Here is a 56,570-nt window from a genome sequence, read left to right on the forward strand (position 1 = left end):
GTGTTTACGATCTCGCGAGCAAGAGCGAGACAAGGCGAAAACGGCTGAGAAAGCGGAATGTACAAGTGGTACATGAGCATTTCGAGGACAGTTTCAACGCCGTATCGCCGACGCGTAGCAGATCGTAAACAGGTTCTAAGAAAAAGGCGCGCGGGCCTTGGCAAGCCCGCCCGGCCATTTGCCGGAGCAGCCGATTCCATCCGGCTCTTCAATGGAAAACGCCGTCGGATCTTATTGGCGGCTCCCCTGCCCCTATTTTCAAACCCGGCTCGTCCCGGATTCGCCGCGACGGCCTTGTTCCATCCCGCTTCGACGCCGGCGCGCTGTAATCGCGACGCTACAATTCCGTAGTCATCGCGCCCTCCTCCGGCCTTGCGCCGAATTCATGGTTTTCGTTGCGAACAGGCCACGCCTAATACGCCGAACTCCCCGGCGCCGCCATCCCGGCGGCAATGCCCTACAGGCCTGAGTTCCAGCTGATTTCACCACCCGCGCGCGCAAGCGCTCCGCACGGCGAGCGCGGCCATCCTCTTGAAAAGAAGCGGATTCTGTTGGAAAATATTTGACGTCAAATCAAGAGCGCCCCCGGCGCTCTTGTCATTTCCGCTTACCTTTCGGCTCCCCCGCGACACCACTTGGCAAGGCCAGCTTGGCAGTTGGGTGCTGCCGCCTATAATCGATTTAGAGCAAATTACCTATGGGGTAATTTAAAATATCGCCGACCCCGCATTGGCCGTAATATCAAATGCCTGACGGCAGTCCAATACCGGCCGCAGCGTGGACAGAAAGATTATAAAAATGAGATTCCATATTGAAGACAAAGTCGTCTTCGACCCTGACGAAGGCAGCCTGCTGCCCGGGGATCAAGACAAGATCATCCTGAAATACAATGAAGCGCTGCTGCTCAAGCTCTTGCTCTCCGGACTGTTCGAAAAAAACGAGTTGATTGAAAACGTATGGGGGAAAACCATAGTCACCGACTCCAGCTATCACAAGCTGGTGTTCGATCTGCGCGCGCAGCTTGAGAAAAGCGGGCTGGATCCCAAGATCATCAAGACCATTCCAAGGCGCGGCTGCCAATTCGTCGGCGCCTTCATCCCGCTGGAGCCGCAGGCGGACGCCGACGACCCGCCTGCCCCGCCGCAGGCCGTGCCGTCCGAAGCCGGAGGCGTCAGCGCGCCCAAGCGACGCAAGGCGCGCTGGCGACTGCCGGCCCGCATCGATCGCCGCCAGGCGCTGGCCGCGCTGGCGATCACCGCCGCCGGCCTGCTGCTGGGCTGGCACGCCTCCTGGTGGATTCCGCAGATGAACATTCATAAAATGCGCGACGGCGCGCGCAGCCTGTTCGTGGTGGGCAATGTCTATCGCGACGCGCCCAAGCTGCCGGAAAGCGGCGGCGACGCCTTCTACATCAAGAGCGGCAAGTGCACGGCGAGCTATCTGTGCGACAAGAAATACGGGAGCGATCTCAATTGCAAAAACAAAATCGTTTTCTGATCGCTCTCGGACTGTTCCTGATCGCGCTCTATCTGGGCTATGCCGGCCACAACTACATCATGGACAGCCGAACCATTTGCACCGCCCGCATCTCCGAACTGAAATTCCCGCGCAACAGCGGGGAAACGGCGATCACCAGCGGCTTCATCGATCTGGACATGAAGAACGAGACCATCCACTTCTTCCTGCACTCGCCCTCCGGCGACTACATCAACCGCCTGCTGCAGTTCAACACCAGCTACGGCTGGAACGGCGAGGCCAACGCGGTCACCATCGTCAAAAAAACCAAGTCCCCGTCCGAATACGGCAGCCTGGCCAGCGAATACCACATCTTCGACATCGGCACCCGCCACCTGATCAATATGGTGCCGGTCACCAACCACGTCACCCAGGTCAATTTCGACTCGATCAGCTTCTTCTGCGAAAACCAGGAAATCCTGTGAGCCCGGCCCGGCGCATTCCCGCCGCCGGGCCTTGAGCAAGTCCCCCCTGCCTCGCCAGCCAGAGCAAGACAAGGCCTTGCGGCGGAAAAAGCGAAATGCTCATGCCGTGCATGAGCATTTCGCCGTGGCGCTCGCCGCGCCGCGTCTCGCGGAGCGCAGCGGATCGCGAAACAGCGGCTCAGAAATACGCCATCGCGTAGGTCATCGCCCCCACCAGGCTGCAGAAAATCAGGCTGTGCTTGAGGGTGAAGCGGAACAGATCCGCCTCCTTGCCCACCAGCCCCACCGCCGCGCAGGCCACGGCGATGGATTGCGGCGAAATCATCTTGCCGGTGACGCCGCCGGTGGTGTTGGCCGCCACCAGCAGGATGTCCGACACGCCCAGCTGATGCGCGGTGGACGCCTGCAGCGCCGAGAACAAGGCGTTGGACGAGGTGTCGGAGCCGGTAAGGAACACTCCCAGCCAGCCCAGGAAGGGCGAGAAGAAGGGAAAGGCCTTGCCGGTATTGGCCAGGCACAGCGCCAGCGTGCTGGACATGCCGGAATAATTGGCGACGAAGGCGAAGGCCAGCACCATGCCGATGGACAGGATGGGCCGCTTCAACTCCGCCAGGGTTTCGCCGAAGGCGGCGACGGCCTGCGCCGGCCGGAAGCGCAGCAGCAGGATGGACAGCAAGGCCGCGACGAAAATGGCGGTGCCCACCGCCGACAGCAGGTCCAGCTTGTACAAGGCCTCGTAAGGCTTGTCCGCGACCACGATGGGCGCGGTCTTGATCACCAGGCTGTCCAGATGCGGCACGTGGAACTTCAGCACCCAGTGCTCCAGCGCGCCGCCCTTGGCGAACAAGGCCTTGAACGGCTTCAGGCTCCACAGCGTCACCAGCGCGGTCAGGATCAGGAACGGCCCCCAGGCGCGGGCGATCCGGCCCAGGCCGAAGCCGGAGGCCTGGCGCGGGCTGGGCGCGCGGCGGCCGGCGAAGGTGAAGATCTCGCGCGGCTGCCACACTTTCAGGAACAGGGTCAGGCACACCAGGCTGACCAGCGCCGAGGTGATGTCCGGCAGCTCCGGCCCAATGTAATTGGAGGTGAAATACTGGGTGACGGCGAAGGAGCCGCCGGCCACCAGCACCGCCGGCCAGGTCTGGCGCACGCCTTTGAGACCGTCCATCATCATCACCAGCCAGAACGGCACCAAGACCGACAGAAAGGGCAATTGGTGACCGGCCTTGGCGCCGATGGCGAAGGGATCCAGCCCGGTGACCTGGCCGGCGACGATGATGGGGATGCCCATCGCGCCGAATGCCACCGGCGCGGTATTGGCGATCAGGCACAGGCCGGCCGCGTACAGCGGATTGAAGCCCAGGCCCACCAGCAGCGCGGCGGTGATGGCCACCGGCGCGCCGAAGCCGGCGGCGCCCTCCAGAAAAGCGCCGAAGGAGAAGCCGACCAGCAGCATCTGCAGGCGTTGATCCTCGGTCACCGACAGCACCGAGGCGCGGATGATGTCGAACTGCCCGGTCTTGACGGTGATCTTGTACAGAAACACCGCGGCGACGATGATCCAGGCGATGGGCCACAGGCCGTAGGCGAAGCCGAAGCCGGCGGCCGCCAGCGCCATGTCCACAGGCATGCCGTAGAACAGCGTGGCCACCAGCAAGGCCAGCAGCACGGTCAGGCTGCCGGCGACGTGGCCCTTGAGCCGGAACACCGCCAGCGCCAGGAAAAAGAAAATAATCGGCAGCGCCGCCATCAGCGCCGACAGCGCCATGCCGCCGGACGGAAAGTAGTTTTGGGTCCAGATCATGATGTCTCCTCTGTAGTCTCTCCTTCTTCTTGCGCGCACGGACATCCGCGCGGCGGCGGAGCAGCCGCGGCCGTGTGGACGAAATACGCGCAGGGAAGGATGTTTACGGGCGTTTCAACTCGGCGCCGGCCGCCCTCCCGGACGGCGGCGCCATCAATGCGGCCTTCATAGCGGGCCGCTTTTAGAACCTGTTTACGATCTGCTACGCGTCGGCGATACCGCGTTGAAAACGTCTTCGAAATGCTCATGTACCATCTGTACATTCCGCTTTCTCAGCCGTTTTCGCCTCGTCTCGCCTTAGCTCGCTAGATCGTAAACACGCTCCAGGGGTGGTGCAAAAATCCAGCAGCGCCTCGATGCTGCGGTACTCGAAACCGGCGTGTTCGCTCAGACCGATCTGGCAGGTGCGGCTCATCGACACGCCGTGGCGGCAGCCGGGGGGCAAGGCCGGCGGCAGCCGCCGCAAGCTGTGCGCGTTCAGTTCCGGCACGGTGAAGCCCTTGTCGCCGGCGAAACCGCAGCAGGCGATATCCGGCGTCGTCAGCCGCTCGGCGCAGCTTCCGGCCAGCCGCTTGAGCGCGTCCGCCGCGCCCATCTCGGCGGCGCTGCAGGGAATGTGCAGCGCCAGTTGCTCCAGCTTGCGCGTCACCGTCAGCCGCGGCGCGACAAAGGCGTCCAGGAAACGCGCCGCGTCGAACAGGCGCAGCCGCGCGTCCAGCCGGCCTTGGCGCTGGGCGGACAGGATGCGCGCCGCGCACGGACCGTTGTCCAGATACACCGGATGGCGGCCGTCGTCGCTGGCGGCCAGCAAGGCCCGGTTCAGCGCGTTCTGGCTGATGTCCAGCGCTTCCGCGGCGTTGGCCGAGGCGAAGGGCTGGCCGCAGCACAGTCCGTTCTGGCCGGGCGGATAGCGGGGGCTGAAGCCGGCGCGGCGCAGCAGCGCCAAGGCGGACGCGGCGGCGTTGCCGCCGTCGGCGTCCGCGGCCAGCGCGCGGTTGACGCAGCTGAGGAAGAGCACCACCGGCTCGCCGTCGCCGCCGGCGGCGGGCAGACGGCCGGCCGGCCGCGGCAGCTGCACGGGCAGCAAGGGAATCACCTTGCGGCGGCGACGCAGCCGCAGGCTGATGCGGTGCAGCCGCTCCGGACCGAACAAGTGCGCCAGCGCCAGGCCGGCGCGGACGGCTGCCGCGGCGGCGCCGATGTGGCGGGCGGCGAAGCGCGCGGCGCGCGGCCTTGGCGACGGGCCTTGCAGCCGCTTCATCAGCTCGCCGGTATTGATGCCCACCGGGCAGCGCGTCGCGCACATGCCGGTGGCGGCGCAGGTGTCGATGGCGCGGTAGCGGAAATCGGCGCGCAGCGCGGCCAGCTCTTCCTCTGCGCCGCCGTCGCGGCTCAGTTGCCGGATGCGGCGCCAGGCGACAATGCGCTGGCGCGGGCTCAGAGTCAGCCCGTGCGACGGGCAGGCCGCCTCGCAGAAGCCGCATTCGATGCAGCGGTCGACGAGGGGATCGGCCGCCGGCAAGGGCTTGAGGTTTTCCAGATGCAGCCGCTCGTTGTCGGTGATGATCACACCGGGATTGAGCAGGCCGTCCGGATCGAACAAGGCCTTGATGCGGCGCATCAGATTCCAGGCGGCGTCGCCCCACTCCTGCCGCACAAAGGGCGCGACATTGCGGCCGGTGCCGTGCTCGGCTTTCAGCGAGCCGTCGTATTCGCCGGCCACCAGCGCGCTGACGTCCTGCATGAAGGCGTCGTAGCGCGCCACCTCGCGCTCGTTGTCGAAGCTGGGCGCGAACACGAAATGCAGATTGCCGTCCAAGGCGTGGCCGAACAACAGCGCCTCGTGGTAGCCGTGGCGGTCGAACAAGGCGGTCAGCCTGGCCACGCCGTCGGCCAGCAGCGGAATCGGAAAAGCCACGTCCTCGATCACCACGGTGCTGCCCAGCGGCCGCACCGCGCCCACCGCCGGGAACAAGCCCTTGCGCAAGGCCCAGTAGCTGTCGCACACCGCGGCCTCGCGGCTGAAGCCGCTGGACAAGCGCGGCGCGAAGCCGGCCAGCAGGCTATCGATGGCCGCGCAGTGATGCACCAGTTCCGCCTCCGAGCCGGCGCGCGCCTCGATCAGCAAGCAGGCCTCGTCCGGGCCGAACGGCCGCGCCAGGAAGTCCGGCAGCCCCGGCTTGCCGTGCAAGGCGCGCAGGCTGCGGCTGTCTATCAACTCCACCGCCGCCACGCCGTGGGCGTCCGCGGCCGCGCTCAGCGCCGACACCGCGCGGCAACAGGGCTCCAGCGCGTCGAACAACAACAGCGCCGACGCCTTGTGCGGATGCTCGACCACGCTGTGAAAGGTGATTTCGCTGATAAAGCCCAGCGTGCCCTCGGAGCCGATCAGCAAATGGCTGAGCATGTCCACCGGGTCGTCGAAATCCAGCAAGGCGTTGATGCCGTAGCCGGTGGTGTTCTTCAGCCGGTATTTGCGGCGCACGCGCTCGGCCAGCGCCGCGTCGGCGCGCAGCTCGGCGGCCAGGCCGGACAAGCCGGCCAACAGCGCGGCGTGGGACTGGCGAAAGGCCGCCACGCTGGCGGCGTCGCCGGTGTCCAGCACGGCGCCGTCCAGCAACAACAGGCGCATCGCCGCCAAGGTGTGATAGCTGTTGTCGCGGGTGCCACAGCACATGCCGCTGGAGTTGTTGGCGGCGATGCCGCCGATCTTGGCGCTGTTGATCGACGCCGGATCCGGGCCTATCTTGCGGCCGTAAGGCGCCAGCAAGGCGTTGGCGTGGCTGCCTATCATCGCCGGCCCCAGCCGGACGCGCGCGCCGTCGTCCAGCGCCTGGCCGTGATTGAAGCCGTCGCCCAGCAGGACCAGCACCGAATCGCTGACCGCCTGGCCGGACAAGCTGGTGCCGGCTGCGCGGAAGGTGAGCGCCACCTGGTGGCGGCGCGCCAGCGCCAGGATGGCGGCCACTTCCGCCTCGCTGTCTACGCGGGCGACGATTTGCGGCCGTAGCCGGTAGAAACTGGCGTCGGTGCCGTAGGCCAGCGTGGACAGCGGGTCGGTGTAAATGCGCGCCGCCGGCATCGCAGCCAGCAAATCCCGATGAAAAGCCTGATGCGCCGGACTCATGCTCATGCCGGCTCCCCGCCGTCGCGGCGCGCTTCGCGCTCGCGCACCAGTTCGTGCAGGGTCTTGGGCGCCGGCGTCAGCGGCGCGTGGTTCTGGGTCCAACCCAATTGGCCGCCAAGCGCGAGCTTGCGCAACCGGGTGGCGCCCCAGCCGAACCAGCGGTACAGCCGCGGCGAGGCGTGGACCTGGCGCCAGCCCTTCCAGGCCAGCCGCTCCGCCGCGCTCGCCGCCGCGCCCTGGCCGCGCAAGGGATGGCTGACCGCCTCGCCGGCCGGGCGCTGGCTTTCCTCGCGCAGCCGCATCAGCATCTCGGGAATCGGGATCTTCACCGGGCAGACTTCGCCGCAGGCGCCGCACAGGCTGGAGGCGGTGGGCAGGTCGCGGGTGTTTTCCAGGCCCAGCAGGTGCGGCGAGATGATCTCGCCTATCGGCCCCGGATAGGTGGTGCCGTAAGCGTGGCCGCCGATGCGGGCGTAGACCGGGCAATGGTTCATGCAGGCGCCGCAGCGTATGCATTGCAGGGTCTTGCGCAATTGCGCGTCGGCGTAAGCCTGGCTGCGGCCGTTGTCCAGCAGCACCAGGTGCACTTCGCGCGGGCCGTCTTTTTCGCCGGCGCGGCGCGGGCCGCTGATCATATTGAAATAAGTGGTGATGGGCTGGCCGATGGCGGAACGGGTCAGCAGGCTGTACAGGGGCGGCACGTCGGCCAGCTTCTCCACCACTTTCTCGATGCCGGTGATCGCGATGTGCAGGTCCGGCACCGTGGTGCACATGCGGCCGTTGCCCTCGTTCTCCACCAGGCACAGCGTGCCGGTTTCCGCCACCGCGAAGTTGACGCCGGACAGGCCGACGTCGGCGTCCAGATAATGTCGGCGCAGCGCGCCTCGGCCGATCTGGATCAACTCGTCCACGTCCTCGGTGTAGGGCGTGTCCGGCAGCTTGTCGTGGAACAGCCGCGCGATGTCGGCCTTGGTCTTGTGGATCGCCGGCATGATGATGTGGGTGGGCTTCTCCCCGGCCAGCTGCACGATGTACTCGCCCATATCGCTTTCCACCGCGGTGACGCCGCGCGCTTCCAGATAGTGGTTGAGTTCGATCTCCTCGCTGACCATGGACTTGCCCTTGACCATCAGCCGGCCGGCGCGCGCCGCCACCAGGCCGTGGATGATGCGGTTGGCCTCGTCCGCGGTCTCGGCCCAATGCACTTGCACGCCGTTGGCGCTCAGCCGCGCCTCCAGTTGCTCCAGCAAATCCGGCAGCCGCGACAGGCAACGCTGACGGATGGCCTCCCCCAGCGCGCGCAAGGCCTCCAGCTCCGCCGGATCGTCGAAGGCCGACAGCCGTTTGGCCATCAGGAAGTCCATCGCCCCGCGCAGGCTGTGGCGCAGCTCGCCGTCGGCCAGCGCCGCGCGCGCCTGCTGCTTGAATTGGCGCGACGGGTAGAGTTCGATCTTGTGCTCGCTCATGGCCGCTCCTCCTCCGCCTGCTCCAGCTGCGCCGGGTCGATGTGCTCGGGCAGCTGCGCCAGCACCAGCAGTTCGCGCGGCCCATGCGCGCCGTAGGCCAGCGTCAGCTGGATGTCGGCGGTCTTGGACGGGCCGGAAATCAGCAAGGCGTTGGTGGGCATGTCGTCCCGCCAGTTCTCGCAGCGCATCGCGCTGTAGAAGTCGGGGTAGAGCGTGGCGGTGTCGAACAGCACGATGTGCAACGGCGGCACCAGGCTCATGGTTCGCGGTTCCCGCGCGTCCGGCCACAACACCAGGGTGCCGGTGGCGGCGATGCCGCAGCGCGCCGCGGTGAACGCGGCCTCGATCTCGAACAGCTCGGCCTTCCAGTCGTCGACGGCGCGGTCGAAGAAACGCAGCGCCGGCGGCGTGGGCAAGCCTTGCAGCGCCGCCTCGGCGCGGCGGCCGTGGGCGGTGTCGGACAGCAGCAGGGAGGCCGGCCGCCGCTGCGCGATCCACACCGCCAGCCGGGTGTGCCAGTCGTCGGCGCGCACCCACAGCACCTCGGTCTTCACCGCCCGCATCGCCTGCGCCCAGCTGCGCAAGGCGGCCAGGCTGTGCTGCGGCGGCGCGAAGCGCCGGTAGTGCGCGTCCAGCTCCGGCCGCGGCAATTCCTCGCGCGGCGCGGCGCGCAGCTTGGCCAGGATGGCGTCGCGGGCGCTCATGCCTTGCCTCCCACGCGCTCCAGCAGAAAACTGGCCAGGTGCCGGCCTTGGAATGCCCTGCCCTCCTTGGCCAGCTTGCCGTTGATATTGAGCAGACAGCCGCCGTCGGCGGTGATGAACTCCACCGCGCCGCTGTCCCGCAGCGCGGCGGCCTTGTCCGTCACCATCGCCCCGGCGATGTCCGGATGCTTGATCGAAAACGTGCCGCCAAAACCGCAGCACTCGGACTCATGATCGTGCGTCACCCGCTCGACGTTGGCCAGCCGTTCCAGCAAGGCCCAACAGGACAGATGCACATTCATCTCGCGGCGGGCGGAACAGGAGGTGTGCACCGCCACCTTCACCTTCGGCCCCTGATCTTGCGGCCGCCAGTCCAGATGGTTGAGCAGGAAATCGCTGAACTCCACCACCCGCGCGGCCACCGCGCAGGCGCGCGCCTCGTCCGGCTGACCGGCGAACAGCCTGGGCCAATGGTGCTTGATCATGCCGCCGCAGGAGCCGGATGGCACCACGATGGGCCAGTCCTCGGCAAAACAGTCCAGCTGCGCCCGCGCCACCGCCAGCGCTTCCGCCGGATGGCCGCTGGTATAGGCCGGCTGGCCGCAGCAGCTCTGTTGCTGCGGAAAGTGCACGCGCAAGCCCAGCCCTTCCAGCAAGGCGATGGCGTCCACGCCGGCCTGCGGCAAAAACAGGTCGAGCAGACAGGTGCCGAACAGATAGACGTTGGCAGGCTTCATCCGGTTTCCTTTGTAAATTGGTAAGACCAATTATTTTTATTAAAACCACTCTAGAGTGATTGCTTGAATCCGTCAATATGACGGCGCGGATTCCAGCTTAGCCTGTGGTAAGCTGCACTCACTCTGGTCTGACCACTTTCGCCCAACGAACAAGCCCGGCGCCATGGCCTATCCCAAACTGAACATCCCCAAACTCTCCGACGTCATCGTCGAACAACTGGAAAAGCGCATCCTGGACGGCGTGCTCAAACCGGGCGACCGCCTGCCGCCGGAACGGCAGCTGGCCGAGGAATTCGGCGTGTCCCGCCCCTCGCTGCGCGAGGCGATCCAGCAACTGGCGTCGCGCGGCCTGCTCAGCAGCCGTCAAGGCGGCGGCACCTGGGTGACGGACCGCTTGGAAACCGCGTTTTCCGACCCCTGGGAAAAGCTGCTGAACCAACATCAGGATTTGCACGGCGACTTGCTGGAATTTCGGCGGGTATTGGAAGGCGCGGCGGCGCGCGGCGCGGCCAGCCGGGCCACGCCGGCCGATCTGCAGCGGCTGGAACATTGCGTGGGGCAGTTGCAGATCGCCTACGACAGCGGCGACCTGGCCCAGCAGGCCCAGGCCGACGTGCGCTTTCACCAGGCGGTGGCGGAGGCCTCGCACAATGTCCTGTTCGCCCACCTGAGCGGCAGCCTGCTGGCCATGCTGCACCGGCACGTCAAGGACAATATCGCCGATCTGTTCGCGGCGGGAGAGGTGGCGGACGCGCTGCGCGCGCAGCATCAGGCCATCTGGGAAGCCATCCGCGACCAGCGGCCGGACGCCGCGCAGCACGCGGTGGAACAACATCTGGACTTTGTCGCCACCACTTTGCAAAGCAGGCGACGGCAAGCGGAACGCGATGCGCGGGCGCGCATGCGTCTGGAACATCTGGACCCTTGAACGACGCGCGCCGGCAAGGGAATGAAACAGCGCAATGCAACAGCCGGGCCCTGACGGCGCGCTCCGAAGCCGGAGCGGCGCTAAGACCCGCTAACAAAACCCCTGATCCTGCGTTGCGCCTCCTTGTCGTACTACTTGTACTGCCTGCGTCGGCGCGCCTTGGCTCAGGTACGCTGTGCGGTTTTGTTAGCGGCTCTAAGAACCTGTTTACGATCTGCTGCGCTGCGGCGATACAGCGTTGAAACCCGCTTCGAAATGCTCATGTACCACGCGTACATTCCGCTTTCTCAGCGGTTTTCGCCTTGTCTCGCTCTTGCTCACGAGATCGTAAACACGTTCTAAGTGCGGCTAACAAACTCCTGATGCCGCGTTGCGCCGACTTGTCGCGCTCAATTACCGCCCGCGTCGGCGCCTCGCCTCAGGCGTGAAACTGACAATGTCAGCCACTCTAAATCTGCCCCAGCTTCTTCTGACTCTTGATCACAAAACGCTCGCGGTCCTCCCCCCTGGCCTCCGCCTCCACCAGCCACACCGGCGGCCGTCCGCGGCCGGACCAGGTCTGGTGCGGCATCGCCGGGTTCTGGTACTTGGGCGTCACGCCGTTCTTGGCGTACAGCTTGGGCAGAATCAGGCCGTAAGCCATCGCCAAGCGCTCGATTTCCTCTATCCCCTTTTGCTGGCGCAATTGGACGCGATCAGTCAAAGTGTTCAGCAAAAAAACCGCCGCCTCCTTCAAAGCCTGGTCCGAACAGGAATCCAGCAAGTCCTCGTTGATCAGCACTTTTTTATTCATACACGCCTCCTAAGCTTCGCCGGGCCTTTGTTGCCGTTCAAGCTCCGGCCAACCGTCGCCCCGCCGTCTCATGTCTACGCCATTCGTCATTAGCCGCCGATTTAAACCGCGCTTTAACGCCGTCCGGCATTAATTCTTTACGCTAATACTGGGCACGAACTGTTTTTCCATGAATATTCTATCTCCGTCACCCCAATGGCTTGGAATAGGAAAAAACTGATTTTTCCCAGAAAATCACGCCTTTGCGCGCCGGCGGCGCGACGCGGCAAAATCGCGCGCCGCCCCCTTCAAGCCAACGGCATGAAAAGCCCGCCTCTCCCCTCCTCCGGCTCTTTTCCCCCGCCGCCGCGCCCAGGAGAAAATATTTTGAAAAAAGCCTTGCACAGCCTGAAAAGCCTAGGTATAGTTCGCTTCCTGTCGAGACCGACCGGGCGCAAGAGCCGGGAAGGATAAGGCAACCCGTGGGGGTATAGCTCAGCTGGGAGAGCGCTTGCATGGCATGCAAGAGGTCAGCGGTTCGATCCCGCTTATCTCCACCACAATTCAGTCCCCATCGTCTAGAGGCCTAGGACATCGCCCTTTCACGGCGGTAACCGGGGTTCGAATCCCCGTGGGGACGCCAGCAATACCGGGGGTATAGCTCAGCTGGGAGAGCGCTTGCATGGCATGCAAGAGGTCAGCGGTTCGATCCCGCTTATCTCCACCAAATATAAAAGCCGAAATCGAAAGATTTCGGCTTTTATTCTTTTCGGCTCAAATATTATTCAGCAGCCATCCTGAACTCGTTTTTCCCCGCCCGCTTGGCCTCGTACATCGCCCGGTCCGCCGCGTGCAGCAAACCGCCCAGATCCCCGCCGTTTTCCGGAAAGAAAGCCACGCCGATGCTGGCGGACACCGCGCACTCGCCGCCGGCCAAGGCCACCGGCTGCGCCAGCACGGTCAATAGCCGCCGCACCATCACGCCGCAGGACTCCGCCCGGTCCAAGCCCGGCGCCACCACCAGGAACTCGTCCCCGCCCAGCCTCACCACCAGGTCCTCGCCGCGCACGTGCTGACGCAGACGTTCGGCCATCGCCACCAGCAGCGAGTCGCCGGCTTCGTGCCCCCAGCCGTCGTTCACCGCCTTGAAACCGTCCAGATCGATGAACAACAGCGCGATGCATTCATTGCGGCGCTTGGCCCTGACAATCTCCTTGTCCAGCTCTACCTGCAGAAAATGGCGATTGCCCAGACCGGTCAGCTGATCGTGGTAGGCCAGGAAATGAATATGCGCCTCCGCCGCGCGGATCGCCGAAATATCCGAGATGGCCAGCACATAGTGACCGACCCTGCCCTCGGCGTCGCGCACCACCGAGGCATGCTGCCAGCAGGGAAAGGTTTCGCTCCGGCGGCGGCACATCACCTCGCCCTGCCAGAAACGCCGCTCACCCTCCAACCGACGGTAAAAACCCTCCCCATGCGGCTCCACATGCAGGCAATCGTCCGGATCGCTTCCCAGCGCCTCTTCGGCGCTCAAACCCGTCAAACGGTAAAAGGACTCGTTCGCCGACACGATGCGGCGCTGGTGATCCAGCACCAGAATGCCTTCCGCGCTGGCCTGAAACACCACGCTGGCCTGCCGCAGACTGGCCTCGTTCAAATGCGCCTCGGTCACGTCCCGCGCCACCCCCACCCAACGCGCCGGCTCGCCCGCGGCGGCAAAATTGCGCCCGCAGAGCTCAACCCACTTCTCCGCGCCCTCCTCGCCAATCTTCACCGTGCGCTGCAAGACCCTCTCGGACCCCAACGCCCGCGCCAGCTCAGCCGCCACGGCCTCCGCCATGCCCGGCAAGCCAGCCTGACCGCCCTCGGCGGCGGCGAATGGAAACGCGTCCAGAAACTCTTGCTCCCACGTCATCCCGCCGCGCTGACCGCTCCACTCCCACACCCCCAGCCGGGCCGCCTCCACCGCCATGCGCAAGCGGCGGCGCTGACGCTGCTCCTCCACCTCCGCCCTGCGCCGCGCCAAGCCCATGCGCACCGAGGCGTTCAGTTCGCGCAACTGGTAAGGCTTCAGCAAATAGCCGTAAGGCGCGCTGCCTTCCGCGTTGCGCAACATATCGTCCTCGGCGTAGGCGGTCAGAAAAATGGACGGAATCTGGAAACGCTCGCGTATCACGCGCGCCGCCTCGGTGCCCGGCACATCCCCGTCCAGATGAATGTCCATCAGCACCAGATCCGGCCTGTCCGCCCCCGCCCGCCTCACCGCGTCGTCCGCATTGGCGCAGACGCCCAATACCCGGTAACCCAGGGATTCGAGGCTGGTCTGCAAGTCCAGCGCCACCACCCCTTCGTCCTCGACGATCAACAAACCGTTGTCCATATTCATTCCGCGCTCTCCGGCTCATCGCTGAACGCGATCTCCACGCAAGCCCCGCCCGCCTCGGGCCGCAACAAGCGGGCCTCCCCCTTCAATTGCCCCACCAAGGTGGGCACCAGGCGAAAACCCAGCGAACTGACCTCGCCCAGCTTCACTGAATCGGGGATGCCGACGCCGTCGTCCGACACCAGAATCCGGCAGCGCCCCCCATCGTCCCGCTCCAGCGCCACCTCCACCGTGCCGCGCCGACCGGGAAACGCGTGCTTGAGCGCATTGGTCACCAACTCGTTGACCAACAGGCCACAGGGAATCGCCCGCTGCATGCCCAGATACACCGCGGCGTCCATGCCGCGGCAACGCAAGCGCACCCCGCCCTCCGACACGCTGCCGCTCAGCAACTGGGTCAGCCGCTCCAGATAGAGCCCCACGTGAATCCGGGAAAAATCGCCGTGCTCGTACAAGAGCTGATGGATCAACGCCATCGCGCGCACATGATTCTGACACTCGGTCAGCACCGCCACCGCCTCCGGCGGCGCCGAGCGCGTTTGCAGATTGAGCAGGCTGGAAATGACTTGCAGATTGTTCTTGACCCGGTGATGCACCTCGTTGAGCAAGGCGGTCTTCTCCTTCAGCGCCAGCTCCAGACTGGCCTGCGCCGCCTTGCGCGCGCTGATGTCGGTAATGGTGGCCAGCACCTGCAACTCCCCGCCGTCCCACACCGGAGTCAGGCCGATTTCGGCGGGAAACTCGCCGCCGTCGCGCCTCACCCCGAAAATCTCCTGCTGGCGCGCCATTTCCCGCGCCTCCGGGCGGCGCATGTAATTTTCGATCAGCCGCCCATGGCCGTCGCGAAAGCGCTCCGGCACCAGGCTGGAAATCATCACCCCCTCCATGCCCACGCCCAGATAGTCGAACATCGCCTCCGCCCGATGATTCGCCATCAGGATGCGCCCGCCCTGGTCTATCATCACCAAGCCGTCCAGGGCGGAATCCACCACCATGCGCAAGCGCGCCTCGCCCTCGCCGCGCAGGCGCTCGGCGCGCCGCTCCGCCGCCACGTCCCGGACCACGGCCACCACCCCCACCACCTCGCCCGCCGGCGCGCGGTACGGCAGATAGCTGATCTGCCACTCCCTGAGCGCCGCCCTGTCGCCGGGCCCCACCTTGGAGTTGACGCACACATCGAGCACCGGCTCGCCGCTCTCCATCACCCGCCTCACCAGCGACTCCAAGTAGTCGCCGATCTGCGGCAGCGTCTCCGCCACGCCCCGCCCCAGATGGGCGGAACGCGACAGGCCGTTGGCCTCGGCCAAAAGCTGGTTGAGCAATCGATAACGCATCTGGCCGTCGATCAGCGCCAGCCCCACCGGAACCGCCTCCAGCACATCGGACAGCACCTGTTCGGCGCAATCCAGCGCACCGCCTTCGCCCTTCAGGGATCCAGCCACCCGGCCTCCTCACGCCACCCCCAGCCGACGCGCGGCGCAACCGGAAACGGCCGCACTCAAGCGCGCAAACGAGGCAGTCAACTTGTTACCCGCTTGTGTTATATGACATATGGAATGGGAAGCAAACTGTTAAAATTGCTTAGCGCAAGCCATTGGGACAGGCGCGCCGGGCGGCGCGAAACGGAAAGGAAGCCGCGACGGACGCGCGGAAACGCAAAAAGGCCACGCGATGCGTGGCCTTTGAATTCTGGCTCCCCGAGCAGGGCTCGAACCTGCGACCTGCGGATTAACAGTCCGTCGCTCTACCAACTGAGCTATCAGGGAATATCTCTTGCGAGAGAGGAGTATATTAACCAACCAGCTGAGCGGCGTCAATACCCGGAGCGCAAAATGCCTGCGCCCCGGGCCTCAGACCGCGCTCAAGGATTGCGGGTTTCCACCTGCACCAGGTCCGACGGAGCCGCCTCTTGCTGAGACTGACGGGTCACGTCGCGACGACGCGGTCCGCTCGGCAACACCGGCTCCTGCGCAGCGGGCGCCTCGACCACCGACTTGGTGGACACCATGACCAAGCCGCCCAGGCTTGCAGGTTCCGCCGCGGCGACGGCGCGGGTCTCGATCACGGCCGGCGCCGGAACTTCCGGCTCGGCTTGATCAAGCTGCTCCGGCTCGCTTTGCGCGACCAGGACTTCCGGCTCCGGCGCAAGCGCCGGCTCCGCAGCGGCGAACGCCTCGACGGCCTCCACCACGGCAGCCACTTCCACCGCCGGAGCGATCTCGACCACCTCGGCCGCCTCGACCACCTCAGACGGCTGCGCGACCTCGACGACCGGAGCCGCCTCGACTACCGGCAATTCAGGATCAAGCGCCGGCACCGCCACTTCCGCCTCAAACGCTTCCCGCACCGGCTGCGCAACTTCAAGCGCCACGGACTCAACAACCGCGACGGACTCTTCGCGCTGCTCGGCCGCCGGGGCTTCAATCGCCTCGGCCGGAACCGGCTCGGCCGCCGCCTCGACAACGGCTTCCACCGCTACCGCGCCGGCAAGCACCGCGGCCGCAACCGGCGCCGCTTCCGCCGCCGACAGAGCCGCGCCCTCTTCCTGAGGCGCCGCGGCCGGATCGTCGCGACGACGATCGCGACGGCTGCGGCGGCGACGGCGCTCATTGCGCTCTTGCTGCTCGGCGTCGCCTTCTGCGCGAACCTCGTCGGCCACCGGCTTGTTCAGCTCCAAAGCCTGCTCTTCCGCCTGCGGCGCCTGACGACGACGCGGCTCCTGCTGCGGACGCTCCTGCTTTTCCAGCTTTTCCGGACGCTCCTGCGGCGCTTCCTCGCGCGCCGGCTGCTGACGCTGCGCGTCCTTCAGCTCGCGCGGCTCGCGGCCTTCACGACCTTCGCGGCCGTTTTCGCGCTCGCGACGGCGGCCGTTGCGCGGCTGCTCGCCCCGCTCCTGGCGCTCTTCGCGTTGCGGCTGCTCCTTGCGCTCCGGACGCTCCTGGCGTTCCTGACGCTCGCCGTCCTGGCGCTCGCCGCGTTCGGCGCGCTCCGGACGGCGCGGCTTCTCGTCGGAACCCTGACGACGCTGCTCGTGTTCGCGACGCGCTTGACCGCCCGGACGGCGATCGCCGTTGCGCTGGCGGTTGCCGCGTTGCTGCGACTGGGCCGCCGGCTTTTTCTTCTCGGCCGGCTGGGCCGCTTGTTCCGGCTCGGCGAACAGGCTCTTGATCCAGGAACCCAGCTTGCCGAACAGACCCGGCTCGGGTTCGGCCGCCTTGGCCGCCACCGACGGCGCCGGCTGCTGCGGAGTAATGCCTTTGACCGCGGCTTCCTGACGCTCCAGCTTCGGCTTTTCATGGCCAAAGTTGGTGATCACGTCTTCTTCCTGCACTTCCACCCGCTTGTAGCTCGGCGCTTCGCCGGCGTCGGCCAGGTCGTCGTGGCGCACGCGCACGATCTTGTAATGCGGGGTTTCCAGATGGATGTTCGGGATCAGCACCACGTCCACGTCCAGACGCTCTTCGATCGAATGGATTTCGGAACGCTTTTCGTTGAGCAGGAAGGTGGCCACGTCCACCGGCACCTGCGCGTGAACCGCGCCGGTGTTTTCCTTCATCGCCTCTTCCTGGATGATGCGCAGGATGTGCAGCGCGGAGGACTCGGTGCCGCGGATGAAGCCGATGCCGTGACAGCGCGGGCAGGTCTCGTGGCTGGTCTCGCCCAGGCTGGGCTGCAGACGCTGACGCGACAGTTCCAGCAGGCCGAAACGGGACAACTTGCCCATCTGCACGCGAGCGCGGTCGTGCTTGAGCACGTCGCGCAGGCGGTTTTCCACGTCGCGCTGGTTCTTGGCGCTTTCCATGTCGATGAAGTCGATCACCACCAGGCCGCCCAGGTCGCGCAAGCGCAGCTGGCGAGCGATTTCCTCGGCCGCCTCCAGGTTGGTCTTGACCGCGGTGTCTTCGATGTCGGCGCCCTTGGTGGCGCGCGCGGAGTTGACGTCGATGGACACCAGCGCTTCGGTGTGGTCGATCACGATGGCGCCGCCGGACGGCAGCTGCACGCTGCGCGCGAAGGCGGTTTCGATCTGGTGCTCGATCTGGAAGCGGGAGAACAGCGGCACGTGATCCTTGTACAGCTTCACGCGCGACAGCATGTTCGGCATCACGTGGCTCATGAACTGGCGAGCCTGGTCGTAGATTTCCTCGGTGTCGATCAGCACTTCGCCGATGTCCGGATGGAAATAGTCGCGGATGGCGCGGATCACCAGGCTGCCTTCCTGCAGAATCAGGAACGGCGCGTTCTGAGCGCCGGCCGCGCCTTCAATCGCGCGCCACAGCTGCATCAGGTAACCCAGGTCCCACTGCAGTTCTTCCAGGTTGCGGCCGATGCCGGCGGTGCGGGCGATCAGGCTCATGCCGTGCGGCACTTCCAGCTGCGACAGCAGATCCTTCAGCTCCTGACGCTCCTCGCCCTCGATGCGGCGCGATACGCCGCCGCCGCGCGGGTTGTTGGGCATCAGCACCAGGTAACGACCGGCCAGGCTGATATAGGTGGTCAGCGCCGCGCCTTTGTTGCCGCGCTCGTCCTTCTCCACCTGCACGATGACTTCCATGCCTTCGCGCAGCACGTCCTGAATGCGCGGACGGCCGCCGTCATAGCCCTGGAAATAAGAGCGGGACACCTCTTTGAACGGCAGGAAGCCGTGGCGTTCGGTGCCGTAATCGACGAAACAAGCCTCAAGGGAAGGCTCGATACGGGTGATCACACCCTTATAGATATTCCCCTTGCGCTGTTCCTTGCCTACTGTCTCGATATCGAGGTCGACGAGCTTCTGCCCGTCGACAATGGCAACGCGCAGCTCTTCAGCCTGCGTTGCGTTAAACAACATGCGTTTCATTTACATTCCTTGCGCGGCACTCACGCAAGGGATGCAGCCAGTATTTGACGGCCCAGTGACTATTGATGGGCGCTTTCCGAAAGAAGTGTCGATGTAAAGATCGAAAAAAACAGTGGTGACAAGCCTACTTCCTGAAAATCGATCACACGCAGACCTGACTCATGTGCGCAATTGGCGCTCCGGGATCGCCGGCCTGCCTCAAAGGGCAGGACATACAGTGCAGGGGGGCTAGCATGCCGGGTCAAACTTCGCTGCAAAATTTCCTGACTGGCTTAGCATCAGGAAATGGAATACTCGTGAGTGCGTTATGCGTACAAATGCATTACCATCGCTGCTTTTCGGTGAGCGAGTTAACCTTGGCTGCAAACGTCGCGAGCGGCATCAGGTCAGGGTCTGTAAATCCCTGCCGGCCGTCTCCAACCTCTTGCAGCAGCGCCACGCAACATGCCGTGACCTTGGCTTGACATTTCGCCGTCATCTTGGTGCAACACACCTAGGGACAGCGCCAGAAGTATAAGCAATATGACAGACATTCGCAAAGATTCCGTCTCCTTCGTCCAAGTGGACGACGGCGACGCCGGCCAACGCATCGACAACTACCTGGTGCGCTTGCTCAAGGGCGTGCCCAAGAGCCATATCTACCGCATCCTGCGCTCCGGCGAGGTGAGGGTGAACAAGGGCCGCATCGACGCCGCCTACCGCGTGCAGGCCGGCGACGAACTGCGCATTCCGCCGATACGCGTGGCCGAGCGCGCGGAGAAGAACGTGCCGGCCGCCACCTTCCCGGTGGTGTACGAAGACAACGCACTGCTGGTGATAGACAAACCGGCCGGCGTGGCGGTGCACGGCGGCAGCGGCGTGTCCTTCGGCGTGATCGAACAGCTGCGCCAGGCGCACCCGGACTGGCGTTATCTGGAGCTGGTGCATCGGCTGGACCGCGAAACCTCCGGCCTCCTGATGCTGGCCAAGAAGCGCTCGGCGCTGACCAAGCTGCACGACATGATGCGCGCCAACGTGCCGGACAAGCGCTACCTGGCGCTGGGCATAGGCCAGTGGCCGGACGACGCGCGCCAGGTCAAGCTGCCGCTGTTCAAGTTCCACACCCCGGACGGCGAACGCCGCGTGCGGGTCAGCGACGCCGACAACGGCCAGTACGCGCACACCAATTTCGCGGTCAAGGAACGCTTTGCGGAATTCACGCTGGTGGAGGCCCACCTGCGCACCGGCCGCACCCACCAGATCCGCGTGCACATGCAGGCCAGCGGCTGCGCGATCGCCGGCGACGAGAAGTACGGCGATTTCGCGCTGAACAAGGAGCTGGCCAAGCGCGGCCTGAAACGGATGTTCCTGCATGCGCGCAGCTTGTCCCTGCCCCATCCGCTGACCGGCGAGCCGCTGAAACTGGAAGCGCCGCTGCCGCCGGAACTGGAACGCTTCCTGAAAAGCCTGAGGTCTTGAGATGAACACTCGCTTCGATCTGGTCGTTTTCGACTGGGACGGCACCCTGATGGACTCCACCGCCCACATCAGCCAGTCCATCCAGCAGGCTTGCGCCGACCTGTCCCTGCCCGTCCCCAGCCGCGAACAGGCCAGCCACGTCATCGGCCTGCGGCTGGCTGAGGCGCTGCAGCAGGCCTGCCCGGCCGCCAGCGCCGAACAGCTGCCGCGACTGACCGAAGCCTTCCGCCACCATTACCACGCCAACCAGCACCAGGTGACCCTGTTCGACGGCGCCGTGGAATGCCTGAACGCCATCGCCGCCAGCGGCGTCTTCCTGGCGGTGGCCACCGGCAACAGCCGCGCCGGACTCAACCGCCTGCTGGAACAGACCGGGCTAGGCCCGCTGTTCCACGCCACCCGCACCGTGGACGAATGCCATTCCAAGCCGCATCCGGACATGCTGCTGTCGCTGACCGAGGCGCTGGGCGCGGAGCCTCGACGCACGCTGATGATAGGCGACACCAGCCACGACTTGCTGATGGCCGGCAACGCCGGCTGTCACGGCGTCGGCGTCAGCTTCGGCGCCCACGACAGCGAGCACCTGGAGAGCTGCGCGCCGCTGGCGCTGTTCCACTCCTACCCCGAGCTGCAGACATGGCTGCTGCCGAAACTCGGATAATCTGCGCCGCGGCTGAGCTGCAGGACGGCGGCCGCGCCTGGCGCTTCGAGATCGAGCAGGCGGACGGCGCGCCGCCGCTGCCCGCCTTCGCCGTGCGCTACCGCGGCAAGGTCTACGCCTACGTCAACGCCTGCCGCCACATCCCGGTGGAACTGGATCTGCGCGACGGAGAAGTCTTCGACCTCAGCGGCCATTACCTGGTGTGCAGCATGCACGGCGCCTGTTACGAGCCGCACACCGGCTATTGCGTGTCCGGCCCCTGCCGCGGCCAACGGCTGATCGCCGTGCCCGTCTTCGAACAGGACGGCGATATCTGCATCAATGTCATGCCGTCGTGAACTTTGCTAGACTCCTGGAATTATTCAGGGAGCACCACACATGAGCGACACCTCCAACCATTGGGAACGCCAATTGCTGGAAAAACTGGCCAGCGCCGCGCTGGTGGAACAACGCCGCGCCCGCCAGTGGAAGATTTTCTTCCGCATGATCTGGCTGATCATCATCGGCTTCGTGCTGTTCAGCCTGTTCATGCGCAACGAGGACAAGGCCGCCGCCGGCCTTTCCGGCTCCGGCCACACCGCCGTCATCACGCTGGACGGCGTGATCGACAGCCAGAGCGACACCGCCAACAAGCTGAGCCAGGCGCTGACCGACGCCTACGGCGACAAGAGCACCAAGGGCATCATCATCGACGCCAACAGCCCCGGCGGCAGCCCGGCGCTGTCCGGCATGGCCTATGACGAGATCCGCCGCCAGAAGAAGCTGCACCCGTCCGTCCCGGTCTACGTGGTGGTCAGCGAAGTCTGCGCGTCCGGCTGCTATTACATCGCCTCCGCCGCCGACAAGATCTTCGTCGACAAGGCCAGCATCGTCGGCTCCATCGGCGTGCTGTCCGACGGCTTCGGCTTCACCGGCGCGATGGAAAAACTGGGCGTGGACCGCCGCCTGCGCACCTCCGGCGAAAACAAGGCGATGGGCGACCCCTTCTCCCCGGTCAACCCCAAGCAGGAAGCCATCCGCCAGCAGTTGCTGGACGACATCCACCAGCAGTTCATCGCGGCGGTCAAGGCCGGACGCGGCCAGCGCCTGGCCAACGATCCGCAACTGTTCTCCGGCATGGTGTGGCTGGGCGACAAAAGCATTCCGCTGGGCTTGGCCGACGGCCTGGGCACGGTGCGCTCGGTGGCGCGCGACGTGATCAAGGCGGAGAAAACCGTCGACTATACTCAGCAAGACGATCTGTCCAGCCGCGTGGCGCGCAAGATTGGCGTGGAGTTCGCCGGCGGCGTGAAGAGTCTGTTCGACACCAAGCTGTTCTGACCAACCGGCAAGGCACACCATGGCGCGCAGAAGAAAACGGCAGGAAGAAGAACACGAGAACCATGAACGTTGGCTGGTTTCCTACGCCGACTTCATCACCCTGCTGTTCGCCTTCTTCGTGGTGATGTACGCGATCTCCTCGGTCAACGAGGGCAAGTACCGCGTGCTCTCCTCCGCCATCGTGGACGCCTTCCGTTCCGGCTCCACCATCAGCGTCAACACCACCCCGCCCAGCGGCGGGGCCAACACCATGATAGAAATCCCCGAGACCAAGCCCATCGCCAAGGCGGTCAAGGGAGATCATCAGGCCGAGAAAAAAGCCAATACCGGATCGGCCCAGGGCGACGAAAAAACCCGGCTCGCCAACCTGACCCAGGACCTGGCCAAGGTGATGGACCCGCTGGTCAAGAGCGGCCAGGTCACCATCACCCACAGCAGCAAGGGCGTCACCATAGACATCCGCGACACCGCGCTGTTTCCCACCGGACAGGCGCAGCCCAACGAACAGTCGCGCCAGCTGATGGCCAATATGGCGCTGCAGCTGGCCAAGGTGGACAACCCGATCCGCGTTGAAGGCTTTACCGACAACGTGCCCATCCGCAACTCCTACTTCCCGTCCAACTGGGAATTGTCCGCCTCGCGCGCCGGCAGCGTGGTGCGCCTGTTCCAGGAAAACGGCATCAATCCGGAACGGCTGGTGGCGGTGGGCCGCGGCTCCAATCTGGCGGTGGGCGACAACGCCACCGCCGACGGCCGCGCCAGCAACCGCCGCGTCGCCATCACCGTGCTGGCGAGCGGGCTGAGCGACGCCGAAGTGCTGTCGCCGCAAGACGCATCCATGGCCAATGGCCGCTAACACCCCTGTTTCTCTAGAGGAGCACGATATGAGCACCCCGATTCATCATTCCGCGCTGGAACAGCTGTTCCTCAACGCCCGCACCCACAGCCACTGGCAAGACCGCCCGGTCACCGCCGAAACCCTGCATCAGCTGTTCGACCTGCTGAAAATGGCGCCCACCAGCGCCAACTGCTCGCCGGCGCGCTTCATCTTCGTGCAAAGCGACGCCGCCAAGGCCAAGCTCAAGCCCTGCCTGGCCGAAGGCAACGTCGAAAAGACCATGGCCGCGCCGGTATGCGTGATCGTGGCCCAGGACATGCGCTTCTACGAACACCTGCCCAAGCTCTACCCGCACGCCGACGCCAGAAGCTGGTTCGAAGGCAACGACGCGGCGATCCAGGCCACCGCCACGCGCAACAGCAGCCTGCAGGGCGGCTACCTGCTGCTGGCCGCGCGCTCGCTGGGGCTGGACTGCGGCCCGATGTCCGGCTTCGACAACGCCGCGGTGGACCAGGCCTTCTTCCCGGACGGCCGCTTCAAGTCCAACTTCCTGGTCAACCTGGGCTACGGCGCCGCGGACAAGCTCTACCCGCGCTCGCCGCGCTTCGACTTCGACGAAGCCTGCCAGATTCTTTAATCCCCCCGCCCCATGCCCGGTTATAATGCCGGGCATTTTGCTGCCTGGAGAAACAAGATGCTCTATTCGCTTCTGCGCCCGCTGCTGTTCCGCTTTGACGCAGAGACCGCCCACGAACAGACGCTGGCCATGCTGGACCAGGCGCACAAGCTGCGCCTGAGCACGCTGGCCTGCCACGGCGCCGCGCGCAAGCCGGTGCAGGCCATGGGCCTGACCTTCCCCAACGCAGTGGGGCTCGCCGCCGGGCTGGACAAGAATGGAGCGCATATCGACGCCTTGGCCGCGCTGGGTTTCGGCTTCATCGAAATCGGCACCGTCACCCCGCGGCCGCAGCCGGGCAACCCCAAGCCGCGGCTGTTCCGCCTGCCGGAGCACCAGGCCATCATCAACCGCATGGGTTTCAACAACCTGGGCGTGGACACCCTGCTGGACAATGTGCGCCGCTGCAAATTCCAGGGCGTGCTCGGCATCAATATCGGCAAGAACGCCGCCACCCCGATCGAAAACGCCGCCGACGACTACCTGGCCTGCCTGGACAAGGTCTACGCCTACGCCAGCTACGTCGCCGTCAACATCTCCTCGCCCAACACCAAGAACCTGCGCCAATTGCAGGAGGGCGACGAGCTGGGCCGGCTGCTGGCGCAATTGAAACAGCGCCAACAAGCGCTGGCCGACAAGCACGGCCGCCACGTGCCGCTGGCGCTGAAGATCGCGCCGGACCTGGACGACGATCAGATCGTCGCCATCGCCCGCCTGCTGACCGAGCACCGCATCGACGGCGTCATCGCCACCAACACCACGCTGTCGCGCGAGGCGGTGGCCGGCCACCCGCTGGCGGAACAGGCCGGCGGCCTGTCCGGCGCGCCGGTCAAGGACCGTTCGACAACAGTTATTCGCAAATTAGCCAAGGAACTTGACGGCGCCCTGCCTATCATAGGAGTTGGCGGCATCCTGTCCGGGCGGGACGCCGTGGAAAAACTGGATGCCGGCGCCAGCCTGGTTCAAGTCTACAGCGGCCTGATCTACCGAGGCCCGGCGCTGGTGGCCGAATGCGCGAATGCGATCGCAGCGCGTGCCAAACCCTGAACAACAGCACGCGCGGCCGCGCACGGGCGCTCCAAGCCAGGAAGCCCGGCGACAGGCCCGCGGCGACCATCCCGGGGCAAACCGGCTCGCTTACATAACATTGGGACTCACTCTTATGAACGCAAAACAACTGATTCGTCTTTCCGCCGTCGCGCTGCTGAGCGCCGGCGTGCTCACCGGCTGCGCCACCTCCGACTCCGCGGCCGTCTACTCCAAGGGCCAGATGCGCCAGGCGCAGACCGTGCAGCTGGGCACCGTGGTGTCGGTGCAGAACGTGAAAATGGAAGGCAGCAACAATGAACTGCTGACCCTGGGCGGCGCCGCGCTGGGCGGCCTGGCCGGCAGCAATATCGGCGGCGGCAAGGGCCAGATCGCCGGCGGCATCGTCGGCGCGCTGGCCGGCGGCTTCGGCGCCCAGGCCGCTCAACGCGGCCTGAGCAAGAACGCGCTGGAAATCACCGTCAAACTTGACGGCTCCGGCCGCATGATCTCCATCGTGCAGGAAGCCGACATCCCGTTCAGCGCCAATCAGCGCGTGCGCGTGCTGACCGGCGGCGGCAACGACCGCGTGGTGCCGTTCTAAGCAAGGCAAACGCTCAAAACCAAAAGGCCGGGAAACCCCGGCCTTTTTCATTGCCTGCGGCGCGCCGCCCCGTTCACGGGGCTGCGCTCACTCGCCCCGCGGCCTGGACAACTCCACCCAGCGCCCGTCCATCAAAGCCTGCAAGGGCTGGTACATCGCCTTGTAGGACATCTTCTGGCATTCGCGTATCCAGTAACCCAGATACAGGTGCGACAAGCCCAGCCGCCGCGTCAGCTCCGCCTGCCACAACACGTTGAACACGCCCAGGCTGGACTTGGCGTCGTCCGGATCGTAAAAGGTGTAGACCGCGGACAGGCCGTCGGCCAGCCGGTCTATCAGGCTGACCATCTTCAATTCGCCGTCTAGGCGAAACTCCGCCAGCATGCTGTCCACCCCGCTTTTCAGGATGAATTCCGAGTACTGCTGCGGATCGTCGTCGGACATGCCGCCGCCGGCGTGGCGCGATTGCTGATACCAGCGGTACAGCGCGTAATGTTCGGCGTCGAACTCCAACGGCAGCAGACGCACCTGCATCGCCTCCAGCCGGCGCGCCACCTTGCGCTGGGTGCGGCTGGGCTCGAAGCGCTCCACCGGAATCCGCACCGGCACGCAGGCCTGGCAGCTGTCGCAATAAGGCCGATAGGTATACAGGCCGCTGCGGCGGAAGCCCAGCTTCACCAGTTGGCTGTAGACCTCGCCATCGATCGCCTCGGCCGGGATCGCCACCTGAGAGCGCGCCTGACGCCCCGCCAGATAGCTGCACGGATAAGGCGCGGTGGCGTAGAAATGGATGGCCACAGTCGGGCCGGGATCACGATGGCTCATTGGTATACCGGTAGTTCCACATCGCGGCGGGCTGCGCCCGTCGGGCATTCTCTTTCAGAGTAGCAAGAAATGTCTGACGCGAAACCAACTTGGCGCCCAAGCTCTGCAAATGGCGGGTGTGCATCTGGCAATCTATCATCGTCACGCCCTGCGTCCGCAAATGACGCACCATGTGGATGAAGGCCAGTTTGGACGCGTTGCTGCAGCGGGAAAACATCGATTCGCCGTAAAACATCAGGCCCAGGCCGATGCCGTACAGGCCGCCGACCAGTTCGCCGTCCACCCAGGTTTCGAAGGAATGGGCGTAGCCCAGCCGGTGCAGACGGCAATACGCGTCCACCATCTCCGGCACGATCCAGGTGCCCTGCTGCTGGGTTCTGGGCTCGGCGCAGGCCGACATCACCTCGCGGAAGGCGGTGTCCACGCGGATTTCGTAAGGCTGATTGCGCAGCACCTTGTCCATGGAGCGGCTGACTTTCAGCTCGTCCGGGCACAGCACCATGCGCGGCGCCGGCGACCACCACAGAATGGGTTCGCCTTCGGAAAACCAGGGGAAAATGCCTTGGGAGTACGCAGCCAGGATGCGCTGCGGGGATAGATCGCCTCCGGCGGCCAGCAAACCGTTGGGTTCGCGCAGAGCCAGCCGCACCGGAGGGAAGACCGGCTCAGGACCGAGCCAGGGGATCATGCCTTCTTGGCGTTGAGGCAGTCCGGGCACTCGCCGTACATGTACAGCGCGTGATCGACGATGCGGAAGCCGTGCTGCTCGGCGATGCGGTCTTGCAGCGCCTCGATCTCCGGATCGAAGAACTCGACCACCTTGCCGCAGCTGACGCACACCATGTGATCGTGATGGCCGCCCTGGTTCAGCTCGTACACGGCCTTGCCGGTTTCGAAATGGTGGCGCACCAGGATGCCGGCCTGCTCGAACTGGGTCAGCACGCGGTAAATGGTGGCAAGGCCGATGTCGATATTTTCCGCAAGCAGCTTGCGGTAGACATCTTCCGCCGACATGTGGCCGGCGTGCTCTTCCTCGAACAGATCGAGGATTTTCAAACGCGGGCCGGTGGCCTTGAGGCCGATATCTTTAAGGTGACTGGCTTTGCTCATCGTGATATAAAGTGGGTCGATTTCAGATCATGATAAAGCCTTTTCACGGCTTTGCCTAATTACCGCCTCATAACTTTTAGGTCACGGAGTATCATGCGCGCCCTGATTTTTGCCGCCGTCATTGCCCTCTCCGGTTGCAGTTCGATGAACCCTCTGAACTGGCTCAGCCCGCACAAGATGGAAATCCAGCAGGGCAATTATGTCACAGAGGATGCCGTAGCCAAACTTAAACCGGGCATGACTCGCTCGCAAGTGCGTTTCCTGTTGGGTTCTCCGCTACTGGCCGACGCGTTTCACGCCAACCGCTGGGACTACACCTATAGCGACATCAAGCAGGGCAAGCTGGACAAAAGCAGCAACCGCCTGCTGACCGTCCACTTCAACGGCGACGTGCTGGAGCGCGTGGAAGGCCAGGCTCAGCCGGCCGAGCGCCCGCCGCTGACCGCCTCCGCGCCGGCCCAGGAAGCCAAGCCATGAGCGCCAACCCGCTGAAACTGGTGGTCGTCGGCGCCGGCGGCCGCATGGGCAAGACCCTGATCGAAGCGGCGCTGGCCGCGCCCGGCGTGGCGCTGCACGCCGCGGTGGACCGCCCCGGCTCGGAATTCATCGGCCAGGACGCCGGCCTGTTCATCGGCAAGCACACCGGCGTCAAGATAGGCGGCGACTTCCTCCATGCGCTGGAAGGCGCCGACGCCGTCATCGACTTCACCCGCCCGGAAGGCACGCTGGAACACCTGGCCGCCTGCGCCGAGCGCGGCGTGCAGATGATCATCGGCACCACCGGCTTCGACGAGGCCGGCAAGGCGGCGATCCGCGCCGCTGGCGACAAGATCGGCATCGTGTTCGCCTCCAATTTCAGCGTTGGCGTCAACCTCACCTTCAAGCTGCTGGACATGGCGGCGCGTGTGCTGGACGACGGCTACGACATCGAAATCATCGAAGCCCACCACCGCCATAAAGTGGACGCGCCGTCCGGCACCGCCCTGCGCATGGGCGAAGTCATCGCCGACGCGCTGGGCCGCGACCTGAAAGAATGCGCGGTCTACGGCCGCGAAGGCGTGACCGGCGAACGCGATCCGCAAACCATAGGCTTCGCCACCGTGCGCGGCGGCGACGTGGTCGGCGACCACACAGCCTTGTTCGCCGCCATCGGCGAGCGCGTGGAAATCAGCCACAAGGCCTCCAGCCGCGCCACCTTCGCCAACGGCGCGGTGCGCGCCGCGCGCTGGCTGGCCGGCAAACCGCACGGCCTGTTCGACATGCAGGACGTGCTGGGCCTGCGCTGAGCGCCGGCGGGGAGCCCGCTCCCCGCCTCTCCTCCCATGCGCCTCCTTCCGCTGACCCTAGGCCTCGCCGCAGGCCTGATCCTGCTCTCCCTGGTTTCACTGCTGCACGGCAGCGGCGTCAACGCGTCCCTTCTGCTGGCCGGCCATCCGCCGCCGGAACTGGAATGGCAGCTGCTGCTGGAACTGCGCTTGCCGCGTCTGCTGGCCAGCGCCAGCGCCGGCGCCTTGCTGGCCAGCGCCGGCGCGGCGGTGCAGGCGCGATTCCGCAACCCGCTGGCCGAACCCGGCCTGATCGGCATCAACAGCGGCGCGGCCTTGGCCGCCGCCGCCGCGCTGAGCCTGGGCGCCGGCCTCTACGCCGTGTCCGCCTCCGCCTTCGCCGGCGGCCTGTTCTCCCTATTGCTGATCCGCCTGCTGGGCCAGACCCAGCAAGGCGGCAGCCGGCTGATCCTCAGCGGCCTGGCCATCAGCTCCTTGCTGGGCAGCCTGCTGACCCTGCTGATCACCACCCTGCCCGACGGCTCCTTGCGCGTGGTGATTTTCTGGCTGATGGGTAGCTTCGCCAGCGTGGACTGGCCGCAAACCTTGCTGCTGTGCGCGGCCGCGCCGCTGGTCTGGCTGGCGCTGCACCGGCAATGGCGCTTTCTCAACGCGCTGCAACTGGGCGAAACCGCCGCCTTTCACCTGGGCTTTGAAGTGCGCCGCCGCGAATGGCAGGTGGTGATCCTGGCCGCGCTGGCCGCCGGCCTGGTGGTGTCCGCCTGCGGCATGATAGGTTTCATCGGCCTGATGGGCCCGCACCTGGCGCGGCAACTGGTGGGCGGCAACGCGCGCCGGCTGCTGTGGATCGCGCCCATGCTGGGCGCGCTGCTGGCCATCGCCTCGGACTGGCTGGCGCGCAGCCTGCTGGCGCCCAGCGAGCTGCCGGTGGGCGTGATCACCAGCCTGATCGGCGCGCCCTTCTTCCTGTGGCTGCTGCGGCAAAGCGCGGAAAAGGACGGCCATGCTTGAAGCCCGCGCCGTCAGCCTCGTTCGCCAGGGCCGCCTGTTGGTGGAATCGGTGTCCCTGCGCGTGACGCCGGGCGAACTCAATATCGTGCTAGGCCCCAACGGGGCCGGCAAAAGCAGCTTGTTGGGCATGCTGGCCGGTCTGCACGCGCCCAGCGCCGGCGAGGTCTGGATGGCCGGACGGCCGCTGCGCGGCCAATCCGCCGCGCAACTGGCGCGCCAGCGCGCGGTGGTGGAGCAAAATCCGTTGACGCCGGCCGGCTGGAGCACGGCGGAGCTGATCCAGTCTGGCGCCTACCTGCTGGCCCCTGCCGACGACGCCTGCCGCCGGGCGATGGAGCTGACCTGCACCGAGGAGCTGGCGCAGCGCCAGGCGAGCACGCTGTCCGGCGGCGAGCAGCAACGCGTCCACCTGGCGCGCGCGTTGTGCCAGTTGCTGGCCTCCGCGGAGACGGAGCGCTATCTCTTGCTGGACGAACCCACCGCCGCGCTGGATTTCGCGATGGCCGACGCGCTGCTGGCGCAAGTGGCCCGCATCTGCCGCGACTTGAACATCGGCGCGCTGGCGGTAGTCCACGATCTGAACCTGGCGCTGCGCCACGCCGACAATGTGCTGCTGTTGAACGAAGGACGCGCCGCCGGTTTCGGGCCGACGGCGGACATCATGCGGCGGGAGCAGTTGGAGGCGGTTTACGGCGTGCGGCTGGCGGAGCTGAGCAGCCGGGAGCACGCCTTGCGCGCCTTCGTGCCGCTGCCCCACTCCCATTAAAACCGGTTCGCTAGCCGCTGAATTCAGCGATGCGGCGTCTGCTTGCACTCGCTGAGAAAACGCGCGCGGTCGGCCTCGCCCACTTCCCCGGCGAAGCCCTGGGTGATCACCGCTTCCGCGCCGCGCCGGTTTTCCCCCAGCTGCAAGCACATCTGCTTGGCCTGGATCACGCAGGCCGCGCCCTTGGCCATGCCGTGCCGCACCAGCGCGTCCGCCACTTCCTGGCAGATCCATTCCTGGTAGTTCAAACGGTGGGAGATCACGTCGATCAGCCGCGCGATGCGGCCGAAGCCGTGCAGCCGTCCGCCCGGAATGTAGGCGACGTGGGCGATGCCCTCGAAGGGCACCAAGTGGTGCGGGCACAGGCTGTGGATGGAGATATTGCTGATGATGACCATCTCGCGGGAGTCGTCTTCAAAACCGCAGCCCAGCACCTCGCTCGGATCGGCGGCGTAGCCGTCCAGCAGGCGGTCGCGCCAGAACGCGCTGACCCGCTCCGCGGTCTTGCCCAGGTGCGGATCGCCCTTCGGCTGAAAGCCGCAGGCGGTCAGCAAATCGGTCACCGCGCGTTCAAACGCGTCCTTGTCGAACGAGCGCAAACGCTCCACGCCCACTCTGGGCGCGCGCTCAGGCGCGGGATGATCGCAATGCTGGTGGTCCATATCGTCTCCCTTGTGGCTGCTTGCCCAATATCCGCCGCGTTCCGCTCTTTGCGCCGTGGAACACGGCGGCGGCTTGCAATCGAAATAGGGTTTCGAGAGCGGCCGGCAGGGAAAGTTGCATCCGCCGGCGGCATGAAAAACCCGGGGCGGCGACGCCGGCCCCGGGTTTGCGACTATATCACAGGCCGCCGCCGCTACACGCGCGCGCCTTCCAGATTGGATTTCATCTCGTAGCTCTGCTTGACGTCGCCATTGCCGTCCACGCTTTCCAGCCTCACGTCGAAGCCCCACAGCCGGCACACGTGCTTGAGCACCTCGTTGGCGCTGTTGTCGTCCAGCGGCCGGCGGTTGTGCATGGTGTGGCGCAGCACCAGGCTGCGGTCGCCGCGCACATTGACCGACCACACCTGGATATTGGGTTCGCGCGAACCCAGGTTGTACTGCTCGGCCAGCTTGCCGCGAATGTCGCGATAGCCCATATCGTCGTGGATGGCGGACACCTCCAGCTTGTCGTCGTGGTCATCGTCGCGAATCGAGAACAGACGGAAATCGCGAATCAGTTTGGGCGACAGATACTGCGAGATGAAGCTCTCGTCCTTGAAGTTCTTCATCGCGAACTCCAGCGATTCCCGCCACGGCGTGCCGGCCAGGTCCGGGAACCAGGCGCGGTCCTCGTCGGTGGGGGCTTCGCAAATGCGCTTGATGTCCTGATACATGGAGAAGCCCAGCGCGTAGGGGTTGATGCCGTTGTACCAACGCGCCGTCACCGGCGGCTGGTAGACCACATTGGTGTGGCTCTGCAGAAACTCCATCATGAAGCCGTCGGTGACCATGCCTTTGTCGTACAGACGGTTGAGGATGGTGTAGTGCCAGAAGGTGGCCCAGCCCTCGTTCATCACCTGGGTCTGGCGCTGCGGGTAGAAATACTGCGCCACCTTGCGCACGATGCGCACCACCTCGCGCTGCCAAGGCTCCAGCAGCGGCGCGGATTTCTCGATGAAGTACAGCAGGTTTTCCTGCGGCTCCGGCGGAAAGCGCGGCGGCGACTTGTCGCTGCCGTCCTTGTCGCGCTTGGGAATGGTGCGCCACAAGTCGTTGACCTGGGTCTGCAGGTATTGCTCGCGCTCTTCCTGGCGCGCCTGCTCCTTGGCCAGCGACAGCTTCTGCGGCCGCTTGTAGCGGTCCACGCCGTAATTCATCAGCGCGTGACAGCTGTCCAGCAAGTCCTCCACCGCGTCGATGCCGTAGCGCTCCTCGCACTTGGTGATGTAGCTCTTGGCGAACACCAGGTAGTCGATGATGGCCGAGGCGTCGGTCCAGGCGCGGAACAGGTAGTTGCCCTTGAAAAAGCTGTTGTGGCCGTAAGCGGCGTGGGCGATCACCAGCGCCTGCATCGTCATGGAGTTTTCTTCCATCAGATAGGCGATGCAGGGGTTGGAGTTGATCACGATCTCGTAGGCCAGGCCCATCTGGCCTCGCTTATAGCTTTTCTCGGTGGCGACGAAATGCTTGCCGTAGCTCCAGTGATGGTAATTGACCGGCATGCCCACCGAGGCGTAGGCGTCCATCATCTGCTCGGCGGTGATGACTTCCAGCTGATTGGGATAGACATCCAGCTTGAATTCATCCACCGCGATGGTACGTATCTGCCGGTCGTACTCGTCGACAAGGTCGAAGGTCCATTCGGACCCGGTAGAAATGGGTGTCATGTTGCTGTCCCCTTGGCAAGACCGCTAAGAACCTGTTTACGATCTGCTGCGCGTCGGCGATACGGCGTTGAAACCGAGCTCAAAATGCTCATGTACCACGAGTACATTCCGCTTTTTCGCTCGTTTCCGCCTTGTCTCGCCTTAGCTCGCGAGATCATAAACACGTTCTCAGGCGGTGGCGGCGCGGCCATTGGCCGGCTGACGCTTGAACAGTTCCCGGAAAACCGGGTAGATGTCGGAAGCCGAACGAATTTTCTGCATCGCGAACTGGCGGTTGCGTTCCTGCACCTTCAGGTATTCGTACCAGAGGTTTTGCGGCTCTCCTTCGGTGATCTCGATGTAGGCGAAGTACTGGCAGTAAGGCAGCAGGTCTTCCTCCATGATGCGGCCGCAGTTGGCGGAATCGCTGTCCCAGTTGTCGCCGTCGGACGCCTGGGCGGCGTAGATATTCCATTCGCTGCCGGCGTAGCGCTTCTTGACGATCTCCGCCATCAGATTGAGCGCAGAGGACACCACGGTGCCGCCGGATTCGCGCGAGTGGAAGAAATCCTCCTCGCTCACCTCCACCGCGCTGGTATGGTGGCGGATGAACACCACCTCGATCTTCTCGTAATTGCGCTGCAAGAACAGGTACAACAGGATGAAGAAGCGCTTGGCCATGTCCTTCTTCTGCTCGTCCATGGAGCCGGACACGTCCATGATGCAGAACATCACCGCCTGGCTGGTGGGCTTGGGCTGCTTGACCCGGTTGTTGTAGCGCAGGTCGAACGGGTCAATCCACGGAATGCTGGCGATGCGCTCGCGCAGCCGGTGAATGCTTTGCCGTTTTTCGCGGATTTCCAGAGTGTTGTCCTCGTCATCCTCCATCAGGGTGTCGAGTTCCTCCTCCGCGTCGCCCAGCGTGGCCATCGTCGGCGCGGCCATCGCCACCCGCCGCGCCAGCGCACCGCGCAGCGAACGCACGATATTGATGTTGGCCGGCGTGCCGTCGTTGGTGTAGCCGGCGCGCACCGTCTTCATCTCCTCAATGCCCATCAGCTGGGTCTTGATCAGATTGGGCAGCGCCAGATCGTCGAAGAACACGTTCATGAATTCTTCGCGCGACAGCTGGAACACGAAATCGTCCTCGCCCTCGCCGTCCTGGCTGGCCTTGCTGCCGCCGCCGCCCCCGCCGCCCTGCGGCCGCGGCAAGCGGTCGCCTTTGACGAACTCCTCATTGCCCGGGTGCACGTTTTCCGTCATGCCGCCCTTGCCGTGGTGGAAAACGGGTTCGGAAATATCCTTTACCGGAATCGAGACCTTCTCCCCGCTCTCGATGTCGGTAATGCTGCGCCCCTTGACCGCCTTGGCGACGGCCTCCTTGATTTGGGCCTTGAAACGGCGCAGAAACCGTTCGCGGTTGACCGCGGACTTGTTCTTGCCGTTGAGGCGCCGATCGATGATGTGGGACATAAGCACCTCGCTTTGCCTGTGCCGGCGGCGGCCGCGCGCTGGCGGCCATCGCCTGGCTTGCTGTTGTTATCTATTCACCGCCCGGCCGCGCGGGCGATTTCCGGCGCCGCCCTGGCGGCGCCGGATCAGCGATGGCTTACGAGGACTTGCGCACTCGCAGATACCATTCGCACAACAGACGCACTTGCTTGGCGGTGTAGCCTTTCTCCACCATGCGGTTGACGAAGTCCTCGTGCTTCTTCGCGTCCTCGGCGCTGGCCTTGGCGTTGAAGGAGATCACCGGCAACAGCTCCTCGGTGTTGGAGAACATCTTCTTCTCGATGACCGTGCGCAGCTTCTCGTAGCTGGTCCAGGTGGGGTTCTTGCCGCCGTTGTTGGCCCGCGCCCGCAACACGAAGTTGACGATCTCGTTGCGGAAGTCTTTCGGGTTGGAAATCCCGGCCGGCTTCTCGATCTTCTCCAGCTCCGCGTTCAGGGAGGTGCGGTCGAAGATCTCGCCGGTGTCCTGATCGCGGTACTCCTGATCCTGAATCCAGAAGTCCGCGAAGCTGACGTAGCGGTCGAAGATGTTCTGGCCATATTCCGAGTAGCTTTCCAGATAAGCGGTTTGAATCTCCTTGCCGATGAACTCCACGTACTTGGGCGCCAGGTACTCCTTCAGGAAGGTCAGATACTTCTGCTCGGTTTCCGCCGGGAACTGCTCGCGCTCAACCTGCTGCTCGATCACGTACAGCAAGTGCACCGGGTTGGCCGCCACTTCGCTGTGATCGAAGTTGAACACCTTGGACAGAATCTTGTAGGCGAAGCGCGTGGACAAGCCGCTCATGCCCTCGTCCACCCCGGCGTAATCGCGGTATTCCTGGATGGATTTGGCCTTGGGATCCGTATCCTTCAGATTGTCCCCGTCGTACACCTGCATCTTGCTGAACAGGCTGGAGTTTTCCGGCTCTTTCAGCCGCGACAGCACCGCGAACTGCGACATCATCTTCAGCGTGCCCGGCGCGCACGGCGCGCGGCCCAGCGAAGAGTTGCGGATCAGCTTGTCGTAGATCTTGATCTCGTCGGACACGCGCAGGCAATACGGCACCTTGACGATGTAGATCCGGTCGAGGAAGGCCTCGTTGTTCTTGTTGTTGCGGAACTGCTTCCACTCGGACTCGTTGGAGTGGGCCAGGATCACGCCTTCGAACGGAATCGCGCCAAAGCCCTCGGTGCCCTTGAAGTTGCCTTCCTGGGTGGCCGTCAGCAGCGGGTGCAAGACCTTGATCGGCGCCTTGAACATCTCCACGAATTCCAGCAAGCCCTGGTTGGCCAGGCACAAGCCGCCAGAGTAGCTGTAAGCGTCCGGATCGTCCTGCGCGTATTTCTCCAGCTTGCGGATATCCACCTTGCCCACCAGCGACGAAATGTCCTGGTTGTTCTCGTCGCCCGGCTCGGTCTTGGCCACCGCGATCTGCTTGAGCACCGACGGATAGCGCTTGACCACGCGGAACTGGCCGATGTCGCCGTTGAACTCATGCAGCCGCTTCACCGCCCACGGGCTGGGGATGCTCTTCAGATAACGGCGCGGAATGCCGTATTCCTCTTCCAGCAGCGCCCCGTCCTCGTCGTAGTTGAACAGCGCCAGCGGAGACTCGTTGACCGGGCTGCCTTTCAGGCAATAGAACGGCACCAGCTCCATCAGCTCTTTAAGCTTCTCGGCGATGGACGATTTGCCGCCGCCCACCGGGCCCAGCAAATAGAGGATCTGCTTCTTCTCTTCCAGGCCTTGCGCGGCGTGGCGGAAGTAGGACACCACCTGTTCGATCACCTCCTCGGTGCCGTAGAAATCACGGAACGCGGGATAGACCTTGATGACTTTGTTGGAAAAAATGCGGGACAGACGCGAATCGTGCCGAGTGTCCACCAGCTCCGGCTCGCCGATGGCGGCCAGCATGCGCTCTGCGGCGGTGGCGTAAGCGCCAGGGTCTTTCTTGCAGAGCTCCAGGTACTCCTGGATGGTGTACTCCTCCTCACGAGTCTTGTCGTAACGAGCAGCGTAGTGACTGAAGATATCCGGGTGCATGGCTCTCTCCTGGCAGGTAGCAGAGGCGCAAACGATATGCACGCGGCAACCGCTGCTCCCCTTGCTGAATTAGAGTATTCACATTGTTTCCGGCTTTCTTTTTCTGGGTATAGCATAACGCACAGCCTGGCAGGGCAAAACCGCGCCTGCACACAAAATATGAGATCGTGAGCCAGATTCAATACAAGTATTTGAAATGGATGGTGAATTCCGCCAGCTTTTTTTTGTAACGGGAGACGAGCGGCATGTAAGCGGGAGTAAACGGAAATCGGCCCAAAAAAAACGCTTTGAGAATCAAACGTTTCCAGCGCGGCGCTCGAAACATTTAGACCAAACCCGCGGGCGGACAAAGAGAAAAGAATATAAAGAATGCGCCGCGCCGGCGCGGCCGGCGGCGCTCAGCCTTTGCGCTGCACGATGCGCACGCCGATTTCATAGATGCGGCCGCGCTGCACCTCGTTGCAGCGCTTGACCTCCACCACCGCCTCCAGCGGCTTGCCCGGCATGCCGCCCACCCCCGGGGCCAGCACGATCACGGACAGGCGCTCGCCAAACTGCGGCACAAAGGACGAGCGCAGCGCCATGCCGTCCACCGACAGATCCACGCACTCGCCGTAATGGGTTTCGCCGCTGATCAAAGAACGGATGCGGGCCTTGCAGCCCATGCTGATGCGGCGCCCGCGCCGTCGATCCCGGTAAGGATCAAACGGCGACACCCGGCATCCTCCCGGCCTGATGCGCCGCCAGCCAGTGCAAGCCCACGATGGACTTGCTGTCGCAGATCGCCCCGCTCAGCGTCATCTCCATCGCCTGCGCCACCGGCACCGTCAACACCTCCAGGAACTCGCCCTCGTCCAGCCGGCTGCCCTGCTGGCTCAGCCCCTCCGCCAGGTAATAACTGATGCGCTCGTTGGAATAGCCAATGCACGGATAGGCGGTGCCCAGATAAGTCCAACGCTCCGCCGCGTAGCCGGTTTCCTCCAGCAGCTCCCGCCTTGCGGTGGCCGCCGGGTCTTCGTCCGGGTCTATCTTGCCGGCGGGAATCTCCACGAACTCGCGGCCGGCCGGATAACGGTACTGGCGCTCCAGCACCAGCTTGCCGTCCGGCGTCAGCGCCAGCACCGCCACCGCGCCGGGGTGCAAAATGTATTCGCGCGTGGACGCCGCGCCGTCCGGCAGCGCCACCTCGTCTTTATGAACCTTGAGAAAACCGCCCTGATACACCAGCTCCGACGACAACTGCTTTTCAACCAGATCCACAATCACCCCTTAAAGTGTTCTGCAATGCCTGCTTTTCCAGGCGCTGATCACCGCCCAGCGCCACAGCAGCCGCGTCAGCGCGTAGCCGATCACGCCAAAGGTCAGACCCAACGCCGGCAATCCCACCAGCAAGGGCCAGCCCAGCTCCGCCAGCCAATTCAGGCAGGCGTGCCACCAATCCGGCAAGCTCATCCGGTCCCAATTGGGCGGCGGCGTCATTGTACCCGCAGCCGGATTGCCCAGTAAAAGCTTGCCATAAGCATAAGCCAGAAAATACAGCGGCAATACGGTCAAAGGGTTAGTGTACAGCGTGATCAACACCGCCACCGGCAGATTCACCCGCATCAGCAAAGCCAGCGCCACCGCCGTCACCTTCTGCGTGGGGCCGGGCATCAGGCCGGCGAACAAGCCCACCGCCACCCCCATGGCCACCTTGCGCCGGTTCAGCGACCAATACGCCGGCCGGTCAAGGTAAGGCGCCAGCCGGCGCAGGCCCGGCTTTTGAAACCAGTGGTGCCGGTAAGCAACCCATTTACGTATCTTGCGTCTAAGCCAAGTCATCTGGAATGTTTTTACCCCTGTCCGCGCTCGTTGCCGTTAAACCACACTCATCGGCGGGGAAAGCGCGAAAAGCTTGTCAAAGCCACGACGATAATTTAAACAAGCGTTTGAATGAATTTGCCGCCCAAGCGCAGGGCGCTTTCAACCACAACAGACCTGGACCGGCCAGGCCGCGCAACATTACAGGAGAGACCCATGCCTGCATACCAAGCCCCGCTGCGGGATTTCGATTTCGTGCTTCACGAGCTGATCAAGGTACAGGACATCATCCCCACCCTGCCCGGCTACGAAGAAGCCACCCAGGACATCTTCCGCTCCTATCTGGAAGCCGCCGCCCAATTCTGTGAAAGCGAACTGGCGCCCCTGAACCGCCAGGGCGACGAAGAAGGCTGCCACTACGACAGCACCACCAAATCCGTCACCACCCCGCCCGGCTTCAAGGAAGCCTACCAGCAATACTGTGAACTCGGCTTCCCCGCGCTGGACTGCGACCCGGCCTACGGCGGCCAGGGCATGCCCAAAGCGCTGGGCTTCCCCATCATGGAAATGCAGTGCTCCAGCAACGTGGCCTGGTCCATGTATCCCGGCCTGTCCCACGGCGCGTATTCTGCCATTCATGCCCACGGAACCGAAGCGCAAAAAGCGACCTACCTGCCCAAACTGGTGGACGGCAGCTGGACCGGCACCATGTGCCTGACCGAACCGCACTGCGGCACCGACCTGGGCCTGCTCAAATCCCGCGCCGAACCCAACGGCGACGGCAGCTACAACATCACCGGCACCAAGATCTTCATCTCCGCCGGCGAACACGACCTGTCCGACAACATCATCCACCTGGTGCTGGCCCGCCTGCCGGACTCGCCCAAGGACGTGAAGGGCATCTCCCTGTTCATCGTGCCCAAGTTTCATGACGACGGCAGCCGCAACGCCGTGGCCTGCGGCAGCCTGGAACACAAGATGGGCATCAAGGCCAACGCCACCGCGGTGATCAACCTGGACGGCGCCAAGGGCTATCTGATTGGCGAACCCAACAAGGGCCTGTCCTGCATGTTCACCATGATGAACGCCGCCCGCCTGGGCTGCGGCATGCAAGGCCTGGGCATAGGCGAAGCCTCCTTCCAGGGCGCGCTGGCCTATGCGCGCGAACGCCTGCAAATGCGCTCGCTGACCGGCGACAAATGCCCGGACAAGCCGGCGGACCCCATCATCGTCCACCCGGACGTGCGCCGCATGCTGCTGACCCAGAAAGCCTACACCGAGGCCGGCCGCGCGCTGACCACCCTGCTGGCGCTGCAACTGGACATCGAAGACAAACACCCGGACGCCGACGCCCGCCAGGACGCCGCCGACCTCGTCGCCCTGCTCACCCCGGTGGCCAAGGCCTTCATGACCGACAACGGCTACGAAGCCGCCAACCTGGGCATGCAAGTGTTCGGCGGCCACGGCTACATCCGCGAATGGGGCATGGAACAACTGGTGCGCGACTGCCGCATCTCCCAGATCTACGAAGGCACCAACGGCATCCAGGCCATCGACCTCTTGGGCCGCAAAGTGCTGATGGACCAGGGCCAGAAGCTGCGCAAGTTCACCAAGCAGATCCACAAGTTCTGCCAGGCCAATGAAGGCAACGACAAACTGGCCGACTACGTGGTCCCGCTGTCCAAGCTGCTGAAAGACGTGGGCGAAGTAACCATGGGCATCGGCATGGCCGGCATGCAGAACCGCGACGAAGCCGGCGCGGCCGCCACCGACTACCTGCGCCTGATCGGCCACCTCAGCTACGCCTGGCTGTGGGCGCGGATGGCGGAAGTGGCCCACGCCAAACTGGGCGGCGGCGAAGACGCCTTCTACCAGGCCAAGATCCTGACCGGCCGCTTCTACATGAGCAAGCTGTTCCCGGAAGTGCACAGCCTGCTGGCCAAGCTCAAGGCCGGCGCCAAGCCGTTGATGGAGCTGCAGGACGAGCACTTCGCGTTCTAAGCCACTTACGATAGTGAAACAAAAACGGCCCCTAGGGCCGTTTTTTCATGGCGAACGCGCTCAGCGCTGACGGCCCCGGCCGCGCTTCTTGCGCCGCTGTTGCTGTTGCGTCTCCGCCAACTGCTCCAGGCACAGATAAAGCTGCTGCACCGCCTCCACATGCTGGGCCAGATCCACGCGCTCCACCGCCAGGTTCAGCAGCATCTCCAGATAATTGAAGAAGCCCTTGCACAGGCCGATGCGATAACTCTTGTCGGCAAAATCCATATCGCTGGCGATACGGAACAACAGCCCGCGCGCCGCGTGCTGGCGGTTGTTCTTCAATAGCTGCGCCATGTGCGCCGCGTACTGGCGGCCAATGGCGCAAGCCTCGAAATAATCCTGGGGTTCCGCCGGCTGCCAGTAATGCGGATAGGTGCGGCCGGGTACGCGGCGGACAAAAGGCAGACGGAGGTCTTTGGCTTCGCTGGAGGGGAAGCGGTAGCGGGAACGACGGGGTTTTGAGAAATCAGACATGGGCAACCTCTTGCTAGAAGTGCGTGAAAACCAGCAGCTACCGACTAGGCAGACGCAACGCAAGTTTGGAAAACGTGCTGAAAACAGCACTTCGCCTGCAGTCGATGGGTTCTCACGGCCCAGTGCCGGGATGAAACGGCACGGAGGGATTGTTGCTTAGCACGATGGTAAGGGTCAAGAGAAATGGCCACTAAGCAGCAATACCGGATGCCAAAAATAATTACCAACCCAAAAGTAATGACATTGAAATAAAAAGACTGATATCATTGGATAGTTAAAAAATATTAGTAACTCCTATTTAAAAAAACAACTGTGCATATTAGCACTAGAATTTTAAACGAAAATGCCAACCGCCATATTCTTACGCACATCAAAAACACACTCTCTCTATCGAGATGCGATTATTCACTCACTTGCTACAGGAGTAGGAACCCATGCTTTGATATGCTCAGGTTTTTTTCAAGAAAACAAAGGAACACCCAAGGGAAAATCAACATATCAAGCATCTTTGGAACCAGGCTTCATCGCTGCTCTCAAAAAAAACAAAATTCAGCTAGATACAATCGGAATACATAACAAAGCATGGATGCCATCATACATAAATTTTTATAACAATCTAAAAAATAATGGGGTAAAAATCACCCCATACATTATGAAAAAATTTCAATGGCACGCAAAAGTGTTTTTATTAAAACACAACGAAGAACCAATTTTCGGAATTATAGGTAGCAGCAACTTAACTGCAAATGCATTTGGAGTTTCCAACAATCCTGCTCTACCTACTGACAGCCCCCACCCTCCAAATGCATTCAACTACGAATGTGACATTTATCTTTGGAGCAAAAAATACCCAAAACTTACCAAGGAAATAAAAAAACTAATAACCAACGAACACACAAAAAAACAAATAATTATTACAAAATACAAGAAACAAGACAATTACAACATATCAATCGAAACAAGGCTTAGCAACATTGAGAAAGAAATATTAACATCACCTGACATAGAAAAAATCACCATCTAGATCCCCTTAATTTTTGTGAGGAAGAAAATGGATAGACATCTACTCCGCAAGGTAAACTGCGTAGCCTAATTAAGTGAATGCCGTTTTCAATCGCTCACCTAACCTTGAATATCTCAAAAAACCCCAGCGCCCGCGCATCCCCTGCATAAGCGACATTGATCCGCAGCCAATCGTTGTACTCGCCGCCGGGCATGAAGCCGCTGCCCGGCGATAGCAGCACGTCGCGCTTGGCGGCTTCCGCCTGCATCTCCTCGAAGCTGTGGCGGCCGGTGCGCGCCCAGACGAACATGCCGCCCTGCGGCTCGGCGAATACCTGCCAGCCGTTGGTCTCCAGCGTTTGCAGCGTGGCGGCCATTTGCCGGTTCAGCCGCAGCCGCAGCCTTTGCGTCAGCTTGCGGTAAGCGCCGCTGGACAAGAGCTGGGCCACCACGCATTCGGCAAAGCGCTGGGTGCCGATGCCGGTGTACATCTTGATATTGGCCAGCTGGCGGATCAGTTCAGGCTGGGCCAGCACATAGCCGACGCGCAGCGAACAGCTGAGGGTTTTGGAGAAGCTGGACACGTAGATCACCTGCCGCAGCGAATCCAGCGCCGCCAGCCGCACGCCGGGGAGGTTCTGGAAATCCGCGTAGATGTCGTCTTCCACAATCAGAAAATCGTGGGCCTCCGCCAGTTGCAGCAGGCGGTGCGCCACCGCCGGCGTCACACAGGTGCCGGTGGGGTTGTGGAACAGGCTGTTGATGAACAGGCATTTGGGCCGATGCCGGGCCAGGATGGCTTCCAGCGCCGCCAGGTCCGGCCCGTTGCCGGCGCGCGGCACCGCCAGCATTTCTATACCGTGGAATTTCAGCAGGTTGAACAGATTGTAGTAGCCGGGGCTTTCCACCAGCACGGTGTCGCCGGGCTTGAGCAGCGCGCGCGCCAACAGGTCCAGCGCGTGGCTGCCGCCGTTGGTGGTAAGGATTTGCTCCTGCTCCACATGGATGTCGATCTGGCGCAGCCGCTGCTGCAGTTGTCGGCGCAAGGCCGGCAGGCCCAGCGGGGTACTGTAGTCGAACAGGTCCGACGGCTGGCAGCGGGTGATGTGGCGGATGGCGTAGCCCAGTTCTTCCTGGTCGCGCCAGCTATCCGGCACCCAGCCGCAACCCAGCTTCAGCTGCTCGCCGCTGTCGCTGAACTGGCCCCAGGCCGGCTCCATGGTTTCCCGCCATTCGCTTTCTTCGCGGCCCGGCGGCGCGGCCACGAAGAAGCCGGCGCCGTGGCGCGATTCCAGCAGGCCCAACGCCACCAGCCGGTCGTAGGCGTCGATCACGCAGGATTGGCTGAGCTGCTGCTCCTTGGCCAGTTGGCGGATGGAGGGCAGCCGGGTGCCGGGGCGGACGCGGCTGCGCCGTATCCAGGCGCGCAATTGATCGGCGATTTGCTGCGCCAGCGGCTGCCGGCTGGCGCGGTCGAGTTCTAGCCGCATGGCGGGCTCACTGTTTGCTAATAACGAGCAAACAGTTAAGCGCAAATGACTGTCGCTGTCACTTGTTGTCGTCATAGGTCGGCCGGATAGTGGTGTGCCGCGCGGCCCGCCGCGCTCTCCTCATCGCCAGGCCATAGCTTATGACTGTTCCACTGTTTACCCCCACTGTTCGCTCCGCCGCCTCCCTGTTATTCCCGGAGGCCGCATGAGCACGCGCCGCCACCCTGCCCGGCTGGCCTTCGGCCTGTGCCTGATCACTTGCGCGGTGAACCTGCAAGCGCCGCTGTACACCGCTTACGCGCAGCTGGCCGGCCAGGGCGCGGCGGCCACCGCCACCGCGTTTTCCGCCTATGTGCTGGGAGTGTTGCCGGTGCTGTTGGCGCTGGGCGGCCTGCCGGACCGGCTAGGGCGCAAGCCCTTGATCCTGGCCGCGCTGGCGCTGGCGATGCTGGCCACCGCCGTCATGGCGCTGTGGCCGCGGCTGGAGGCCCTGGCCGTGGCGCGTTTCCTGCTGGGCTGCGGCACCGCGCTGGCTTCCGCCGCCGGCGCCGCTTATATGAGCGAGCTGATGGCGGAACCGGACGGCCGCCGTGCCACGCTATGGGTGACGGCCAGCACTTCGCTGGGCTTTGGCCTGGGCGCGGCGCTGACCAGCCTGTGCCTGCTGTGGCAAAGCACGCTGACGCCGGCCAGTTTCTGGCTGCACCTGGCGCTGGCCGCCGCGGCGCTGCTGGCGGTGGCCGGGCTGCCGGACCCGGCCCCGCGCAGCCGCCATATGGCAATGCTGCGCCCGCCTTATTTCCCCGCCGGCAGCCTGCCCTTCGGCTTGGCCATCCTGCTGGCCTGGGCGGCGGTGGGGCTGGTGATCGCCTTATTGCCGTCGGTGCTGGCCGCGCACGGGCTGGCGCGCTGGTCCGGTTTCTCCACTTTCACCGTGATCAGCTGCGGCCTGTTGTTCCAGCCGCTGGCCCGCGCGATGCCGCCTAGCCGCGCCGCCCGCCTGGGCATGCTGGTGCTGCCGCCCAGCTACGCGCTGCTGGCCTGGGGCGCAACCCAGGGTTCGCTGGCGGCGGTGCTGCTGGGCGCGCTGGGCGCGAGCAGTTCCTGCTACGGCTTCACTTATCTGGGCGGCTTGTCCGCGGTGAACGCGCTGGCCGGTGCGGAGAAACCGCGCGCCAGCGCCGGTTTCTTCCTGTTGGCCTATATCGGCTTCAGCCTGCCGGTGATCTTCACCGGCCTGCTGCTGGACCGCCTGGGCGCGCCCATGGCTTTGCTGTTGTTCGGCCTGGCGCTGGCCGCCGGCGCGGCCCTGGTGGCCCGATCCATTGGACGAGGCGCGGCGGCAAACGCCGCCACGCCCGCCATGGCGACGGCCAACCGGTGCGATTAACTTGGCTGAGCCGCCATGCTCGGTTCGCGGCATAGGCGGCCCACAAGCTCCCGTTTTTTCATTACTTCGAAACCCCGCCGCATATTGGTGAATTGCGAGCGGGTCTACCCGGTATGTTTACCCATCCCATGCGTCCGAGAGACTTTGCCATGCCGCCTGCGGCCAAAGTCTCCGGCTCCCTCGCCCGGCCTTCCATGAGCAAGCACTCGCAGACGGTTTGATCTAGCCCAATCCGGCAACTATGTTTCAGCAAGGGCGGCCGCGCCGGCAGGGCGCGCCGCGCCGGAACACGCACAATCCGAATCGGGGGAGCGCTCCATGCTGCACCAGTTGACCGTCAAGCAAAAACTGCTGGCCGGCTTTGGCCTGCTGATCATTCTGATCGCCATCATCGTGGCGGTGGCGATGATGAAGTTGAACACCATAGGCGACAAGATCCGCGATGTGACCGAGGACCGCTATCCCAAGATCGTGCTGTCCAACAAGATCAGCGTCACCACGCTGGACATCGGCCGCTCCATCCGCAACGCCATCATTGTGCAGACTTCGGAGGAGACCGAGGCCAATCTCAAGAAGGTGGAAGAGCTGCGCGCCGCCAACGCCTCCAATATGGACCAGATGGAAAAACTGCTGTCCACGCCCAAGGGCAAAGAGCTGTTCGACAAGCTCAAGGCGGCCAGCTCCAATCTGGGCGGCCAGTTCGAACCCTTGTACGCCTTGGCGCGCGCCAACAAGAACGAGGAAGCCAAAGCCTTTCTGATGAAAACCTTCGCGCCGGCCAACAACGTGTTTTTGAAATCCTTGAAAGAGATGGCGGACTTTCAGGAAGACTTGATGCAAAAGTCGATCGAGGACAGCAAGGCCGCGCAGAGCGAGGCGGTGACGGTGTTGATCACGGTGGCGGTGATCGCCTTGATCGCCGCGGTGGCGATTGCGATGTTCATCGCCAATCTGGTGACGGTGCCGCTGCAGAAATCCGCCCAGCTGGTGCGCAATATCAAGCAGGGCGATTTGTCCGGCCACGATGAGCGGATTCCGGACGCGCGCGACGAGGCCATCGCCATGGCCAAGGACATCCAGGAGATGCGCCAGGGCCTGCGCGAGGTGGTGGCCAGCATCCAGAAAAACGCCAACGAGGTGTCGGACTCCGCTCACGAGCTGGCCAGCATGTCCGAGCAGGTGGCCCACGGCGCGCAGCGCCAGTCCGAGGCCACCTCCGAAGCCGCCGCCACCATCGAGGAGCTGACGGTCAGCATCAACCACGTGGCGGACAATTCCAACGAGGCTTCGCGCCAGGCGGCGATGGCCGGCGATCTGGCCAGCCGCGGCGGCCATGCGGTGAAGGCGTCGGTGGGCAATATCGAATCGGTGTCGTCCTCGGTGGCGGCCACCTCGGACCAGATGAAGGGCCTGACCCAGGAAGTGCAGAAGATAGGCAATATCGTCACGGTGATCCGCGACGTGGCGGACCAGACCAATTTGCTGGCCTTGAACGCGGCGATCGAGGCGGCGCGCGCCGGCGAGATGGGCCGCGGCTTCGCCGTGGTGGCGGACGAGGTGCGCAAGCTGGCCGAGCGCACCGCCAGTTCCGCTCAGGAAATCACGCAGATGATCGGTTCGATTCAGGGCAGCGCCAACCGGGTGGTGGGCAGCATGGAGCAGAGCCTGACCAGCGTGGGCACGGTGTCCGACGGCGCCGGCCAGGCCACCGATTCCATGCAGGAGATCGAGGGCAGCACCCATTCCATCGTGCAATCCATCGGCAACATCACCAGCGCGCTGAGCGAGCAGCGCACCGCCAGCCTGAACCTGGCGCAGAGCATGGAGCGGGTGTCGCAGATGGCGGAGGAAAACAGCGCCACGGTGGAGGAACTGGCCACCACCTCCAGCCAGCTCAACGCGCTGGCGCAGAACCTGCAGGGCGTGACCGCGCGCTTCCGGCTGTAGCGCCCTCTTCCCGCCCGCCGCTTAACTAGCGGCCGCGGCGCAGAACGTTTCCTGCAAATGCCGCCAGCGCGGCGCGCCGGCCGCGTCGCGCTCGAACACCGCGGTGGCCAGGCGCAGGCTGCTCAATTGGCCGCCCTGGCGTTGCGTTTCGCGATACGCCACCGTCGCGCCGCCGGCGTGCTCGTCCAGCAAAACCAATTGGTCCACCACTATCTCCAGCCCGGGCTTGCCGCCGCCGGCTGCGGCGAACAGCCGCCGCAGCGCGTCCCGGTCCAGTTGCCCGCCGCTGGGCGTCACCATGGAAAAACGCGGCGAGAAGCGCGCCATCAAGGCCTCCAGCGCGGCGGCGTCCGCCGGGCCGGCGAACCATTGCCGGATGGCGACATGGGCGGTAATCACTTCGTCGAAATAAGGCTTGCTGTCAGTCATAAGACTCTCTCTCAGTGGCTGGGCCGCAGCAGAGCCAGCACCGCCGGGGTGTGGATGCGCAGCACGAAAACCGCCGGCGCCAGGGTCAGGCCGGCGGCGATGAAGAAACAGGCTTGGTAGACCTGGGCGCCGGCCGTCGGCGCGCCGCTGTAATGAGTCAGCGCGTTCAACAGCAGGCTGATCAAGGCCACGCCCAGGCCGAAGCTGAATTGGCGATTGATGTTCCACAGCGCGCTGGCCTGCCGCAGTTCGGATTCCGCGATGTCCAGGAAGGCCGCGCTCTGCGCCGCGCTGCTGCACAGGCTGCCGCCGAAGCCCATCATGGCGTAAGCCGCGATCAGCGGCCACGGCCCGCGGACGCCCAAGGCCAGCAGCGCGATGCCGGCGCTCTGGAACAACATGCCCAGCAGCAGCAAGGGCTTGGGGCCGCCATGGTTGAAACGGCCGCGGGTCAGGCTGATCGCCAGCGCCGAGGCCAGCGCCCAGGGCAGCATCAGGCCGCCGGCGGCGGCGGCGCTCAGCTTGAGCACCTCTTGCAGATAGAGCATCGCCGCCAGGCTGACGCCCATGAACACGCCGGGCACGAACAGATAAACCAGCATGGCGGTGCGCAGCAAGCGCCCGCGCAACAGGGTCAGCTTCAGCACCGGCTCGGCCTTGCCGGCGGCGGCGCGCGCGTAGCCGGCCAGCGCGGCGACGGCCAATAGCAGCGCGGCGACGCCGCGCGGCTGCTGGCCGCTTTCGCCCAACCAGGTCAAGGCCAGCAGCAGCGAGGCCATGCCGGTGGCCAGCAGCGCCAGGCCGGACAGGTCCAGCGCGCCGCGCCGCGCCGGCGTTTGGTCCGCCGGCAGCCAGCGCGCCGCCAGCCAAAGCGTCAGCAGGGCCAGCGGCGCGCTGGCCAGCAAGGTCCAACGCCAGGACAGCGCGTCCACGATCACCCCGCCCAGCGCCGGAGACAGCGCCGGCACGATCAGCGCCACGCCCATGATCAGGGCGGTGAGCCGGGCGCGCAGCGCCGGCGGGTAATGCCGGTAAACCATGGCCTGGCCGACGGGAATCAGTAGGCCGCCGCCCAGGCCCTGCAAGGCGCGCCAGCCTATCAGGGCTTCGATGGACGGGGCCGTGCCCGCCAGCGCGGCGCCGGCGAGGAACAGCGCCAGCGAGCCCAGCAGCACCCGCCGCTCGCCGTAAGCGCCGGCCAGCCACGCGCTGAGCGGAATCACCAGGGTCAGGCCCAGCATATAGGCGTTGCCCACCCAGGCCAGCTGCGCCAGCGACGCGCCCAGGCCGCGGCCCATGTCCGGATAGGCGACGCTGGCGATGAACATATTGATCAGGTCCAGCGCAAAGCCCAGCAGGTAGACCACGGTCAGTTTCGAACGAAGCGACATCGGCGCTCTCCACGGTAAAGCGGCCGAGTATAGGCAAGGGATTGCAATGGAAATACCGGCGGATGCCGGCTAGACTGTCAAATTATTTTTGACAATAGCGGGGACTGCCGTGGTCAGTCTGGATCGTTTTGAAACCTTCAAAGCCGTGGCGGATGCCGGCTCCTTCACCGCCGCCGCCGCCGCCCTGGGCCAGAGCCGCGCCGTGGTCAGCTTCAATATCAAGCGCCTGGAGCAGGAAGTCGGCGTCGCGCTGTTGATCCGCAATACCCGCAGCCTGGCGCTAACCGACGCCGGCGCGCGCTTCTATCAACGCTGCGCCGATATGCTGGAACAGGCGCGGCTGGCGATAGACGACGCCCGCGCCGAGCATGGAGAGCTAAGCGGCGCGCTGCGCGTGACCGCCACGCTGGAGTACGGACTGGCCAAGATCGCGCCGGCGATTCAGGCCTTCGCCCCGCTCCATCCGGCGTTGCAGGTGCAGCTGTCCACCTCCTCGCTGCACGCCGATCTGATCGCCGAGCGCTTCGACGTCGCCATCCGCCTGGGCCGTTTGCCGGAAACCGATCTGCACGCGGTGCCCTTGGCCCGCTTCGATATTTTCCCGGTGGCGGCGCCGGCCTTGCTGGTCCAAGAACCGCCCGGCGATCTGACCGCGCTGAGCCGGCTGCCCTGGCTGGGACACAGCCGGCTCAAGCAGGCCCAACCCTGGCTGGTGGACACGCCGGACGGCGGCCAGGCGTCCTGGTTGCCGCCAAACCCGGCGCGGCTGACATCGGACAGCGCATCCATCTTGCGCGCCTACGCGCTGGCCGGCCTCGGCGTCGCCCTGCTGCCGGACTGGCTGGTCAACGCCGACCTGCAAGCCGGCCGGCTATGCCGGCTGTTGCCGGACCACGGCTTCCCGCGGCAAGGCATTCACGCGCTCTACCCGCGCACCCGCCATCCGCCGGCCAAGGTGCGGGCCTTCATCGACTTTCTGCGCGAGCGCGAGGCGATGAGCTAGGTGGACCTCGGCGCATTTCGTCGCGGCCCAATGACATGAAGTAGGCAAGACGACGACCATCATGCAGAATGCCCGCTTCACTCCGGAAGAAAACGCTCATGTCTTATTTACGCGCCGTACCGCTCCTGCCCGTCCTCTTGCTGCTGCCCGAGCTCTGTCTGGCCGACGTGGGTAGCATGGGAGAAAATATGCTCAATCTGGCGCTGTTCGCCATCGGATTCTGGCTGGCGCTGACCTGTCTGGTGTTCTGGCTGCTGCGCCGGCGCGCGCCCAGAGCCCAATTCGGATTCACGCTGTTGTTTCTGCTGTTTCCCCTGTTGTGGATGGTCTTGATCTCGGTGCGCTAATCCCGCGCCGGCGAGTGTAGGTGGGCATCGCCTACGGCTCCACCCACCCTGCACACTATCGTTTCACTCCCCGGCTACAAGCCGTTCAGAACCCCATCGCCAGCAACAGCCCCGCCGCCGCCAGCGTGCCCAGCGCCGCCACCCCATAGGTGCAGGCCTTGGCCAACGGTCCGCCGCGGATGCCGACATCGTGCAGGCTGTGATAGATGCGGTGCGCCGCGTGCCACAGCAGCAGGGCGATCAGGCCGAACAGCACCGCCTTGCCGATCAGGCTTTGCGCCAGCGCGCGCAAGGTTTCGTAATCGGCGGCGCCGTCCGGCAGCCAGCCCAGCGGCGCGGCGATGCCGGTGATGAACACCAGCATCGGCCCGAACAAGGCGGCCAGCATGCCGCCAGCGCCGAACAAGCCCCAGAAGATGGGCGCGTGAGAGCGTTTCAGTCCCGGTTTCATGCCGTTGTCCCCCATACCAGCATCAATAAGGCGGCGCTGCACACTACGGCGGCGGCCAGGCCGCCGGCGGTGACGGCCAGCGCGGACACCCGCCGCCCGGCCAGCGTCAACGGCGGCAGCGTGCGCGGCATGATCTTGAACCAGGTGTAGCTGTGGTAGGCGATCATGGCCAGCGCCGCCGCGTGCAGCAGCAAGGCCGGCGCGCTTTGCAGCGCGGCGACGAAGCCGTTCCAGGCCGCCTCGCCCTGACTCAGCCGCCACAGCCCGCACAGCAGGGTCAGCGCGTAGCCGGCGACGAACAGCGCCGTGCCTTCGTGCACCATGTACTCGATGAAGTAAGGGTTCTTGCGCCACCAGCCGCCCATCGGCCAGACATACGGTTTGCGCTTGCTCATTTGCACCTCCCTTTGGGCCGGGCGAAGCGCAGGAAGTAATCCCTGGCCACCGCCGTCTTGTTGAGGTTCACCGCATTGGCCGGGTCCACCATTTTGGGGCAGACCTCGGAGCAATAACCGACCGCGGTGCAGTTGAACACGCCCTCCTGCGCGGCCAGCAGTTCCATCCGCTCTTCGGCCGCGCCGTCGCGTGTGTCCATGTTGTAGCGGTGCAGCAACGCGATGGCGCCGGGCCCCAGAAACTTGTCGTCCAACCCGTACTGCGGGCAGGCGGCGTAGCACAGCAGGCAGTTGATGCAGCTGCTGAACTGGGCGTACCAGTCCATCTGCGCCGGGGTTTGCAGGTGTTCGCCGTCGGACAGCGGCTTGTCTTCCTTGGGCACGATGTAGGGCTGGATGCTTTCCAGCTTGGCGATGAAGTCGTCCAGCACCACCACCAGGTCGCGCTCGATCGGGAAGTGGTGCAGCGCCTCGATGCGCACCACGCCGGGGTAGTCGCGCAGAAAGGTCTTGCAGGCCAGCTTGGGCACGCCGTTCACCATCATGCCGCAGCTGCCGCAAATCGCCTGGCGACAGGACCAGCGGAAGGCCAGGCCGCCGTCCAGGTAGTCGCGGATGTATTGCAGCGCCTGCAGTACCGACATGTCATCGCGGTAAGGCACTTCAAAGCTTTGCAGCCACGGCTCGCTGTCCTGCTCCGGCCGGTAGCGCATCACCGCTATGGTCTTGGTCTGTTCCGTCATGCTTTGCCCTCCTTGGCCGCGGCTTCCGCCGCCAGGCCGGCGGCGCCGTAGGCGCGCACCGCCGGCTGCGATTTGGTGATCTTCACCGCGCCGTAGTCTATGCGCGGCGCGTCCGCGCCCTGGTAGACGGCGAGGCTGTGCTTGAGGAAGTTGGCGTCGTCGCGCTGTTCGAAGCCGTCCAGCCGCTGGTGGGCGCCACGCGATTCGCGGCGTTGCAGCGCGGAATGCGCCATCGCCTCGGCCACGTCCAGCTGGTAGCCCAGCTCGATGGCCAGCAGCCAGTCGCTGTTCCAGACGCTGGACTTGTCTTCCACATGCACATTGCGGAAGCGCTGTTTCAGTTCCGCCAGCTTGTCGCAGGTGGCCTGCATCGACGCTTCCAAGCGGTAGATGCCGCAGCCGGCTTCCATGGTTTCCGCCATTTCGCGGCGCAATTCGGCGATGCGTTCGCCGCCTTCGCGCGCGCGCAGCGCGTGCAGGCGGGCCTCGGCGGCCTCTGCCTGCCGTTGCAGCGCCTCGCGCCGCGCCGGACGACGCGCTCGCGCGCAGCGGGCGGCTTCCTCGCCGGCCACCTTGCCGAATACCGACAGCTCCGCCAGCGAGTTCGAGCCCAGGCGGTTGGCGCCGTGGATGCCGACGCTGGAGCATTCGCCGGCGGCGAACAGGCCGGGCATGGGCGCGGCGCAGCGGCCGTCCACCAGGATGCCGCCCATGGTGTAGTGCACCGCCGGCCGCACCGGAATCGGCGCCTTGGCCGGGTCTATGCCCAGGAACTCCTCGGCCAGCTCGCAGATTTGCGGCAGCCGTTCGCGCAGCTTGGCGTGGCCCAGGTGGCGCAGGTCCAGATACACCGCCGAGCCCCACGGGCCTTCCACGGTGCGGCCCTGCTGCTGCTCGTACCAGAAGGCCTGGCTCAGGCGGTCGCGCGGGCCCAGTTCCATGAATTTATTGCGCGGCTTGTCCTCGGCCGGCCCCAGGCCGTAGTCCTGCAGATAGCGGTAGCCGTCCTTGTTGACCAAGAGGCCGCCTTCGCCGCGGCAGGCTTCGGTGAACAACAGGCCGGTGCCGGGCATGCAGGTGGGATGGTATTGAACGAACTCCATATCGCGCAGCGGCACGCCGTGGCGGTAGGCCAGCGCCATGCCGTCGCCGGTGACGATGCCGCCGTTGGTGTTCTCGCGGAACACCCGGCCGGCGCCGCCGGTGGCCATCACCACCGCGCCGGCCTCGATCAGCAGGCTGTCGCCGCTGGCGATGTCGATGGCCAGCACCCCGCGCGCCTCGCCGTCTTCCACGATCAGATCCGCGCAGAAGTATTCGTCGAAGCGGCGGATGGACGGAAAGCGGATCGAGGTCTGGAACAGGGTGTGCAGCATGTGGAAGCCAGTCTTGTCGGCGGCGAACCAGGTGCGTTCTATCTTCATGCCGCCGAAGGCGCGCACATTGACGCTGCCGTCCTCCTTGCGGCTCCACGGGCAGCCCCAGTGTTCCAGCTGCACCATTTCCTCAGGGCATTGAGCGACGAAGTATTCCACCACGTCCTGCTCGCACAGCCAGTCGCCGCCGGACACGGTGTCGTTGAAATGGGCGTCGAAGCTGTCGTGCGCCTGCTTGACCCCGGCGGAGCCGCCTTCGGCCGCCACGGTGTGGCTGCGCATCGGGTAGACCTTGGACACCAGCGCGATGCGCAGGGCCGGGTCCGCCTGGGCGGCGGCGATGGCGGCGCGCAAGCCCGCGCCCCCCGCTCCCACGATCACGATGTCTGCTTGGTAAGTTTCCACAAGCTTTCCTCACTTAGAAGTACAAATGCGTCAATCCGTACGCCGCCAGCGTGGACACCCCCACCCCGATCAGCCCCGGCATCATGAAGCTGTGGTTGAGCAGGTATTTGCCGATGCGGGTGGTGCCGCTGCGGTCCATATTGATGGCCGCCAGGTCGCTGGGATAAAAGGCGAAGAAGAAATAGGCGTAGCAAGAAGGCATGATGGCCAGCAGCTGGTGCGGGCTCAGGCCCAGCGCCAGGCCGAAAGGCACCATGATGGTGAGCGTGGCGGCCTGGCTCTTGACGAAGGCGGACACCGCGAACATCGCCAGCGCGAAGGTCCACGGCGCGTAGGCCACCATGGCCTTGATATTGGCCACCAGCAGCGGCTCGTTGGCCTTGACGAAGGTGTCGCTCATCCAGGCGATGCCGAAGATGGACACCACGGCGATCATGCCGGCGGTGAACACCTCGGAACGGGCGATGACCGCCGCCTTGGCGTTGGAACGAAACAGGATGAAGGCGCCGAAGGCCAGCATCACGAACTGCACCACCGTGGTCATCGGCACCGGCTTGCCCTGGCTGACCGGCAGCCATTGCGGAAACAGCGCCAGCAGCACGATGAGCAAGATGCCGGAGAAGAACAGCGCCACCGATTGCCGCGCCGCCGCTGGCAGCGTCTTGTCCAGCGTGGTGACGGATTTTTCCACCGAGGCGCGGAAGCTCGGCTCTTGCATCCGGGCCAGGAATTCCGGATCGCGGTCCAGCTCCACGCCGCGGCGCAGGCTCCAGCAGGCGGCGGCCAGCACGCCCAGCAGGCCGGACGGCGCGGTCACCATCAGGATTTGCCACAGGGTCAGCGGCTGGCCGCTGTGGGCGGTCATCGCCAGCAGCGAGGTCACCGCCGCCGCCGCCGGGCTGGCGGTGATGCCCATTTGCGAGGCCACGCTGGCCATCGCCATCGGCCGCTCCGGCCGGATGCGGGTTTTCAGCGAGACGTCGGCGATCACCGGCAGCAGCGAGTACACCGCATGCCCGGTGCCCACGCACATGGTGAGCAGAAAGGTGGACAGCGGCGCCAGGAAGGTGATTTGCTGCGGATGGCGGCGCATCAGCCGTTCCGCCTGCTGCACCAGGAAGTCCAGGCCGCCGGCCACTTGCAGCGTGGCCGAGGCGGTGACCACCGCCAGAATGATCAGCATCACGGTGATGGGCGGCTCCGCCGGCGCCACACGGAACACGAAGCACAGCACCGCCACGCCCAGCCCGCCTATCATGCCCAGGGCCACGCCGCCGCGGCGTATGCCCATCAGTATCGCCGTCAGCAGCAGCGCGAATTGTATCCAGAAAACCCACATGATCTTGTCCCTATTAGCCATTGTTTTCCGCTGTTATAGGGGATTAACAGCATCGGCTAATAGACCTTGATCAAGTCCGGATCACAACGATTTCAAAACAGACCATTGGCATTGAAAACCGACTATTTTCAAGCCTGACCGCCTGCGCCACTGACCTTAATAACGGCTAATCACGATATTCCGTATGACTATAACTGGGCTGCATGCGGCTTGCGCATGTCGAGTTGACGCAAGAGACAGGGCAAGAGGCCCGCGGCCTCCCCGCCCAGTTGAAAACCACGTTTGGAGACCTCGTGATGCAACGCCATAAATTGTCCATGCTCGCCGGCCTGCTGCTGACAGGCTACGCCGCCGCGCAACCGGTGCCGCTGCCCAATCCCGGCATTCCCGGCTACAACTTCCCGGAACCGGAGTCCACGCTGATGCAGTGGATCAACCAGCCCAGCGCCGCCCATGTCCGCAATCTCCACCGCCACGGCTGGGGCTTGTGGGCCGCGCTGACCACGCCCAGCGGCCAGACCGAGTACGGGCTCGCCAACGCGCCGGTCTACCTGACCTGGCTGACGCCCGAGGAAGTGGCCGCCCTGCCCGCGGATGCGGAAGCCAACGCCGCATCGGCCTTGGCGGCGGCTCCGCGCCAGATGCGGCTGCGCGTGCCGCGCCAGTTCATGCGCATTCCCGGCTTCATGGAGAAGCTGCAGGCGCGGCTGGAGGCGCTGAGCCAAAGCCAGGATCAATCCGCCCGCGGCGTGCGCGACACCTCCTCGTTTGAAATGGTGGGCTACGACCCAAGCGCCGCCGCCTTCGCCAGCAAGAACCAGCTGTTTTCCAAGGCGGCGCTGAGCAAGCTCTACCAGGCCGGCAACGCGTCGATTCCCGCCTTTCCAAGCACCGCCGTCACCGTCAAGCCGGTATACAAGCTGGTCAACAAGGCCAATATGATTCCGGGCACCTCCTTGTACGTGATGCCGGCCTGGCCCGGCACGCCCAAGCCGACGCCGGCGATGCAAAGCGGCGGCTTCCCGGAAGAAGCCTGGCCCGGCTGCGTCTACATCGACGCCAAGAACCCGGGCCGTTCCGGGGCTCAGAGCGTGGATCCTTCCTGTAGCCGCCCCAGCGCCGCCAATACCTTCGGCCTGGGCGACTTCATCCGCATCCCCATCACCGCCGCCAACGCCGCGCTGTTTTCCAGCCTGGCGCAAAAACAGTTGAAACAGCCGGTGGAGCCCGGCGACACCCTGATTCTGATGGCGATGCACGTCACTTCGCGAGAGATGACGGAATGGACTTGGCAAACCTTCTTCTGGACGCCGGCTCCGGCCAAGCCGCCGCTGCCCAGCTCCGTCGCCGTGGCTCAGGCGCGCCCGTCGCAACTGCCCTGGCCGGCGGCGCATTACGCGATGTCCATCGGCTACCAGATGGTGGCGCCCAACCAGCCGGTCAACGGCGGCAGGAGCGTCGGCTCGCCGGTCACGGTGTACAACCCCTATCTGGAGGCCGGCTTCGGCAGCCGCGTCTTCCAGCCCCCGCCGCCAGTCAACGTGGGCATCTACAACCCCAAGACCAAGACCACCTTCAAAGGCACGCTGGGCATCCAGAGCAATTGCATGACCTGCCACTCCGGCGCCTCGGTGAACATGGACAGCACGGTCAAGCCGATAGGCTACGCCACCAACTTCTACGTCCCGCGCAATGCGCCGATGTTCAAGGGCAATCTGCAAACCGAGTTCCTGTGGTCCATCGCCGACGACGCGAAATAAGCGCGTAAGGCCTGAAAACGTCCATCCTCCAAACGGAGGATGGGCGTTCTGACGCCGCGGACGGCGACGATCGGCGAAGCCGCCCTTAAGTGGTTTTCTGCCCCTGCACCGCGGAAAAATGGCTGACCACCTCGCTCAGCTGGGCGGTGCTGCTGCGGATCTGGTCGATGGAGGTGCTAGCCACGCCGGCGTGCTCCTCGCCCATCCGCGCCTTGACCTGCATTTCATGGATGCTCTCGCTGGCGGACGAGGTGCCGTTGCGGATGTCGTCTATCATGCCGGCCACCTCCTTGGTGGACGCGTTGGTGCGCTCGGCCAGCTTGCGCACCTCGTCCGCCACCACCGCGAAGCCTCGCCCCTGCTCGCCGGCGCGCGCCGCCTCGATGGCGGCGTTCAGCGCCAACAGATTGGTCTGGTCCGCGATCTCGTGGATGGTGTTGACGATGGAGGTGATGCGCAAGGTCTTGGAGTCCAGATCCTCGATGATCTTGACCGAGCGCTCGGCGCTGTCCGCGATCAGACTCATCTCGCCTATGGTGTCCTTGATCACCGCCAGGCCGTCGGACGAGGCCGCGTCCGACGCGGCGGACAGGCGGTGCGCCTCCTTCACCA

The 56,570-nt window shown here is 64.6% G+C and carries 51 protein-coding genes and 4 tRNA genes (1 of these 55 running past the window's edge); 25 read left to right on the forward strand and 30 right to left on the reverse strand.

The window, feature by feature from the left end; all coding sequences use genetic code 11:
* Positions 1-798: 798 nt before the first annotated feature.
* Positions 799-1,497: a winged helix-turn-helix domain-containing protein gene (locus JW897_RS16845; RefSeq protein WP_205467001.1), complete on the forward strand. Its 699-nt coding sequence runs from the start codon at positions 799-801 to the stop codon at positions 1,495-1,497.
* Positions 1,473-1,940, forward strand: a complete 468-nt coding sequence (locus JW897_RS16850; protein ID WP_048413244.1) for a hypothetical protein — start codon at positions 1,473-1,475, stop codon at positions 1,938-1,940. Before JW897_RS16845 ends, JW897_RS16850 begins: the two co-directional genes overlap by 25 nt.
* Before the next feature lie 178 nt (positions 1,941-2,118).
* Here the strand turns inward: JW897_RS16850 and JW897_RS16855 are convergent, their stop codons facing one another.
* From JW897_RS16855 to JW897_RS16875, 5 genes are all read right to left on the reverse strand, one after another.
* Positions 2,119-3,747: a lactate permease LctP family transporter gene (locus JW897_RS16855; protein ID WP_205467048.1), complete on the reverse strand. Its 1,629-nt coding sequence runs from the start codon at positions 3,745-3,747 to the stop codon at positions 2,119-2,121.
* A gap of 241 nt (positions 3,748-3,988) precedes the next feature.
* A complete protein-coding gene (locus tag JW897_RS16860; RefSeq protein WP_240352253.1) occupies positions 3,989-6,877 on the reverse strand; it encodes an FAD-binding and (Fe-S)-binding domain-containing protein in 2,889 nt (962 codons plus the stop codon).
* Positions 6,874-8,337, reverse strand: coding sequence for a LutB/LldF family L-lactate oxidation iron-sulfur protein (locus tag JW897_RS16865; RefSeq protein WP_205467002.1), 1,464 nt, complete (start codon positions 8,335-8,337; stop codon positions 6,874-6,876). Before JW897_RS16865 ends, JW897_RS16860 begins: the two co-directional genes overlap by 4 nt.
* Complete coding sequence (locus JW897_RS16870) at positions 8,334-9,041, reverse strand: LutC/YkgG family protein (protein WP_205467003.1); 708 nt, start codon at positions 9,039-9,041, stop codon at positions 8,334-8,336. The genes JW897_RS16865 and JW897_RS16870 overlap by 4 nt, the downstream gene beginning before the upstream one ends.
* Positions 9,038-9,778 carry a (Fe-S)-binding protein gene (locus tag JW897_RS16875; protein WP_205467004.1) on the reverse strand — a complete coding sequence of 247 codons (741 nt, stop codon included), beginning with the start codon at positions 9,776-9,778 and terminating at the stop codon, positions 9,038-9,040. The genes JW897_RS16870 and JW897_RS16875 overlap by 4 nt, the downstream gene beginning before the upstream one ends.
* Positions 9,779-9,941: 163 nt before the next feature.
* Here JW897_RS16875 and JW897_RS16880 point away from each other — a divergent pair, with 163 nt between their 5' ends.
* Positions 9,942-10,706 (forward strand): FCD domain-containing protein, encoded by a 765-nt coding sequence (locus JW897_RS16880; RefSeq protein ID WP_048415802.1) that lies wholly within the window; start codon positions 9,942-9,944, stop codon positions 10,704-10,706.
* Positions 10,707-11,154: 448 nt separating this feature from the next.
* Here the strand turns inward: JW897_RS16880 and JW897_RS16885 are convergent, their stop codons facing one another.
* The gene (locus tag JW897_RS16885; RefSeq protein WP_053077513.1) at positions 11,155-11,499 is read right to left on the reverse strand and encodes an H-NS histone family protein; all 345 of its coding nucleotides are present in this window, start codon (positions 11,497-11,499) and stop codon (positions 11,155-11,157) included.
* 463 nt (positions 11,500-11,962) lie between these two features.
* On the opposite strand from JW897_RS16885, the gene JW897_RS16890 reads away from it, so the two are divergent.
* The 3 genes from JW897_RS16890 (at position 11,963) to JW897_RS16900 (ending at position 12,205) form a co-directional block, all read left to right on the forward strand.
* A tRNA-Ala gene (locus JW897_RS16890) sits at positions 11,963-12,038 on the forward strand.
* A gap of 7 nt (positions 12,039-12,045) precedes the next feature.
* Positions 12,046-12,121 (forward strand) — tRNA-Glu (locus JW897_RS16895).
* Positions 12,122-12,129: 8 nt separating this feature from the next.
* Positions 12,130-12,205 (forward strand) — tRNA-Ala (locus tag JW897_RS16900).
* Positions 12,206-12,259: 54 nt separating this feature from the next.
* On the opposite strand, the gene JW897_RS16905 is transcribed toward JW897_RS16900, so the two are convergent.
* From JW897_RS16905 to JW897_RS16920, 4 genes are all read right to left on the reverse strand, one after another.
* Entirely contained in the window at positions 12,260-13,867 is a 1,608-nt protein-coding gene (locus JW897_RS16905) for a diguanylate cyclase domain-containing protein (protein ID WP_205467005.1), read from the reverse strand.
* On the reverse strand, positions 13,864-15,306 hold the full coding sequence (locus JW897_RS16910) for a PAS domain S-box protein (RefSeq protein ID WP_205467006.1): 1,443 nt from the start codon (positions 15,304-15,306) through the stop codon (positions 13,864-13,866). The genes JW897_RS16905 and JW897_RS16910 overlap by 4 nt, the downstream gene beginning before the upstream one ends.
* A gap of 248 nt (positions 15,307-15,554) precedes the next feature.
* Positions 15,555-15,630: transfer RNA gene (locus JW897_RS16915), tRNA-Asn, on the reverse strand.
* 95 nt (positions 15,631-15,725) lie between these two features.
* The gene (locus JW897_RS16920) at positions 15,726-18,704 is read right to left on the reverse strand and encodes an Rne/Rng family ribonuclease (RefSeq protein WP_205467007.1); all 2,979 of its coding nucleotides are present in this window, start codon (positions 18,702-18,704) and stop codon (positions 15,726-15,728) included.
* Between the two features lie 522 nt (positions 18,705-19,226).
* On the opposite strand from JW897_RS16920, the gene JW897_RS16925 reads away from it, so the two are divergent.
* The 8 genes from JW897_RS16925 to JW897_RS16960 all read left to right on the forward strand — a co-directional run bounded on the left by JW897_RS16925 (position 19,227) and on the right by JW897_RS16960 (position 25,287).
* The gene (locus JW897_RS16925) at positions 19,227-20,162 is read left to right on the forward strand and encodes an RluA family pseudouridine synthase (protein ID WP_048415800.1); all 936 of its coding nucleotides are present in this window, start codon (positions 19,227-19,229) and stop codon (positions 20,160-20,162) included.
* 1 nt (position 20,163) lies between these two features.
* Complete coding sequence (locus JW897_RS16930; RefSeq protein WP_205467008.1) at positions 20,164-20,823, forward strand: HAD-IA family hydrolase; 660 nt, start codon at positions 20,164-20,166, stop codon at positions 20,821-20,823.
* Complete coding sequence (locus tag JW897_RS16935; RefSeq protein WP_048415798.1) at positions 20,799-21,161, forward strand: Rieske (2Fe-2S) protein; 363 nt, start codon at positions 20,799-20,801, stop codon at positions 21,159-21,161. The genes JW897_RS16930 and JW897_RS16935 overlap by 25 nt, the downstream gene beginning before the upstream one ends.
* A gap of 40 nt (positions 21,162-21,201) precedes the next feature.
* Positions 21,202-22,143, forward strand: a complete 942-nt coding sequence (locus JW897_RS16940; protein WP_043590226.1) for a S49 family peptidase — start codon at positions 21,202-21,204, stop codon at positions 22,141-22,143.
* A gap of 19 nt (positions 22,144-22,162) precedes the next feature.
* Positions 22,163-22,999, forward strand: coding sequence for a flagellar motor protein MotD (gene motD / locus JW897_RS16945; RefSeq protein WP_048415797.1), 837 nt, complete (start codon positions 22,163-22,165; stop codon positions 22,997-22,999).
* Positions 23,000-23,027: 28 nt separating this feature from the next.
* Positions 23,028-23,618 carry a malonic semialdehyde reductase gene (locus tag JW897_RS16950; protein ID WP_048415796.1) on the forward strand — a complete coding sequence of 197 codons (591 nt, stop codon included), beginning with the start codon at positions 23,028-23,030 and terminating at the stop codon, positions 23,616-23,618.
* Between the two features lie 57 nt (positions 23,619-23,675).
* Complete coding sequence (locus tag JW897_RS16955) at positions 23,676-24,704, forward strand: quinone-dependent dihydroorotate dehydrogenase (protein ID WP_205467009.1); 1,029 nt, start codon at positions 23,676-23,678, stop codon at positions 24,702-24,704.
* 115 nt (positions 24,705-24,819) lie between these two features.
* Positions 24,820-25,287, forward strand: coding sequence for an outer membrane lipoprotein (locus JW897_RS16960; RefSeq protein ID WP_048415794.1), 468 nt, complete (start codon positions 24,820-24,822; stop codon positions 25,285-25,287).
* 87 nt (positions 25,288-25,374) lie between these two features.
* Here JW897_RS16960 and JW897_RS16965 read toward each other — a convergent pair whose 3' ends face one another.
* The 3 genes from JW897_RS16965 to fur are packed head-to-tail and all read right to left on the reverse strand — an operon-like array spanning position 25,375 to position 27,222.
* Positions 25,375-26,112, reverse strand: a complete 738-nt coding sequence (locus JW897_RS16965) for an arginyltransferase (RefSeq protein ID WP_205467010.1) — start codon at positions 26,110-26,112, stop codon at positions 25,375-25,377.
* Positions 26,099-26,800, reverse strand: a complete 702-nt coding sequence (aat, locus tag JW897_RS16970) for a leucyl/phenylalanyl-tRNA--protein transferase (RefSeq protein ID WP_048415792.1) — start codon at positions 26,798-26,800, stop codon at positions 26,099-26,101. Before aat ends, JW897_RS16965 begins: the two co-directional genes overlap by 14 nt.
* A complete protein-coding gene (fur, locus tag JW897_RS16975) occupies positions 26,797-27,222 on the reverse strand; it encodes a ferric iron uptake transcriptional regulator (protein ID WP_019101530.1) in 426 nt (141 codons plus the stop codon). The genes aat and fur overlap by 4 nt, the downstream gene beginning before the upstream one ends.
* A 93-nt stretch (positions 27,223-27,315) precedes the next feature.
* Between fur and JW897_RS16980 the strand changes: the two genes are divergently transcribed.
* From JW897_RS16980 to JW897_RS16995, 4 genes are read left to right on the forward strand one after another with little or no spacing between them, the layout of a single operon-like run.
* Complete coding sequence (locus JW897_RS16980; RefSeq protein ID WP_048415791.1) at positions 27,316-27,699, forward strand: outer membrane protein assembly factor BamE; 384 nt, start codon at positions 27,316-27,318, stop codon at positions 27,697-27,699.
* A complete protein-coding gene (gene dapB / locus JW897_RS16985) occupies positions 27,696-28,508 on the forward strand; it encodes a 4-hydroxy-tetrahydrodipicolinate reductase (protein WP_205467011.1) in 813 nt (270 codons plus the stop codon). The genes JW897_RS16980 and dapB overlap by 4 nt, the downstream gene beginning before the upstream one ends.
* 36 nt (positions 28,509-28,544) lie before the next feature.
* Positions 28,545-29,519, forward strand: a complete 975-nt coding sequence (locus JW897_RS16990; RefSeq protein ID WP_205467012.1) for a FecCD family ABC transporter permease — start codon at positions 28,545-28,547, stop codon at positions 29,517-29,519.
* Complete coding sequence (locus tag JW897_RS16995; protein ID WP_205467013.1) at positions 29,512-30,285, forward strand: ABC transporter ATP-binding protein; 774 nt, start codon at positions 29,512-29,514, stop codon at positions 30,283-30,285. The genes JW897_RS16990 and JW897_RS16995 overlap by 8 nt, the downstream gene beginning before the upstream one ends.
* A gap of 23 nt (positions 30,286-30,308) precedes the next feature.
* On the opposite strand, the gene folE is transcribed toward JW897_RS16995, so the two are convergent.
* From folE to JW897_RS17030, 7 genes are all read right to left on the reverse strand, one after another.
* Positions 30,309-30,947 carry a GTP cyclohydrolase I FolE gene (gene folE / locus JW897_RS17000; protein WP_048415787.1) on the reverse strand — a complete coding sequence of 213 codons (639 nt, stop codon included), beginning with the start codon at positions 30,945-30,947 and terminating at the stop codon, positions 30,309-30,311.
* A gap of 194 nt (positions 30,948-31,141) precedes the next feature.
* Entirely contained in the window at positions 31,142-32,656 is a 1,515-nt protein-coding gene (locus JW897_RS17005; RefSeq protein WP_205467014.1) for a SpoVR family protein, read from the reverse strand.
* A gap of 168 nt (positions 32,657-32,824) precedes the next feature.
* Positions 32,825-34,108, reverse strand: a complete 1,284-nt coding sequence (locus tag JW897_RS17010; protein WP_019100827.1) for a YeaH/YhbH family protein — start codon at positions 34,106-34,108, stop codon at positions 32,825-32,827.
* 136 nt (positions 34,109-34,244) lie between these two features.
* Positions 34,245-36,173 carry a PrkA family serine protein kinase gene (locus tag JW897_RS17015; protein ID WP_019100828.1) on the reverse strand — a complete coding sequence of 643 codons (1,929 nt, stop codon included), beginning with the start codon at positions 36,171-36,173 and terminating at the stop codon, positions 34,245-34,247.
* A gap of 398 nt (positions 36,174-36,571) precedes the next feature.
* Positions 36,572-36,889: a PilZ domain-containing protein gene (locus JW897_RS17020; protein ID WP_081545720.1), complete on the reverse strand. Its 318-nt coding sequence runs from the start codon at positions 36,887-36,889 to the stop codon at positions 36,572-36,574.
* Positions 36,876-37,433: an NUDIX domain-containing protein gene (locus JW897_RS24540; RefSeq protein ID WP_048415843.1), complete on the reverse strand. Its 558-nt coding sequence runs from the start codon at positions 37,431-37,433 to the stop codon at positions 36,876-36,878. The genes JW897_RS17020 and JW897_RS24540 overlap by 14 nt, the downstream gene beginning before the upstream one ends.
* Positions 37,434-37,442: 9 nt before the next feature.
* On the reverse strand, positions 37,443-37,994 hold the full coding sequence (locus tag JW897_RS17030; RefSeq protein ID WP_048415839.1) for a DUF2062 domain-containing protein: 552 nt from the start codon (positions 37,992-37,994) through the stop codon (positions 37,443-37,445).
* A gap of 195 nt (positions 37,995-38,189) precedes the next feature.
* Here JW897_RS17030 and JW897_RS17035 point away from each other — a divergent pair, with 195 nt between their 5' ends.
* Positions 38,190-39,974, forward strand: coding sequence for an acyl-CoA dehydrogenase C-terminal domain-containing protein (locus JW897_RS17035; RefSeq protein ID WP_205467015.1), 1,785 nt, complete (start codon positions 38,190-38,192; stop codon positions 39,972-39,974).
* 60 nt (positions 39,975-40,034) lie between these two features.
* On the opposite strand, the gene JW897_RS17040 is transcribed toward JW897_RS17035, so the two are convergent.
* Complete coding sequence (locus JW897_RS17040; protein WP_205467016.1) at positions 40,035-40,490, reverse strand: hypothetical protein; 456 nt, start codon at positions 40,488-40,490, stop codon at positions 40,035-40,037.
* A gap of 343 nt (positions 40,491-40,833) precedes the next feature.
* Here JW897_RS17040 and JW897_RS17045 point away from each other — a divergent pair, with 343 nt between their 5' ends.
* Positions 40,834-41,514, forward strand: a complete 681-nt coding sequence (locus JW897_RS17045) for a restriction endonuclease PLD domain-containing protein (RefSeq protein WP_205467017.1) — start codon at positions 40,834-40,836, stop codon at positions 41,512-41,514.
* 94 nt (positions 41,515-41,608) lie between these two features.
* Here JW897_RS17045 and JW897_RS17050 read toward each other — a convergent pair whose 3' ends face one another.
* The gene (locus JW897_RS17050) at positions 41,609-42,982 is read right to left on the reverse strand and encodes an aminotransferase-like domain-containing protein (RefSeq protein WP_205467018.1); all 1,374 of its coding nucleotides are present in this window, start codon (positions 42,980-42,982) and stop codon (positions 41,609-41,611) included.
* 205 nt (positions 42,983-43,187) lie between these two features.
* Here JW897_RS17050 and JW897_RS17055 point away from each other — a divergent pair, with 205 nt between their 5' ends.
* On the forward strand, positions 43,188-44,372 hold the full coding sequence (locus JW897_RS17055; RefSeq protein WP_205467019.1) for an MFS transporter: 1,185 nt from the start codon (positions 43,188-43,190) through the stop codon (positions 44,370-44,372).
* Between the two features lie 318 nt (positions 44,373-44,690).
* Complete coding sequence (locus JW897_RS17060) at positions 44,691-46,319, forward strand: methyl-accepting chemotaxis protein (RefSeq protein ID WP_205467020.1); 1,629 nt, start codon at positions 44,691-44,693, stop codon at positions 46,317-46,319.
* A gap of 21 nt (positions 46,320-46,340) precedes the next feature.
* Here JW897_RS17060 and JW897_RS17065 read toward each other — a convergent pair whose 3' ends face one another.
* On the reverse strand, positions 46,341-46,748 hold the full coding sequence (locus JW897_RS17065; protein WP_048415824.1) for a DUF4440 domain-containing protein: 408 nt from the start codon (positions 46,746-46,748) through the stop codon (positions 46,341-46,343).
* 11 nt (positions 46,749-46,759) lie between these two features.
* On the reverse strand, positions 46,760-48,139 hold the full coding sequence (locus JW897_RS17070; RefSeq protein ID WP_205467021.1) for an MFS transporter: 1,380 nt from the start codon (positions 48,137-48,139) through the stop codon (positions 46,760-46,762).
* Positions 48,140-48,248: 109 nt separating this feature from the next.
* Between JW897_RS17070 and JW897_RS17075 the strand changes: the two genes are divergently transcribed.
* Positions 48,249-49,142 (forward strand): LysR substrate-binding domain-containing protein, encoded by an 894-nt coding sequence (locus JW897_RS17075; protein ID WP_205467022.1) that lies wholly within the window; start codon positions 48,249-48,251, stop codon positions 49,140-49,142.
* A 98-nt stretch (positions 49,143-49,240) separates the two neighbouring features.
* Positions 49,241-49,489, forward strand: a complete 249-nt coding sequence (locus tag JW897_RS17080) for a hypothetical protein (protein WP_205467023.1) — start codon at positions 49,241-49,243, stop codon at positions 49,487-49,489.
* Between the two features lie 85 nt (positions 49,490-49,574).
* Here the strand turns inward: JW897_RS17080 and frdD are convergent, their stop codons facing one another.
* The 5 genes from frdD to JW897_RS17105 are packed head-to-tail and all read right to left on the reverse strand — an operon-like array spanning position 49,575 to position 54,198.
* Complete coding sequence (frdD, locus tag JW897_RS17085) at positions 49,575-49,940, reverse strand: fumarate reductase subunit FrdD (protein ID WP_205467024.1); 366 nt, start codon at positions 49,938-49,940, stop codon at positions 49,575-49,577.
* Positions 49,937-50,335 carry a fumarate reductase subunit C gene (locus JW897_RS17090; protein WP_205467025.1) on the reverse strand — a complete coding sequence of 133 codons (399 nt, stop codon included), beginning with the start codon at positions 50,333-50,335 and terminating at the stop codon, positions 49,937-49,939. The genes frdD and JW897_RS17090 overlap by 4 nt, the downstream gene beginning before the upstream one ends.
* Positions 50,332-51,078: a succinate dehydrogenase/fumarate reductase iron-sulfur subunit gene (locus JW897_RS17095; protein WP_205467026.1), complete on the reverse strand. Its 747-nt coding sequence runs from the start codon at positions 51,076-51,078 to the stop codon at positions 50,332-50,334. Before JW897_RS17095 ends, JW897_RS17090 begins: the two co-directional genes overlap by 4 nt.
* Positions 51,075-52,859: a fumarate reductase (quinol) flavoprotein subunit gene (frdA, locus tag JW897_RS17100; RefSeq protein ID WP_048415817.1), complete on the reverse strand. Its 1,785-nt coding sequence runs from the start codon at positions 52,857-52,859 to the stop codon at positions 51,075-51,077. The genes JW897_RS17095 and frdA overlap by 4 nt, the downstream gene beginning before the upstream one ends.
* 13 nt (positions 52,860-52,872) lie before the next feature.
* Positions 52,873-54,198 (reverse strand): anaerobic C4-dicarboxylate transporter, encoded by a 1,326-nt coding sequence (locus JW897_RS17105; RefSeq protein WP_205467027.1) that lies wholly within the window; start codon positions 54,196-54,198, stop codon positions 52,873-52,875.
* Positions 54,199-54,494: 296 nt separating this feature from the next.
* Here JW897_RS17105 and JW897_RS17110 point away from each other — a divergent pair, with 296 nt between their 5' ends.
* Entirely contained in the window at positions 54,495-55,958 is a 1,464-nt protein-coding gene (locus JW897_RS17110; RefSeq protein WP_205467028.1) for a hypothetical protein, read from the forward strand.
* An 85-nt stretch (positions 55,959-56,043) separates the two neighbouring features.
* Here JW897_RS17110 and JW897_RS17115 read toward each other — a convergent pair whose 3' ends face one another.
* Positions 56,044-56,570: the 3' end of a methyl-accepting chemotaxis protein gene (locus JW897_RS17115; RefSeq protein WP_205467029.1), read on the reverse strand. The gene runs 799 nt beyond the window's last position; the window shows 527 of its 1,326 coding nt (coding positions 800-1,326); its start codon lies beyond the right edge, outside the window; it ends in the stop codon at positions 56,044-56,046.

The organism is Chromobacterium alkanivorans (assembly GCF_016937655.1).
GTDB classification, from domain to species: domain Bacteria; phylum Pseudomonadota; class Gammaproteobacteria; order Burkholderiales; family Chromobacteriaceae; genus Chromobacterium; species Chromobacterium alkanivorans.

Coding starts and splice junctions, on each gene's coding strand:
- JW897_RS16845 (WP_205467001.1), top strand. CDS start 799: ATGAGATTCCATATTGAAGACAAAGTCGTCTTCGACCCTGACGAAGGC.
- JW897_RS16860 (WP_240352253.1), bottom strand. CDS start 6,877: ATGAGCATGAGTCCGGCGCATCAGGCTTTTCATCGGGATTTGCTGGCT.
- JW897_RS16865 (WP_205467002.1), bottom strand. CDS start 8,337: ATGAGCGAGCACAAGATCGAACTCTACCCGTCGCGCCAATTCAAGCAG.
- JW897_RS16870 (WP_205467003.1), bottom strand. CDS start 9,041: ATGAGCGCCCGCGACGCCATCCTGGCCAAGCTGCGCGCCGCGCCGCGC.
- JW897_RS16875 (WP_205467004.1), bottom strand. CDS start 9,778: ATGAAGCCTGCCAACGTCTATCTGTTCGGCACCTGTCTGCTCGACCTG.
- JW897_RS16880 (WP_048415802.1), top strand. CDS start 9,942: ATGGCCTATCCCAAACTGAACATCCCCAAACTCTCCGACGTCATCGTC.
- JW897_RS16885 (WP_053077513.1), bottom strand. CDS start 11,499: ATGAATAAAAAAGTGCTGATCAACGAGGACTTGCTGGATTCCTGTTCG.
- JW897_RS16905 (WP_205467005.1), bottom strand. CDS start 13,867: ATGAATATGGACAACGGTTTGTTGATCGTCGAGGACGAAGGGGTGGTG.
- JW897_RS16920 (WP_205467007.1), bottom strand. CDS start 18,704: ATGAAACGCATGTTGTTTAACGCAACGCAGGCTGAAGAGCTGCGCGTT.
- JW897_RS16925 (WP_048415800.1), top strand. CDS start 19,227: ATGACAGACATTCGCAAAGATTCCGTCTCCTTCGTCCAAGTGGACGAC.
- JW897_RS16930 (WP_205467008.1), top strand. CDS start 20,164: ATGAACACTCGCTTCGATCTGGTCGTTTTCGACTGGGACGGCACCCTG.
- JW897_RS16935 (WP_048415798.1), top strand. CDS start 20,799: ATGGCTGCTGCCGAAACTCGGATAATCTGCGCCGCGGCTGAGCTGCAG.
- JW897_RS16940 (WP_043590226.1), top strand. CDS start 21,202: ATGAGCGACACCTCCAACCATTGGGAACGCCAATTGCTGGAAAAACTG.
- motD (WP_048415797.1), top strand. CDS start 22,163: ATGGCGCGCAGAAGAAAACGGCAGGAAGAAGAACACGAGAACCATGAA.
- JW897_RS16950 (WP_048415796.1), top strand. CDS start 23,028: ATGAGCACCCCGATTCATCATTCCGCGCTGGAACAGCTGTTCCTCAAC.
- JW897_RS16955 (WP_205467009.1), top strand. CDS start 23,676: ATGCTCTATTCGCTTCTGCGCCCGCTGCTGTTCCGCTTTGACGCAGAG.
- JW897_RS16960 (WP_048415794.1), top strand. CDS start 24,820: ATGAACGCAAAACAACTGATTCGTCTTTCCGCCGTCGCGCTGCTGAGC.
- JW897_RS16965 (WP_205467010.1), bottom strand. CDS start 26,112: ATGAGCCATCGTGATCCCGGCCCGACTGTGGCCATCCATTTCTACGCC.
- aat (WP_048415792.1), bottom strand. CDS start 26,800: ATGATCCCCTGGCTCGGTCCTGAGCCGGTCTTCCCTCCGGTGCGGCTG.
- fur (WP_019101530.1), bottom strand. CDS start 27,222: ATGAGCAAAGCCAGTCACCTTAAAGATATCGGCCTCAAGGCCACCGGC.
- JW897_RS16980 (WP_048415791.1), top strand. CDS start 27,316: ATGCGCGCCCTGATTTTTGCCGCCGTCATTGCCCTCTCCGGTTGCAGT.
- dapB (WP_205467011.1), top strand. CDS start 27,696: ATGAGCGCCAACCCGCTGAAACTGGTGGTCGTCGGCGCCGGCGGCCGC.
- JW897_RS16990 (WP_205467012.1), top strand. CDS start 28,545: ATGCGCCTCCTTCCGCTGACCCTAGGCCTCGCCGCAGGCCTGATCCTG.
- JW897_RS16995 (WP_205467013.1), top strand. CDS start 29,512: ATGCTTGAAGCCCGCGCCGTCAGCCTCGTTCGCCAGGGCCGCCTGTTG.
- folE (WP_048415787.1), bottom strand. CDS start 30,947: ATGGACCACCAGCATTGCGATCATCCCGCGCCTGAGCGCGCGCCCAGA.
- JW897_RS17005 (WP_205467014.1), bottom strand. CDS start 32,656: ATGACACCCATTTCTACCGGGTCCGAATGGACCTTCGACCTTGTCGAC.
- JW897_RS17010 (WP_019100827.1), bottom strand. CDS start 34,108: ATGTCCCACATCATCGATCGGCGCCTCAACGGCAAGAACAAGTCCGCG.
- JW897_RS17015 (WP_019100828.1), bottom strand. CDS start 36,173: ATGCACCCGGATATCTTCAGTCACTACGCTGCTCGTTACGACAAGACT.
- JW897_RS17030 (WP_048415839.1), bottom strand. CDS start 37,994: ATGACTTGGCTTAGACGCAAGATACGTAAATGGGTTGCTTACCGGCAC.
- JW897_RS17035 (WP_205467015.1), top strand. CDS start 38,190: ATGCCTGCATACCAAGCCCCGCTGCGGGATTTCGATTTCGTGCTTCAC.
- JW897_RS17040 (WP_205467016.1), bottom strand. CDS start 40,490: ATGTCTGATTTCTCAAAACCCCGTCGTTCCCGCTACCGCTTCCCCTCC.
- JW897_RS17045 (WP_205467017.1), top strand. CDS start 40,834: ATGCCAACCGCCATATTCTTACGCACATCAAAAACACACTCTCTCTAT.
- JW897_RS17050 (WP_205467018.1), bottom strand. CDS start 42,982: ATGCGGCTAGAACTCGACCGCGCCAGCCGGCAGCCGCTGGCGCAGCAA.
- JW897_RS17055 (WP_205467019.1), top strand. CDS start 43,188: ATGAGCACGCGCCGCCACCCTGCCCGGCTGGCCTTCGGCCTGTGCCTG.
- JW897_RS17060 (WP_205467020.1), top strand. CDS start 44,691: ATGCTGCACCAGTTGACCGTCAAGCAAAAACTGCTGGCCGGCTTTGGC.
- JW897_RS17065 (WP_048415824.1), bottom strand. CDS start 46,748: ATGACTGACAGCAAGCCTTATTTCGACGAAGTGATTACCGCCCATGTC.
- JW897_RS17070 (WP_205467021.1), bottom strand. CDS start 48,139: ATGTCGCTTCGTTCGAAACTGACCGTGGTCTACCTGCTGGGCTTTGCG.
- JW897_RS17080 (WP_205467023.1), top strand. CDS start 49,241: ATGTCTTATTTACGCGCCGTACCGCTCCTGCCCGTCCTCTTGCTGCTG.
- frdD (WP_205467024.1), bottom strand. CDS start 49,940: ATGAAACCGGGACTGAAACGCTCTCACGCGCCCATCTTCTGGGGCTTG.
- JW897_RS17090 (WP_205467025.1), bottom strand. CDS start 50,335: ATGAGCAAGCGCAAACCGTATGTCTGGCCGATGGGCGGCTGGTGGCGC.
- JW897_RS17095 (WP_205467026.1), bottom strand. CDS start 51,078: ATGACGGAACAGACCAAGACCATAGCGGTGATGCGCTACCGGCCGGAG.
- JW897_RS17105 (WP_205467027.1), bottom strand. CDS start 54,198: ATGTGGGTTTTCTGGATACAATTCGCGCTGCTGCTGACGGCGATACTG.
- JW897_RS17110 (WP_205467028.1), top strand. CDS start 54,495: ATGCAACGCCATAAATTGTCCATGCTCGCCGGCCTGCTGCTGACAGGC.